The sequence below is a fragment of the Ensifer sp. R1-3 genome (assembly GCF_056739175.1).
Genome location: NZ_CP096516.1, coordinates 1593897 through 1651567, shown reverse-complemented (window position 1 = coordinate 1651567; position 57671 = coordinate 1593897). Strand labels below are relative to the sequence as shown.

Annotated in this window: 49 protein-coding genes (2 of these 49 cut by a window edge); 26 read left to right on the top strand and 23 right to left on the bottom strand. The window is 63.7% G+C overall.

What is annotated here, in order from left to right; all coding sequences use genetic code 11:
* The 3 genes from M1D43_RS24890 to M1D43_RS24880 all read right to left on the bottom strand — a co-directional run.
* A protein-coding gene (locus tag M1D43_RS24890; protein ID WP_028005428.1) for a sigma-70 family RNA polymerase sigma factor crosses the window boundary here: on the bottom strand, positions 1-487 show its 5' portion. The gene continues 371 nt to the left of window position 1, outside the view; 487 of the gene's 858 nt are visible here — the first part of the coding sequence; it begins with the start codon at positions 485-487; its stop codon lies beyond the left edge, outside the window.
* Positions 487-960: a carboxymuconolactone decarboxylase family protein gene (locus M1D43_RS24885; protein WP_010974955.1), complete on the bottom strand. Its 474-nt coding sequence runs from the start codon at positions 958-960 to the stop codon at positions 487-489. Before M1D43_RS24885 ends, M1D43_RS24890 begins: the two co-directional genes overlap by 1 nt.
* A 153-nt stretch (positions 961-1113) precedes the next feature.
* Positions 1114-1362: a type II toxin-antitoxin system Phd/YefM family antitoxin gene (locus tag M1D43_RS24880; protein ID WP_028005429.1), complete on the bottom strand. Its 249-nt coding sequence runs from the start codon at positions 1360-1362 to the stop codon at positions 1114-1116.
* 37 nt (positions 1363-1399) lie between these two features.
* Between M1D43_RS24880 and M1D43_RS24875 the strand changes: the two genes are divergently transcribed.
* Positions 1400-2536, top strand: a complete 1137-nt coding sequence (locus tag M1D43_RS24875; protein WP_017268206.1) for a C45 family peptidase — start codon at positions 1400-1402, stop codon at positions 2534-2536.
* A gap of 64 nt (positions 2537-2600) precedes the next feature.
* Here the strand turns inward: M1D43_RS24875 and M1D43_RS24870 are convergent, their stop codons facing one another.
* From M1D43_RS24870 to M1D43_RS24855, 4 genes are all read right to left on the bottom strand, one after another.
* The gene (locus tag M1D43_RS24870) at positions 2601-4106 is read right to left on the bottom strand and encodes a tripartite tricarboxylate transporter permease (protein WP_003527915.1); all 1506 of its coding nucleotides are present in this window, start codon (positions 4104-4106) and stop codon (positions 2601-2603) included.
* A gap of 12 nt (positions 4107-4118) precedes the next feature.
* On the bottom strand, positions 4119-4580 hold the full coding sequence (locus M1D43_RS24865; protein ID WP_010974953.1) for a tripartite tricarboxylate transporter TctB family protein: 462 nt from the start codon (positions 4578-4580) through the stop codon (positions 4119-4121).
* 206 nt (positions 4581-4786) lie between these two features.
* A complete protein-coding gene (locus tag M1D43_RS24860; RefSeq protein ID WP_010974952.1) occupies positions 4787-5764 on the bottom strand; it encodes a tripartite tricarboxylate transporter substrate-binding protein in 978 nt (325 codons plus the stop codon).
* Positions 5765-6013: 249 nt separating this feature from the next.
* Positions 6014-6844 carry a pseudouridine synthase gene (locus M1D43_RS24855; protein WP_164777767.1) on the bottom strand — a complete coding sequence of 277 codons (831 nt, stop codon included), beginning with the start codon at positions 6842-6844 and terminating at the stop codon, positions 6014-6016.
* Positions 6845-6992: 148 nt separating this feature from the next.
* Between M1D43_RS24855 and M1D43_RS24850 the strand changes: the two genes are divergently transcribed.
* Complete coding sequence (locus M1D43_RS24850; protein ID WP_127576793.1) at positions 6993-10610, top strand: hydantoinase B/oxoprolinase family protein; 3618 nt, start codon at positions 6993-6995, stop codon at positions 10608-10610.
* A 76-nt stretch (positions 10611-10686) separates the two neighbouring features.
* Here M1D43_RS24850 and M1D43_RS24845 read toward each other — a convergent pair whose 3' ends face one another.
* Together M1D43_RS24845 and M1D43_RS24840 are read right to left on the bottom strand one after the other, a co-directional pair.
* A complete protein-coding gene (locus M1D43_RS24845) occupies positions 10687-11253 on the bottom strand; it encodes a dienelactone hydrolase family protein (RefSeq protein ID WP_013850234.1) in 567 nt (188 codons plus the stop codon).
* Between the two features lie 647 nt (positions 11254-11900).
* On the bottom strand, positions 11901-12371 hold the full coding sequence (locus M1D43_RS24840; RefSeq protein ID WP_010974948.1) for an Lrp/AsnC family transcriptional regulator: 471 nt from the start codon (positions 12369-12371) through the stop codon (positions 11901-11903).
* A 116-nt stretch (positions 12372-12487) separates the two neighbouring features.
* Between M1D43_RS24840 and M1D43_RS24835 the strand changes: the two genes are divergently transcribed.
* From M1D43_RS24835 to M1D43_RS24795, 9 genes are all read left to right on the top strand, one after another.
* Positions 12488-14566 carry an alpha-ketoacid dehydrogenase subunit alpha/beta gene (locus M1D43_RS24835; RefSeq protein WP_014527679.1) on the top strand — a complete coding sequence of 693 codons (2079 nt, stop codon included), beginning with the start codon at positions 12488-12490 and terminating at the stop codon, positions 14564-14566.
* Positions 14567-14568: 2 nt separating this feature from the next.
* Entirely contained in the window at positions 14569-15705 is a 1137-nt protein-coding gene (locus tag M1D43_RS24830; protein ID WP_014527680.1) for a dihydrolipoamide acetyltransferase family protein, read from the top strand.
* A 91-nt stretch (positions 15706-15796) separates the two neighbouring features.
* A complete protein-coding gene (locus tag M1D43_RS24825; RefSeq protein WP_003527931.1) occupies positions 15797-16819 on the top strand; it encodes an ABC transporter substrate-binding protein in 1023 nt (340 codons plus the stop codon).
* Positions 16820-17068: 249 nt separating this feature from the next.
* On the top strand, positions 17069-18574 hold the full coding sequence (locus tag M1D43_RS24820; RefSeq protein WP_014527681.1) for a sugar ABC transporter ATP-binding protein: 1506 nt from the start codon (positions 17069-17071) through the stop codon (positions 18572-18574).
* Positions 18574-19566, top strand: a complete 993-nt coding sequence (locus tag M1D43_RS24815) for an ABC transporter permease (RefSeq protein ID WP_014527682.1) — start codon at positions 18574-18576, stop codon at positions 19564-19566. Before M1D43_RS24820 ends, M1D43_RS24815 begins: the two co-directional genes overlap by 1 nt.
* The gene (locus tag M1D43_RS24810) at positions 19563-20519 is read left to right on the top strand and encodes an ABC transporter permease (RefSeq protein ID WP_010974943.1); all 957 of its coding nucleotides are present in this window, start codon (positions 19563-19565) and stop codon (positions 20517-20519) included. The genes M1D43_RS24815 and M1D43_RS24810 overlap by 4 nt, the downstream gene beginning before the upstream one ends.
* 13 nt (positions 20520-20532) lie before the next feature.
* The gene (locus tag M1D43_RS24805) at positions 20533-21534 is read left to right on the top strand and encodes a LacI family DNA-binding transcriptional regulator (RefSeq protein ID WP_014527683.1); all 1002 of its coding nucleotides are present in this window, start codon (positions 20533-20535) and stop codon (positions 21532-21534) included.
* A 53-nt stretch (positions 21535-21587) separates the two neighbouring features.
* Positions 21588-22832 (top strand): Gfo/Idh/MocA family protein, encoded by a 1245-nt coding sequence (locus tag M1D43_RS24800; RefSeq protein WP_014527684.1) that lies wholly within the window; start codon positions 21588-21590, stop codon positions 22830-22832.
* Between the two features lie 55 nt (positions 22833-22887).
* Positions 22888-25431 (top strand): NAD-dependent epimerase/dehydratase family protein, encoded by a 2544-nt coding sequence (locus M1D43_RS24795; protein WP_014527685.1) that lies wholly within the window; start codon positions 22888-22890, stop codon positions 25429-25431.
* A gap of 31 nt (positions 25432-25462) precedes the next feature.
* Here the strand turns inward: M1D43_RS24795 and M1D43_RS24790 are convergent, their stop codons facing one another.
* Both M1D43_RS24790 and M1D43_RS24785 read right to left on the bottom strand, forming a co-directional pair.
* Positions 25463-26242 (bottom strand): ZIP family metal transporter, encoded by a 780-nt coding sequence (locus M1D43_RS24790; RefSeq protein ID WP_013850242.1) that lies wholly within the window; start codon positions 26240-26242, stop codon positions 25463-25465.
* Between the two features lie 222 nt (positions 26243-26464).
* Positions 26465-27532, bottom strand: coding sequence for an alpha/beta fold hydrolase (locus M1D43_RS24785; RefSeq protein ID WP_014527687.1), 1068 nt, complete (start codon positions 27530-27532; stop codon positions 26465-26467).
* Between the two features lie 94 nt (positions 27533-27626).
* Here M1D43_RS24785 and M1D43_RS24780 point away from each other — a divergent pair, with 94 nt between their 5' ends.
* The gene (locus M1D43_RS24780; protein WP_014527688.1) at positions 27627-28565 is read left to right on the top strand and encodes a LysR family transcriptional regulator; all 939 of its coding nucleotides are present in this window, start codon (positions 27627-27629) and stop codon (positions 28563-28565) included.
* Here M1D43_RS24780 and M1D43_RS24775 read toward each other — a convergent pair.
* The 4 genes from M1D43_RS24775 to M1D43_RS24760 form a co-directional block, all read right to left on the bottom strand.
* Positions 28544-29611, bottom strand: coding sequence for an ATP-dependent DNA ligase (locus M1D43_RS24775; protein ID WP_127603233.1), 1068 nt, complete (start codon positions 29609-29611; stop codon positions 28544-28546). The two genes, M1D43_RS24780 and M1D43_RS24775, sit on opposite strands and share 22 nt — an antisense overlap.
* Before the next feature lie 25 nt (positions 29612-29636).
* On the bottom strand, positions 29637-31754 hold the full coding sequence (gene katE, locus M1D43_RS24770; RefSeq protein ID WP_010974935.1) for a catalase: 2118 nt from the start codon (positions 31752-31754) through the stop codon (positions 29637-29639).
* Between the two features lie 114 nt (positions 31755-31868).
* Positions 31869-32822 (bottom strand): pyridoxamine 5'-phosphate oxidase family protein, encoded by a 954-nt coding sequence (locus M1D43_RS24765; protein ID WP_014527690.1) that lies wholly within the window; start codon positions 32820-32822, stop codon positions 31869-31871.
* 185 nt (positions 32823-33007) lie between these two features.
* The gene (locus M1D43_RS24760) at positions 33008-33619 is read right to left on the bottom strand and encodes a glutathione S-transferase family protein (protein WP_003527965.1); all 612 of its coding nucleotides are present in this window, start codon (positions 33617-33619) and stop codon (positions 33008-33010) included.
* A 115-nt stretch (positions 33620-33734) separates the two neighbouring features.
* Between M1D43_RS24760 and M1D43_RS24755 the strand changes: the two genes are divergently transcribed.
* A complete protein-coding gene (locus M1D43_RS24755) occupies positions 33735-34640 on the top strand; it encodes a LysR family transcriptional regulator (RefSeq protein ID WP_127603235.1) in 906 nt (301 codons plus the stop codon).
* A gap of 6 nt (positions 34641-34646) precedes the next feature.
* Here M1D43_RS24755 and M1D43_RS24750 read toward each other — a convergent pair whose 3' ends face one another.
* The 6 genes from M1D43_RS24750 to M1D43_RS24725 form a co-directional block, all read right to left on the bottom strand.
* Complete coding sequence (locus M1D43_RS24750) at positions 34647-35423, bottom strand: pyrroline-5-carboxylate reductase (RefSeq protein WP_014527692.1); 777 nt, start codon at positions 35421-35423, stop codon at positions 34647-34649.
* A 58-nt stretch (positions 35424-35481) separates the two neighbouring features.
* Positions 35482-36558 carry an ABC transporter ATP-binding protein gene (locus M1D43_RS24745; protein ID WP_010974930.1) on the bottom strand — a complete coding sequence of 359 codons (1077 nt, stop codon included), beginning with the start codon at positions 36556-36558 and terminating at the stop codon, positions 35482-35484.
* Positions 36555-38819, bottom strand: coding sequence for a glycoside hydrolase family 2 protein (locus M1D43_RS24740; protein WP_014527693.1), 2265 nt, complete (start codon positions 38817-38819; stop codon positions 36555-36557). The genes M1D43_RS24745 and M1D43_RS24740 overlap by 4 nt, the downstream gene beginning before the upstream one ends.
* A gap of 8 nt (positions 38820-38827) precedes the next feature.
* Positions 38828-39646 (bottom strand): carbohydrate ABC transporter permease, encoded by an 819-nt coding sequence (locus tag M1D43_RS24735; protein ID WP_010974928.1) that lies wholly within the window; start codon positions 39644-39646, stop codon positions 38828-38830.
* Positions 39643-40539 carry a carbohydrate ABC transporter permease gene (locus tag M1D43_RS24730; protein WP_010974927.1) on the bottom strand — a complete coding sequence of 299 codons (897 nt, stop codon included), beginning with the start codon at positions 40537-40539 and terminating at the stop codon, positions 39643-39645. Before M1D43_RS24730 ends, M1D43_RS24735 begins: the two co-directional genes overlap by 4 nt.
* A gap of 93 nt (positions 40540-40632) precedes the next feature.
* Complete coding sequence (locus M1D43_RS24725; protein ID WP_003527981.1) at positions 40633-41907, bottom strand: ABC transporter substrate-binding protein; 1275 nt, start codon at positions 41905-41907, stop codon at positions 40633-40635.
* A gap of 207 nt (positions 41908-42114) precedes the next feature.
* Between M1D43_RS24725 and M1D43_RS24720 the strand changes: the two genes are divergently transcribed.
* The gene (locus M1D43_RS24720; protein ID WP_003527982.1) at positions 42115-42363 is read left to right on the top strand and encodes a type II toxin-antitoxin system VapB family antitoxin; all 249 of its coding nucleotides are present in this window, start codon (positions 42115-42117) and stop codon (positions 42361-42363) included.
* Positions 42360-42773 carry a type II toxin-antitoxin system VapC family toxin gene (locus tag M1D43_RS24715; RefSeq protein WP_014527694.1) on the top strand — a complete coding sequence of 138 codons (414 nt, stop codon included), beginning with the start codon at positions 42360-42362 and terminating at the stop codon, positions 42771-42773. The genes M1D43_RS24720 and M1D43_RS24715 overlap by 4 nt, the downstream gene beginning before the upstream one ends.
* Here the strand turns inward: M1D43_RS24715 and M1D43_RS24710 are convergent.
* Positions 42756-43835, bottom strand: a complete 1080-nt coding sequence (locus M1D43_RS24710; protein ID WP_014527695.1) for a LacI family DNA-binding transcriptional regulator — start codon at positions 43833-43835, stop codon at positions 42756-42758. The genes M1D43_RS24715 and M1D43_RS24710 overlap by 18 nt on opposite strands.
* A 70-nt stretch (positions 43836-43905) precedes the next feature.
* Positions 43906-44847: an AraC family transcriptional regulator gene (locus tag M1D43_RS24705; RefSeq protein WP_013850254.1), complete on the bottom strand. Its 942-nt coding sequence runs from the start codon at positions 44845-44847 to the stop codon at positions 43906-43908.
* Positions 44848-45041: 194 nt separating this feature from the next.
* Here M1D43_RS24705 and M1D43_RS24700 point away from each other — a divergent pair, with 194 nt between their 5' ends.
* From M1D43_RS24700 to paaC, 11 genes are all read left to right on the top strand, one after another.
* Positions 45042-46514: an alpha-glucosidase/alpha-galactosidase gene (locus M1D43_RS24700; protein WP_003527988.1), complete on the top strand. Its 1473-nt coding sequence runs from the start codon at positions 45042-45044 to the stop codon at positions 46512-46514.
* Positions 46515-46752: 238 nt separating this feature from the next.
* Positions 46753-48834: an ABC transporter substrate-binding protein gene (locus M1D43_RS24695; protein WP_498814318.1), complete on the top strand. Its 2082-nt coding sequence runs from the start codon at positions 46753-46755 to the stop codon at positions 48832-48834.
* Positions 48835-48949: 115 nt separating this feature from the next.
* Complete coding sequence (locus tag M1D43_RS24690; protein ID WP_003527990.1) at positions 48950-49963, top strand: ABC transporter permease; 1014 nt, start codon at positions 48950-48952, stop codon at positions 49961-49963.
* Positions 49960-51087: an ABC transporter permease gene (locus M1D43_RS24685; RefSeq protein ID WP_127603239.1), complete on the top strand. Its 1128-nt coding sequence runs from the start codon at positions 49960-49962 to the stop codon at positions 51085-51087. The genes M1D43_RS24690 and M1D43_RS24685 overlap by 4 nt, the downstream gene beginning before the upstream one ends.
* An 11-nt stretch (positions 51088-51098) precedes the next feature.
* Positions 51099-52769, top strand: coding sequence for an ABC transporter ATP-binding protein (locus M1D43_RS24680; RefSeq protein ID WP_014527696.1), 1671 nt, complete (start codon positions 51099-51101; stop codon positions 52767-52769).
* A 20-nt stretch (positions 52770-52789) separates the two neighbouring features.
* On the top strand, positions 52790-54163 hold the full coding sequence (locus tag M1D43_RS24675; RefSeq protein WP_014527697.1) for an alpha-glucosidase/alpha-galactosidase: 1374 nt from the start codon (positions 52790-52792) through the stop codon (positions 54161-54163).
* A gap of 163 nt (positions 54164-54326) precedes the next feature.
* On the top strand, positions 54327-54989 hold the full coding sequence (locus M1D43_RS24670; RefSeq protein ID WP_014527698.1) for a DUF992 domain-containing protein: 663 nt from the start codon (positions 54327-54329) through the stop codon (positions 54987-54989).
* A 244-nt stretch (positions 54990-55233) separates the two neighbouring features.
* Positions 55234-56154 (top strand): phenylacetic acid degradation operon negative regulatory protein PaaX, encoded by a 921-nt coding sequence (paaX, locus tag M1D43_RS24665; protein WP_003527995.1) that lies wholly within the window; start codon positions 55234-55236, stop codon positions 56152-56154.
* 204 nt (positions 56155-56358) lie between these two features.
* Positions 56359-57357, top strand: coding sequence for a 1,2-phenylacetyl-CoA epoxidase subunit PaaA (gene paaA, locus M1D43_RS24660; RefSeq protein WP_010976335.1), 999 nt, complete (start codon positions 56359-56361; stop codon positions 57355-57357).
* A gap of 19 nt (positions 57358-57376) precedes the next feature.
* Positions 57377-57661 (top strand): 1,2-phenylacetyl-CoA epoxidase subunit PaaB, encoded by a 285-nt coding sequence (paaB, locus tag M1D43_RS24655; RefSeq protein WP_003527997.1) that lies wholly within the window; start codon positions 57377-57379, stop codon positions 57659-57661.
* Positions 57661-57671 carry the beginning of a 1,2-phenylacetyl-CoA epoxidase subunit PaaC gene (gene paaC, locus M1D43_RS24650; protein ID WP_010976334.1) on the top strand. 775 nt of this gene lie beyond the right edge of the window, so 11 of the gene's 786 nt are visible here — the first part of the coding sequence; the start codon lies at positions 57661-57663; its stop codon lies off the right edge, out of view. The genes paaB and paaC overlap by 1 nt, the downstream gene beginning before the upstream one ends.

The window sequence follows — 57671 nt, the reverse complement described above, 5'->3', positions numbered from 1 at the left end:
CGTGAAAGCGAGGCCTTGCCTCCCGGACATGCGTGCGTGCGCGGGCGGCAAGCTGCCGGCAGGCCGCGGCGTCGCGCTGGATGGTCGCTGCAACCTCCTCGAAACCGAGCCCGAACACGTCGTGCAACAGGAACGCTGCCCGCTCGAGAGGGGACAACCGCTCCAGCGCCAGCATCAGCGGCAAGGTGACGTCTTCCACTTCCTCCTCCTCCACGACGGGATCGGGAAGCCAAGGCCCCACATAGGTCTCGCGCTGGCGCCGTGCCGATTTCAGCTGATCGAGGCAGAGCCGAGTTACGGTGCGACGCAGGAAGGCCTCCGGTTCGCGCACTTCGGCGCGGTCGGCCCCCATCCAGCGGATGAAGGCCTCCTGCACCATATCCTCGGCATCGGCAACCGAGCCGAGCATTCGATAGGCGACGCGTATCAGCTTCGGACGCAGCGGGTCGAAACTCGCTGCCGCATCCGCTTGCGTAGCCTGTGTCATCAGGCGACCGCCTTCTCGGCGATTGCCTTCGCGGCCGCCGGTTCGACCCACAGGCCGAAGCCCACGGCGAGGCGGTTCCATCCGTTGATGATATTGATCATGAGCGTGAGCTTCACCTGCTCCTCCTCCGTGAACTCGGCCTTCAGCGCCTCATAGGCGGCGGCGTGAGCATGGCCCTCCGACAGCCGCGTCAGTGTTTCGGTCCAGGCGAGCGCCGCCCGCTCGCGGTCGGTATAGCACGGCGCCTCGCGCCATGCCGAGAGCAGGTAGATCCGCTGCTCGCTCTCGCCCTTTGCCCGGGCTTCCGCCGTGTGCATGTTGATGCAGTTGGCGCAACCGTTGATCTGCGAGGCCCGGATTTTCACGAGCTCGATAAGGCTCGACTCGAGGCTCGAAGCGACGGCAGTCGAGATGCTGAACCAGCTCTTCATCAGCGAAGGGGCGGCGGCAAAGGGATCAAGTCTGGCAGTCATGGTCGGTCTCCTTTTGTTGGTTCCGACACCATGACGAGACAGCGGCCGCCGGTGTGACATGGATGCGAATTTTTTGTCGACGCGTGGAGCGGAAATTCACCAGGCCGGTTGGCGAGAGCATCGATATGACGTTCGTGTCGAGGAGATAGCCACTCACAGACCGACATCCCGGGAAGGCGAGCCGTTACGTTCGAACTCGCCGCCTGGGAACTTCTGCAGATGCGAAGCGAGGCTGGGCCGGGTCCTGTTCAGGGCCTTGCGCGCGATCTCCGCTGCCGCAAGCGCAACGAGAACTGCGACAGGCTTTCCGTGGCGGGTAATCGTCACGAACTCGCCTCTGATCGCCTCGTCTACATAGGCCGACAGGCCGGCCTTTGCATCTTTAAGGCTTAGGGTCGACATAAGTCCCTCCCATGCAAGTAGTCACATGTGACTATATATGCGCCGGCGAGCCGAGAAATTCGAGGTTTCGGGTCCGACCCCGTTTCTTTGTGCGGGGCCGCTGCCGGTGGTGATCGGCCGCGCCCTGGCCGCGGTTCGTGATGGTGAAGGGACACGTGCGGGCATCACGGTTGCGTTGCCAAGCCACTCATTCGGTCCTTATACTCCTCTCGCTATGGAGAAGACCTTCGTCGCGGCGCGAGAGGAACGGCCTGGGAAAGCTTGGCTTTCGCGGTTTGCTGCCGGTCGAACCGAGGCGGAGAGCTGGTATTTCGGGCGGGCCGAACGAGCATCGGGTCCGAGCGCCAGAGAATGTCGCGAAGCCCTATGGCAGTACATGCCTGAACTCGTTCCTCACTACGAGCACGCCTGCGCTCTCGTTGGAGATGATGAGGTTGCTCATCGGATGCTCAGCCACTTTCGACCCGCGCCGGATGCCTATGGCTGCAGTCAATCTGTCTGGCTCGGGGAAGGGGGCCCGGCACTGATACGCAATTTCGACTATCCGCCGAGTATTGTCTCCGATCGTTTCGAAATGACCGAGTGGTCCGGGTTAAAGGTGATCGCGAAGGCGCAACGCCCTTGGGGAGGCTGCGTGGATGGGATGAATGAGGAAGGGCTGGCCGCAAGCATTACTCTTGGGGGCGGGCGTTCTCAGGGCAGAGGGTTCTCGATCATTCTCGTGATCCGCTATGTGCTGGAAACCTGTCACCAGGTCGAGCAGGCTGTCAAAGCCCTATGCCGAATACCTGTGGCGCTCGCGCAGAACGTCACCGTACTGGATAGTGCCGGCAATTATGCCACTCTATTCCTCGGACCGGGCCAGCGCCCGATCATTACGCGCCTGAGGGCATGCGCAAATCATCAGCGGGCGGCACGACCGTCATCATTCTCGGTGGCTCGGCAGCAATTTATTCTGCGGGCACTGGAGGATCCTTCCATGTCGCTGGAGAAGCTGACGGACGGCTTCCTTCGGCCGCCGCTTTATTCCGTGAGCGCGACCCATCCCACCCTCTACACAGCCGTCTATCGACCTGCAAAAGGCAGAGTAGATTATATCTGGCCAGGGAAACGCTGGTCTCAGCGTTTCGAGGATTTCCAGATAGGCGAATACACGCACAACTTCACCCACTGATATCCTGGTCAGTAAGCCGGCGCGTGGGGGGCCGTGCGCCCGGTGCCAACCTGGCTGATCCGGTTCAGTCCTCCTCGACGAAGACCTGCTCGCGCTTTTTCTTGACGCTCGGCAGGAAGACGACGACAAGCACGGCGAGGGCGATGAGGAGCAGGGTCGCGCTGATCGGCCGGGTGACGAAGGTCGTCGGGTCGCCGCGCGAGAGGATCATGGCGCGCCTGAGGTTTTCCTCGAGCAGGGGGCCGAGCACGAAGCCGAGGAGCAGCGGCGCCGGTTCGCAGCGCAGCTTCAGGAGCAGGTAGCCGACAAGGCCGAAGAAGGCGACGGCGTAGAGGTCGTAGACGTTGGAGTTGACGCTGTAGACCCCGATCGAGCAGAAGGCCATGATGATCGGGAATAGCACGAAGTAGGGGATCTTCAGGAGCTTCACCCAGAGGCCGATCAAAGGCAGGTTCAGGACCACCAGCATCAGGTTGCCGATCCACATCGAGGCGATGATGCCCCAGAAGAGCGCCGGCTGCTCCACCGCCACGTTCGGACCGGGCACGATGCCCTGGATGATCATCGCACCGATCATCAGCGCCATTACCGGGTTTGCCGGAATGCCGAGGGTGAGCAATGGGATGAACGAGGTTTGCGCGCCGGCATTGTTGGCACTTTCAGGTCCGGCGACACCCGCAACGGCCCCGCGGCCGAATTCCTCCGGCCGGTCGGAGAGGCGTTTCTCCACCGTGTAGGAGGCGAAGGCGGCGAGGATCGCGCCGCCGCCGGGCAGTACGCCGAGCGCCGAGCCGATGGCCGTGCCGCGCAGGACCGGCGCGACCATCTGCCTGAAGTCCTCGCGCGTCGGCATCAGATCGGTAACCTTCGCCATCAGCACTTCGCGCGTCTTCTCGCTTTCGAGATTGCGGAGGATTTCGGCGATACCGAAGACGCCGACCGCCAGCGCCACGAAATTGAGACCGTCGGAATATTCCCGGATGCCGAGGGTGAAGCGCGGCGTGCCGGTATAGATATCGGTGCCCACGAGGCCGAGAAGCAGGCCGAGCGCCACCATGGCAAGCGCCTTGATGACCGATCCGTGCGCAAGCGCGACCGAGGAGACGAGGCCGACGATCATCAGCGAGAAATATTCCGCCGCGCCGAATTCGAGCGCGATCTCCGTCAAAGGCGGCGCGAAGAGTGCGACCAGGAATGTCGAGACCGTGCCGGCGAAGAACGAGCCGAGGGCTGCGATCGCGAGCGCCGTGCCGGCGCGGCCCTTGCGCGCCATCTGATAGCCGTCGATGGCGGTCACGGCAGAAGAGGATTCGCCGGGCATATTGATCAGGATCGCGGTGGTCGATCCGCCATATTGAGCGCCGTAATAGATGCCGGCGAGCATGATCAGCGAGGAGACCGGCTCAAGCTGGAAGGTGATCGGCAGCAGCATGGCGATGGTCGCCGTGGCGCCGATGCCGGGCAGCACGCCGATCAGGGTTCCGAGGAGTACGCCGATCAGACAGAAGAGCAGGTTCGCCGGCGAGGCGGCCGTGGCGAAGCCGAGGGCAAGATTGCTGAAGAGTTCCATCGTCGCCGCCTCCTAGAACCGGGTCCACGGGCCGAACCGCTCGAATGGCAGGTTGAGACCGTAGCTGAAGACGCCGACCGAAAAGATGGTCAAGGCAAGCGAGAGGGCGATCGCCCAGAGCGGCTTCATCCGGCTGGAAGCAAAACAGGCGATCAGCGCCGTGAAGAAGAGGGAGGGGACGAAGCCGAGGCCGCGCACCGTCAGCCCGAAGAAGATCGGCGCCGGCAGGATGAAGAAGATGCCGCGGATGGCGATCGGCCCCATCGGCTCGCTGTGAACGCGCGCCGATTGAATGAGGATGATCAGGCCGAGCAGGATCAGCACGGCGGAGAGCACCAGCGGGAAATAGCCGGGGCCCATGCGGAAGGCGGTGCCGAGCTCGAGCCCGAGCGACTGCCAGGCGAAGAATAGCCCGACGGCCGTCAGAATGCCGCCGCACAGCGCATTGGTCGTGTCGAAGGAGATGGATTTCATTGTTTCCCCATTATTTCCGCGAGTGCCGATCCCTTTTCCGAGGAAACGTGCCGCGCCGGTTTTTGGCGAATATCTTCGCATGTTCTGCTGGCTGATGCATGTCGCCCGAAAGTGGGGAGCCAAGGCATCGCCTGTTGACAGCTGTCAACGCCAGTGCGGGCGCATCCTCGACACGCGCCCGCACGGATTGAATGCCTGACGCGCGATCAGTCGGCGTACTGGCCGGCCGCCTCGATCACCGGCTTCCACCGGCCGATCTCGCTTTCGAGCTTTGCCTTCAGCGCGGCCGGCGTGGCGTCGGCTTCGCTCGACGGCTCGGTGCCGAGCTCGCCGAAGCGGGCGACCACGTTCTCGTCCTTGAGTGCCTTCTGCAGCGACTTCGAGAGACGGTCGGTGACTTCGGCCGGCGTGCCTTTCGGCGCATAGATTCCGTGCCAGATGCCGACCTGAAAGCCGGAAAGGCCCGCTTCCTCGGCGGTCGGCAGATCGGGGAAGATCTTGAGGCGCTGCGGCGAGGTCACCGCATAGGCCTTGATCGTGCCGCCCTGGATCTGCTTCGTCGTGTTCGTCGTCTGGTCGCACATGATGTCGACCTGGCCGCCGAGCAGGTCGGTCATCGCCGGGCCGGTGCCTTTGTACGGCACGGTCGTCAGCGGCGTTTCGATCGCGCTCATGAACATCATGCCGCAAAGATGCGACGCCGCGCCGATGCCGGCATTGGCGACCGTCACCGTGTCCTTGTTCGCCTTGACGTGTTCGATCAGGCCCTTGAGGTCGGTCGGCTCGAAATCCTTGCGGGCAACGATGGTCATCGGAACCTCGGTGACGAGGCCGACATATTCGAAGGCATTCAGCGTGTCATAGGCGAGCTTGCGATAGAGCGTCGCGCTGGTGGCCATGCCGATGTGATGCAGAAGCAGCGTGTAGCCGTCCGGATCGGCCTGGGCGACGCGGCCGGCGCCGAGCGTCCCGCCGGCGCCGCCGACATTCTCGACGATAATCTGTTGGCCGAGATCCTTCGACATGGACTCGGCGACAAGGCGGGCCACCGTATCGGTCGGGCCGCCGGCCGAGAACGGCACCACCATGGTGATCGTGCGCTCCGGATAGGTTTGGGCGCTCGCCGAAGCGGCAAAAAGGGAAACGGCGGTGGCTGCGCCCAGAAGCGCGTTCAGAATTTTCATCTTTTCCTCCCGGATGAAGTCATCGACCAGCCGGCATGGTTCCTCCCGCCGGGTCTGGGTTCACCCATTAGCAAACGGGATTTTAGCACAGACAACCGTTGGCGGACGCCGTTTCATGCATTTACAGCGCACAGGCGCGGCAAATGGGTGGATTCGGAAACAAAAGCGCTCGTCGATGGGTGGATTTCCGGACATCGAGCAAAGAGGGGAGGCTTTTGCTGCGAGCCGTCGACGTTCGGCTGCGAATCGTCAAAGCCCTGTGCGGCGCCTGAGATAAAGGGCCTCCGCCTCCGTGAGCGGCCGGCTCGCCCCCTTCGGCAGATCGCCCAGCCTGATCTCGCCGATCGAAACGCGCAGGAGACGCAGGCACTCGAAGCCGAGCACGTCGAGCATGCGGCGGATCTGGCGGTTGCGCCCTTCGTCAAGCTCCACCTCGATCCAGCTGTTCCTGTCTCCGCTTTTCAGGCGTTCGACCCGCAGCGCGCGCAGCAGTTCGCCACCCTCCGTAACCCCTTCCACCATCCGTGCGGCCATGGCCTCGCCGAAAATGCCGCGCACCTGAACATGGTATACCTTGCCGAGATGGGTCTCCGGGTCGAGCAGACGCTGCGCCAGCACCGTGTCGTTGGTGAAGAGCAAAAGCCCCTCGCTTGCCTTGTCGAGCCTGCCGACCGGCGAGAGGGACGGAACGTCGACATTATCGAGACAGCTGAAGACCGTCGGCCGGCCCTCCGGATCGTCGCGGGTGGTCACGAGGCCGCGCGGCTTGTTCAGCATGATATAGACCCTGGCTTGGGCGGCAATGACGGTTCCGTCGACGGCGATCCTGTCCGCTTCGATATCGACCCAGTGGGAGAGATCGGTGATCTTCCGGCCGGCGACGCTGACACGCCCTTCGGCGATCAGCTTTTCGGCCTGCGTCCTCGAGCAGTAGCCGAGCTTGGAGAGCGCCCGGGCGAGCGTCACGCGCTTGCCGGGCAGTTCGCCGGCCTTCTCGTCTCCGACCCGCCTTTTCGCCGTAGGGCGGCGCTGTTTCACCGTTTCCGTCTCCGCGCTGTTGGACCGTGCTTCCTCTGACATAAATGGCGGTGCGAGGCCAGAGATCCGGCACCGGCATCGGCTTCCTTTTCGCTGGTGGCGCGCCTCTTCTTCCCTTGCCTGCCGGTCGTCTCCGGCCCATAAAAAGCGCCCATGAAAAGCGGCGGGCAGCATTGCGGAGGAGCTGGAGATGAGCGTGACGGGAGCTTGGGATTTCTGGGTGGATCGCGGCGGTACCTTCACCGACGTGGTCGGCCGCGATCCGGCGGGCGCCTTGCACGCGCTGAAGGTCCTTTCGGAAAACCCCGGCGCCTATCGCGACGCGGCTGTCCACGGCATCCGGCAGCATCTCGGCCTTGGCACCGGCGAGCCGGTTCCGGCGGGCTTGGTCGGCGAAGTCAGGATGGGCACCACGGTCGCCACCAATGCGTTGCTGGAGCGCAAGGGCGAGCGGCTGGCGCTCGTCACGACGCGCGGGTTCCGCGATGCGCTCCGGATCGGCTATCAGGAACGCAAGAAGATCTTCGCCACCGAGATCATCAAGCCCGAGGCACTCTATTCGGATATCGTCGAGCTCGACGAGCGGGTGCTCGCCGACGGCACGATCGAGCGGCCGCTCGACGAGGCGGCAGCGCGCCGGGCGCTAGAAGGGCTGAAAGCCGCTGGCTACGGGGCGGTCGCCATCGTCCTGATGCACGCTTACAAATATCCCGCCCACGAGGCGAGCGTCTCCAAGATCGCGCGCTCCATCGGGTTCGAGCAGGTATCCGTCAGCCACGAGGTCTCGCCGCTCGTCAAATATGTCGGCCGTGGCGACACGACCGTGATCGACGCCTATCTCTCGCCCGTGCTCGGCCGCTATGTGGCGCAGGTTTCGGAAGAGCTGGACGTCGCCCGATCCGGCGCCCGGCTCATGTTCATGATGTCGTCCGGCGGGCTCACGGCGGCGGAGATGTTCCAGGGCAAGGATGCGATCCTCTCCGGACCCGCGGGCGGCGTCGTCGGTCTGGCGCGGACGGGTGAGGCGGCCGGATTCGGCCGCGTCATCGGCTTCGACATGGGCGGAACCTCGACCGACGTCGCCCATTTCGACGGCGAGTACGAGCGCGCCTTCGAGACGGAGGTTGCCGGAGTGCGGGTGCGCGCGCCGATGATGCTGATCCACACGGTTGCCGCCGGCGGCGGCTCGGTCCTCCATTTCGACGGCGAGCGATTCCGTGTCGGTCCGGATTCGGCCGGCGCCAATCCCGGTCCCGCCTGTTACCGCAACGGCGGACCGCTTGCCGTCACCGATGCCAATGTCATGCTAGGCAAGCTGTTGCCGGAACATTTTCCGGCGATCTTCGGGCCGGAGCAGAACCTGCCGCTCGACGTGGAGACCGTGCGCGAGCGTTTCGTCGCGCTAGCGGGCGAGATCGGCGACGGGCGGAGCCCCGAGGACGTCGCCGACGGCTTCATCCGCATCGCGGTCGCCAACATGGTCGAGGCGATCAAGAAGATTTCCGTAAGCCGCGGCTATGACGTGACGCGCTATGCGCTCAACTGCTTCGGCGGCGCCGGCGGGCAACACGCCTGCCTGGTCGCCGACGCACTCGGCATGAAGAGTATTCTCCTGCATCCGATGTCCGGGCTGCTCTCGGCCTACGGTATGGGCCTTGCCGACATTCGCGCCACGCGGCAGAAGGCGTTCGGGGTGGGTTTCGACGATGCCGCACCCGAGGCGCTTGCCGCGCTTGGCCGGGAACTGCAATCGGAATGCCTGGCGGAACTGGAGGCGCAGGGGATCGCCCGTGAGCGGATACGCACGCATCTGCGCGCGCATATCCGCTATGCCGGAACCGACACGGTCCTGCCGGTGGAAGCGAGCTTCCCGGACGAGGACGACCAGGCGCGGCTGCGCCGCGAGTTCGAGCATCTGCACAGGCGCCGCTTCGGATTCGTCGCCGAAAACAAGGCGTTGGTGATCGATGCGGTCGAGGTCGAAACGGTCGGCGGCGGGGCTGCGGAAATGGAAGCGGAAGGCCTTGCCGTGACGGCCGGACATGTCGTTGCGAACCGGTGGACCCGCTTCTATTCGCAAGGCACGTTTCACGACGCTCCGGTGGCGCTGCGTTCCGAAATCGGGCCAGGCCAGAAGCTCACCGGTCCGGCAATCATCATCGAGGCAAACCAGACGATCGTCGTCGAGGACGGCTGGCAGGCGGAGCTGACGGCGAAAGACCATATCGTCCTGAGACGGATCAAGGCGCTGCCCGAGCGCACCGCGATCGGCACGAAGGCCGATCCGGTCATGCTGGAGATCTTCAACAATCTCTTCATGTCGATTGCCGAGCAGATGGGCGTGACGCTGCAGAACACCGCCTATTCGGTCAATATCAAGGAGCGGCTCGATTTCTCCTGCGCGGTCTTCGACAATAAGGGAAATCTGGTCGCCAATGCGCCGCACATGCCGGTGCATCTGGGCTCCATGGACGCTTCGGTCGCGACCGCGATCCGTGAGAACCCGGTCATCCATCCGGGCGATGTGTTCCTGATCAATGCGCCCTATAACGGCGGCACGCATCTGCCGGATCTGACGGTCTGCACGCCGGTCTTCGACGATGAGGGCCGCGAGATCCGCTTCTGGGTCGCAAGCCGCGGTCACCATGCGGATATCGGCGGTATCTCGCCGGGCTCGATGTCGCCGCTGGCGACCAATATCGAAGAGGAAGGCGTCTATATCGACAACTTCAAGCTCATCGACCGCGGCCGCTTCCGCGAGGAGGAACTGGAGAGGCTCTTGAACGGAGCGCGCTATCCGGTGCGCAACATCCTCCAGAACGTCAACGATCTCAAGGCACAGGTCGCGGCCAACGAGAAGGGTGTGGCGGAACTCAGGAAGATGATCGCGCAATTTGGAGAGGATGTGGTCGAGGCCTATATGGGGCACGTCCAGGACAATGCGGCCGAAAGCGTGCGCCGCGTGCTCGACCGATTGCCGGACGGCGAATTCTCCTACGAGATGGACCAGGGCTGCCGGATCGCGGTGAAGATCTCCATCGACCGCGAGAGCCGGGAAGCAACGGTCGATTTCACTGGAACGTCGCAACAGCGCCCGGATAATTTCAACGCGCCGGAGCCGGTGACGCGTGCCGCCGTGCTCTATGTCTTCCGGGTGCTGGTCGAGGCCGACATCCCGATGAATGCAGGTTGCCTGAGGCCTATCCGCATCGTCATACCCCAAGGCACCATGCTTTCGCCGCGCTACCCGGCGGCGGTCGTCGCCGGCAATGTAGAGGTGAGTCAGGCGGTCACCAACTGCCTCTTCGGAGCGGTGGAGGCGCAGGCCGCGGCGCAGGGAACGATGAACAACCTGACTTTCGGCAATGCCGACTACCAGTATTACGAGACGATTTGCTCCGGCGCGCCGGCCGGCCCCGGCTATGACGGCGCCGATGCGGTTCACACGCACATGACCAATTCGCGCCTCACCGACCCGGAAATCCTGGAGACGCGCTTCCCGGTGGTGCTCGAAGACTTCCACATCCGCAAGGGCTCGGGCGGACGCGGCAAGTGGTCGGCGGGCGACGGTACACAGAGGACCATCCGCGCGCGCGAGCGGCTGGACTTCGCGATCCTTTCCGGCCACCGCCGCGTCCGGCCGTTCGGCCTGAAGGGCGGTGGGCCGGGCGAACCCGGCCGCAACTTTGTCCGCCGCAATGACGGCCGTATCGAAGAACTGCCTGGCTCGGCCCATACCGTGCTCGAGGCGGGCGAGGCTTTCACGGTCGTGACGCCGACGGGCGGCGGTTATGGGAAAGCCTCGTAACGCCAAGGCTTCGCGGATTGCCCCTTCTCCCCCCCTGCGCGCGGCAGCGACATAAGGGCAGACATCGAGCGTCCGCTCATAGTGCCGCAAGGCAACGTTCGACGCGGCTCCAGGTGAGCCGGGCGGCTTCGGAATCGTAATCGACAAGGGTGGCGTCGGTATAAATATGCCCGGCACCGGGATAGATGAAGACTTCCAGGGCGACCGGCGTCCGTTCGGCATCAGCACGCCAGGCGGCAACTTCGTCTGCCGGTTCGAAGATATCCGGATCGGCGAGATGGACCTGCACCGGCAGCCCGCGTCGCGCATTTGCCGGAATTTCGGCGATGCTGTGCAGAAAGAGAATTCCGGCCGTCTCCGGCCGCTTCGGCCACAGGCTGGCGGCGACAGCAGCGCCCATGGAAAAACCGCCGAGAACGGCATCGGCAGGCAGATCCGCGACCGCCCGCTCGGCGCGCTCGCAAAGGGTGCTCCAGCCGATCTCTTCCTTCAGGGCAAAGCCCTCCTCGATCGAGGAAGCAACCCGGCCTTCGTAGAGGTCGGGCGTGAACACCTCGTGGCCTGCCACGGTCAGGCGCTCGGCGACGCCCCGCTCGAACGGGCGCAGGCCGTAGACGGAATGGAAGAGGATCACTGTCGTCATGCAGGGCTCCCTGGGGTGTTGGTCGCAGGATGCACTTGAGCACGCGGAGCCGTCGACGGCAACGGGTGCGTCCATGACCTGCAATCCGTTTCGAAGAACGATGGCGGCGCCCCCGAGGGAGGAGAAAGGGCGCCGCCTGTCGGTCGACTCTTCGGTGAGGGGAGGGAATGACGAGTCGACCCTCTTACGCTTCCAGTCGCTTCGGGCAAAAGCGACCGCGTCTAACGTCTCGCCCGGCGGATGGTTCCGAGAAAATCGCGATGCGTGAGGGGGACGTTCGGCGCCGTAGATGGGAGAAGAGCGGGAATGCTCAAGGCGAGGGTCGCAGAGCGATGCAGATGGGGCTGGGGCGGCGTCGCTCTGCGACCCTCGCGCGCCCGGGCGGCAGTTGGGGCTTTCCGTTATCCCGTGAACGCGCAACCACCGGCATAGGTTAAGGGAACTCGGCACGCAACGGTCCTAGGACCTATGGCCGGAAGCATCGGACTAAGGTCTTAGATCACGATGTTTTCAGGTCGGGTCGACCTAAAAACATACACGTGATCGATTCCAAGAAGTTGAGACGCCGGATGCGGGCGGAAAACCGCACACACTTTTCCTCATCCCGCTCTAGGGCAATTCCGGGAAAAGAGCGCAGCTTCAAAGGTCTAGACGGGAACGGCGGTGGAGTATTTGACGCTCTTCAAGGCGAAGTGAGACGACGAGTTCGCCACTGCCTCGTGGGTGAGGATGCCGCGCATCAGCAGGCGCTCGTAGTCGGCCACATCGGCAACGAGGACCCGTAGCAGGTAATCCCAGTCGCCCGACATGGAATAGCATTCGAGAACTTCTTCGTGGCTTTCCACGAAGCGTTCGAAATTCCGGCGCGCAACCGGATCATGGGACTTCATGCGAACCTGGCAGAAGACGTTCAATCCGCGTCCGACCAGGTCGGGATTGACGAGGCTCACGGTCTTAACCAGCACCCCCGCCGTCTCCAGTGCCTTGATGCGCCGCCAGCAGGACGCCGGCGAGGCACCGACCGCCTCCGCCAGGGCTGCATGGCTGATGTCGCCCCGGTCCTGGAGGATCCCTAGAATTTTTCGGTCGATCGCATCGAGATTGAATGAATTCATCATAAATCCCTCGAAACCGAAACAGCTTCATCAAACCCTAGCCAAAACAGGATCAGATTGAAACCGTTTTGCGCGTCTAGCGGCGTAGTCTTGATCTCGGAGAACTGGAGGAGACCCTGATGGCTCAGGCCGCACTCAAAAAGGACCGGCGCAACGCACCGGACGAGAGCATCGACTGGAAAAAGGTCGTGCAACTTCTGCTCCTGTCGCGCGCGCTCGACGAGATGGAGGAGCAGCGCCTCGTCCCTGAGAAGAAGATTCTCTACCAGTTCTCGGCACGCGGCCATGACATGGCGCAGATTCTCCTCGGGCTTCACCTCACTGGCAGGCACGACGCGGCATGCGGCTATTATCGCTCGCGCCCGCTGCTGCTGGCGCTCGGCGTCGATCCGGCGGACGCGCTCGGCTCGGCGATGGGGCGCGCGGGCGGATATTCCGACGGCCGGGACATCGGTGTCGTCTTCAACTATCCCAACCCGCACGGCGCCTCGGCTTTGCCGATGTGCGGAGGGGTCGGCACCCAGTATACCCCGACGGCCGGCTGGGCGCAGGCGATCACCTATTTCAGCGAAGTTCTCGGAAAAGAGGAATATCAAAAGGATATTGCCGTCGTGCTGGGCGGTGATGGTTCGGTCGCCTCCAACGGCTTCTGGTCCGCTCTGACGATCGCGACGACGCAGGGCCTGCCGCTGCTCTTCTATATCGAAGACAACGGCTTCGGCATCTCCGTTCCCTCGAGCTTCCAGACGCCCGAAGGCAATATTGCCGGCAACCTCGCCGGCTGGAAAAACTTGACCGTGCTCGACGGCGACGGCTCGGATCCGGAAGAGGCCGCCCGGCTGACGAAAGGCGCCGTGGAACTGGTGCGCGAAGGGCGGATGCCGGTGCTGCTCAGGCTCGAGGTGCCCCGCCTCGAAGGACACAGCTTCCAGGATACCCAGACCTACAAGAGCGAGGAGCTCGTCAGGAGCGAATGGGCACACGATCCGTTGCCGCGGCTGAGGGACTATATCGTCCCAGCCATGTTGAGCGCCGAGGAATGGAACGAAGCTGCGAGAGACGCGAAGGCGGCCGCCGAACGGGCGCGCGTCGAGGCCGAATCCCGGCCGGTCGCCGATCCCGAAACCGTCACCAGCCATGTCTTCTTCGAAGGCCGAATGCAGGTCATGGGCGGGCAGCACCCTGCCGGCTATCGTCCGCCGAAAACGACGGAGACGGCGACGGGCGACGGCCAGAGGATCAACATGGTGACGGCGATCCGCCGCACGCTCGATCACGAGATGACGGTGAACCAGCGGGTCGTCCTCTTCGGGGAAGATATCGGCCCGAAGGGCGGCGTTCATGCCGTGACCCTCGGGCTGCAGGAGAAATTCGGTACCGCCCGCGTCTTCGACACGTCGCTCTCGGAGGAGGGCATCATCGGTCGGGCGGTCGGCATGGCGCTCGCGGGCCTCGTGCCGGTGCCGGAAATCCAGTTCCGCAAATATGCCGAGCCCGCGATCGAGCAGCTCAACGATTGCGGCACGATCCGCTGGCGGACCAGCAACCGCTTCGCCGCGCCGATCGTCGTGCGGATGGCGGGGGGATTCTTCAAATGCGGCGATCCGTGGCACAGCCAGACGAACGAGGTCGCCTTCGTCCACCAGCCCGGCTGGAAGATCGCCGTTCCCTCCAATGCCGAGGACGCCGTTGGGCTCCTGCGCACCGCCTTGCGCGGCAACGATCCGGTGATCTTCTTCGAGCACCGGGCGATGCTCGACCATCCCTGGGCGCGGCGGCCCTATCCCGGCGATGCATTCGCCCTGCCCTTCGGCAACGCGAAATTCACGCGCGAAGGCCGCGACATCACCATCGTCACCTGGGGCGCCATGGTGCCGCGTTGCGAAGAGGCGGCAGAGGGGATCTCAGCCGACGTGATCGATCTGAGAACCCTGATGCCATGGGACAGGAAAGCGGTCATCGCATCCGTGCGCCGCACCCGCCGGTGCCTCATCGTCCACGAGGACCTCGCAACGGCGGGTTTCGGCGCGGAGATTGCCGCAGCCGTCGCCGACGAAGCCTTCATCGATCTCGACGCGCCGATCTCGCGCCTCACCATGCCGGATATTCCCAGCCCCCATAATCCCGCCCTGCTCGACTGGGCGGTTCCTTCGACGGAACGCATACGCCGGAAGATCATCGACCTTCTGGAGTTCTGAGGATGGGCGGCCTCATCGACATCCAGGCTCCGCTGGAGCAGGAGGGGACCAAAGCGGTCGTCCGCAATTGGCTCAGGAAGATCGGCGATCCGGTCAAATCGGGCGATCCCCTGGTCGAGCTCGAGACCGACAAGGTGACCCAGGAGGTGTCGGCGCCCGCCGACGGGGTGCTCGCGGAAATCCTGATGCGGAATGGCGACGATGCCACGCCCGGCGCCGTTCTCGGCCGGATCGGCAGCGAGGCTGCCGGGGCGGGACACGCGCCGCACTACTCGCCGGCCGTACGGCATGCCGCGGAAGAATATGGCCTCGATCCGGCCACCGTCACCGGCACCGGCCGCGGTGGCCGCGTCACGCGCGCCGACATGGACAGGGCGTTTACCGCCCGGCAGGAAGGCCCTGCTTCGGTCGCGGCCGAGGCTGGCGACAGAGGAGCCGCACCCAAGTCGCGCAGGATACCGCATAGCGGCATGCGCGCCGCGATCGCCGAACATATGCTCAACTCCGTCACGACGGCGCCGCATGTGACGGCCGTGTTCGAGGCCGATTTCTCGGCGGTGATGCGCCATCGCGACGAGCATGGGAAGAGGCTTGCGGCGGACGGCACCAAGCTCTCCTATACGGCCTATGTGGTTTCAGCCTGCGTGGCGGCGATGCGCGCGGTCCCCGAGGTCAACAGCCGCTGGCACGAGGATGCGCTCGAAACATTCGACGACATCAATATCGGCGTAGGTATTTCCCTCGGGGACAAGGGCCTGGTCGTGCCGGTGATCCATCGGGCGCAGGATTTGTCGCTTGCCGAGATTGCGGCCCGGCTGCAGGACCTGACGACGCGTGCGCGCTCGAACGCGCTCTCCCGCGCGGACGTGACGGGCGGCACCTTCACCATTTCCAATCATGGAGCCTCCGGATCGCTGCTCGCGGCGCCGATCATCATCAACCAGCCGCAATCGGCGATCCTCGGCGTTGGCAAGCTCGACAAGCGGGTGATCGTCCGCGAGGTGGACGGCGCCGACACGATCCAGATCCGTCCGATGGCCTATGTGTCGCTGACGATGGACCATCGTGCGCTGGACGGCCACCAGACGAATGCGTGGCTGACGCATTTCGTCCGCGTGATCGAGACCTGGCCGAAGTAATCCACTCCACCCCTGCGGCCATCACCGAAACGGCGATTGAAATCGATTACATTTTCTGGCTTCATGTGCCGGCAAGATTTGGGAGGATCTTATGAAGAAATTTTTCGCATTTGCGCTGGGCACGGTCGCGTCCATCGTCCTGTCGGCATCCGCTCACGCCGAGACCTTTAAAATCGGTCTCTCCAACGGTTGGGTCGGCAGCGAGTGGCGTACCCAGATGATCGACGAGGCAAAGGCCGCGGCTGCGGAATGGAAGGAAAAAGGCGTCGACGTCGAGGTCTCCGTCCAGAGCGCCAATGTCGACGTGCCGGGTCAGATCGCGCATATCCGCAACTTCATCGCGGAAGGGGTGAACGCCATCATCGTCAACCCCAACAGCCCGACCGCCTTCGATCCGATCTTCGCCCAGGCGAAGGAAGCCGGCATCCTGGTGATCGCCACCGATGCGGAAGTCTCTTCGCCGGATGCCATCTATGTCGGCATCGACCAGACCGCCTGGGGTGCCGCGGGCGCCAAATGGCTCGCCGAAACGCTCGGCGGCAAGGGCAAGGTAGTTGCGATCAACGGCGTCGCCGGCCATCCCGCGAACGAGATGCGCGTCGCCGGCTACAAGAGCGTCTTCAAGGATCATGCGGACATCCAGGTCGTCAACGAGGTCAATGCCAACTGGGACCAGGCCCAGGGCCAGCAGGCGATGCAGAACATCCTTGCCACTTATCCGGACATCAACGGCGTGCTGGTGCAGGACGGCATGGCGGCCGGCGCCTGGAAATCGATCATGGACGCCGGCAAGGCCGGCCAGATCGCGGCGACCGGCGAAATCCGCAAGGACTTCATCGACCTCTGGATCAAGGAAAAGCTGAATTCGGGCGCGACCGTAAACCCGCCCGGCGTCATGGCGAGCGCCCTCAACGTCGCCGTCCTGATGCTGCAGGGCAAGGAACTGAAGGAGCCGGCAAAGGCCGGACAATACGGCAACGCGCTCTACCTGCCGATTCCCTTCATCGACTCGAAGAACGTGGCGGAAGCCGCAAAGCAGCTCGAGGGCAAGCCCGGCTATTATTCCTATACGAGCTCGCTTTCGATCGAAGAGGCGGAAGCGCTGTTCAAGTGAGCCTTTCGGCAGAGCCCACGGTGCCGCGAGTCCTGGTGGGCGAGCGGTACCCGGCAGCGGCGTCATGGGTTTGACGCATTCATTCTTCCTCATCCCTGTGCCTGTCACAGGGATCCAGCAGCGCCGCGTCGGCGGCGCGGGAGAATCCTTTCGGCCCAAGGATCTGGGCTCACTGGATTCCTGTGACGAGCACAGGAATGAGGAACGGGAGGAGGGCCTCCCCAAACCGAAGCGAACGGACGAGTTTCCATGTCGAAGTTGAAACTGAGCGGCGTGAGCAAGGCTTACGGCGCGACCCTGGCGCTCCGCCGCGGCGACCTTGAGCTCATGGCCGGCGAAGTCCATGTCCTGATGGGTTCCAACGGCTCGGGAAAAAGCACCCTCTGCAAGATCATTGCGGGCAGCGTGCGGCCCGATGGCGGCAAGATCTTCGTCGACGACCAGCCGGTGACGATCAGTGGACCGCGCTCGGCGCGAGCCCACGGCATCGGCATCTTCTATCAGGAACTCAGCCTCGCCGCGCGCCGCTCGGTCGAGGAGAACATCTCGCTTGGCAAGCTGCCGGTCAAATCGCGGGTCTTCATCGATCGCTCGGAGCTCCGGCAGCGCGCGGCGCGCTATATCGGCCTTTTCGACGGCGTCTGCGGCGAAGGGTTTTCCGCCGACACACTCGTCGGCAACCTGCGCCCCGACCAGCGTCAGCTCGTCGAGATCATGAAGGCGCTGGCGAGCGAGGCGCCGCTCCTCATCTTCGACGAGCCGACCTCGGCGCTCGACCGAGCCCAGGTGGAGCGCTTCTTCGAAATCCTGCGCGATCTCAAACGTCGCGGACGCGGCATCATCTTCATTTCGCACCGCATGGACGAGATCAAGGCGATCGGCGACCGCGTCACCATCATTCGCGACGGCGAGACCATCACCACGCTCAGTCTGGGCGAAACCGATCCGGCGACCGTCATCCGGTTGATGGTCGGCGGTGCCGGCGACATGCCGGCATCGCAATCGTCGGTGCCGGCGGTGGTGGAGGGAGAGGGAGGCACAGCGCTGACGGTGCGCGATCTTTCCGGCCGCGGTTTCCGTAATGTGAGTTTCGAGGTTGGCCGCGGCGAGATTCTCGGCTTCGGCGGGCTGCACGGCCAGGGCCAATCGGCGGTGCTCAGAGCGATCTTCGGCGCCGGTTCGATCGCCTCGGGCGAAATCCTGATCGGCGACAGCCGCTTCGACGCTTCGAACCCGCGTGACGCGATCCGGCGCGGCTGCGCCTATGTCTCCGGCGACCGCAGCCGCGACGGCGTCATCAGCGGAAGGCCGATCATCGAGAACGTCACGCCGATCCATTATCTGCGCGACCGGCTGATGATCGCTCGGCGGGGCAAGCTGCGCGCCAAGGTAGCGCCGGCGCTCGACAGCATGCACACCAAATTCGCGAGCCTCTTCCACCCGATCGGTTCGCTTTCGGGCGGCAACCAGCAGAAGGTGATCATCGCCCGCTGGCTGATCGACCGCCCCGACGTGCTGCTGCTCGACGACCCGACCAAGGGCATCGACCTGTCGGCCAAGGCGGACCTCTTCGCGCTGATCCGGCAACTGGCCGCGGAGGGGCTCGGCATCGTCCTCTATTCGTCGGAGGATGCCGAACTGCTCGGCAACGCCAACCGCATTCTCGTCTTCAACGGCGGATCGGTCAGCCGGGAGCTCACCGGGGCGGACCGCACCCGCTATAATCTGTACCAAGCCGCTTACGAGGCCGCGTGATGGCAGAGACCGCAACCGTCCCGACATACCGGCGCGCCGGCGGCATCGGCAGGCTGCTGGAGCGCTATCCTTTCCTGCCCGCGCTCGTTATCGTCGCCGCACTCCTTCTCCTCAACGGCTTCTTTTCGCCGAACAGCTTGACATTCCGGGCTCTGACCGGGCTGCTCAGCACCTATATGGCGCTGATCCTGCTCGCGATCGCGCAGACCTACGTCGTCTATGCCGGTGACATCGACCTCTCGGCCGGCGCGATCCTCTCGCTGGTCAACGTCGCGATCGTGGTCCTGATGGAACGCTGGGGAGGGGGCGCCGGCGCGGTGCTCCTGGCACTGGCCATCGGTCTCCTCCTCGGGCTCGCCTGCGGGCTCGTGAACGGCCTCGTGGTCGCGGCTCTGCGGCTGCAGGCGATCGTCGCGACCTTCGCGACCAGCATCTTCTTCACGGGCCTTGCGCTCTACATCCTGCCGGTTGCCGGCACGCCGGCGCCGGCGCTCTTCTGGCGCACCTATGGCGGCCGGCTTTTCGGCGTTCCCTTCGTCTTCTACATCCTGGCGGCCCTCGTCATCCTCCTCGCCGTGATGAGCCGCACCAGGCTGGTCACGCAACTGCTTGCCGTCGGCGACGACCAGCAGGCGGCCTATCAGACCGGGCTGCCTGTCATAACGACCCGGATCAAGGGCTATGTGCTCTGCGGCCTCTTCTCCGCGCTCGCCGCCTTCTGCATCACCGGCGATACCGCAAGCGGCGATCCGCTGGTCGGCGGCAAGATGACGCTCTACAGCGTCGCGGCGGTCGTGCTCGGGGGCAGCGCGCTCTCCGGCGGCTGGGGCACCGTCGTCGGCTCGCTGCTCGGGGCGCTGACGATCGGGCTCATCAACTCGGTCGTCTTCTTCATGGGTACGCCGTCCGAGTGGCAGAACTTCGTGCAGGGCCTTGCGATCCTCCTCGTCCTGATGGCGGGCGTGCTTGCCGGCAGGAGGGCGCGCTCATGAGCCGGGTGGTGTCCTTCGTCCGTCAGCCGATCGTCGTCGCGCTCGTGCTCATCGTGCTTCTCCTCTATCTCGGCGAGGCGCTGTCGCCGGGCTTTGCGACCGGCGGTCAGATCCTGCGGCTCCTGATAGTCGCCTCGCTGCTCGGCATCGTCGCGGCCGGCCAGAACGTCGTCATACTCGGCGGACGCGAAGGAATCGATCTCTCGGTCGGCGGCGTCGTCTCGCTCTCGGCAATCCTCGCGGGCAACGTCATGAACGGTGCCGATGGCGGCATCCTGCCGGCCGTCGCCGCCTGTCTCGCGGCCGGCGCCTTCTTCGGCCTCTTGAACGGGCTCGGCGTCACGCTCCTCAGAATCCCGCCGCTGGTGATGACGCTCGGAATGCTGGGGGTGCTGCAGGGGCTTCTCGTCGTCATCCGGATGGGAATTCCCTCCGGCCAGGCCGCGCCCGCGCTCTCGCGCTTCGTCACGCAACCGCTCGCCTATGGCATTCCCGGCATCATCTGGCTGTGGATCGTGATCGGCATCCTCCTGGCGCTCATGCTCAACCGCACCGTCTTCGGCCACCGCATCTATGCAATCGGCTCGAACGAGCACGCGGCTTACATGGCGGGCGTGCCGGTCAAGCTGGTCCGCATCGCGCTCTTCATGATCTCCGGCATGTTCGCCGCGACCGCCGGGCTCTGCCTGCTCGGCTATTCCGGCACGTCCTTCGCCAATGTCGGCGAGCAGTACATGCTCCCCTCGATCATCGCGGTCGTCTTCGGCGGCACATCGCTTGCCGGGGGCAAGGGCGGCTACACCGGAACCATGGCGGGCGCGGTCCTGCTGGTCATCCTGCAGAGCATCCTGACGACGATCAACATCGAGGAGTCCGGACGGCAGATGGTGTTCGGCGCGACGCTGCTCCTGCTCATGATGTTCTACGGACGCGGCCGGGCGATGCGCGCATGAGGGACCGCCGAGGATGAGGGACCGGCCGAAGATCAAGGACATCGCCGAGAAGGCGGGCGTGTCGGTGGCCACCGTCTCGCGCGCCCTTGCCGCTTCGACGCTGGTGACCGCCGAGACGCGCCAGCGCGTGCTCGACCTGGCGCGCGAGCTCGATTACCGCCCGAATGTCAGCGCCCGAAATCTGCGCACCCGCAGGTCCATGACGGTGCTGATGGTCGTGCGCGATGTCGGCAATCCCTTCTACCTCGACATCCTCAAGGGCGTCGAGGCAACGGCGCGCGAAGCCGGCTATGCCGTGCTGATGGGCAATACGGAGAACGACCCGGCCCGCGAGACCGAGTATTTCAACATGCTGCGCGACGGACATGCCGACGGCATGATCCTGATGACCGGCAAGCTGCCGTCCGCCGGCGACTGGAACCATCTGCCCGTGGTGGTGGCGCTGGAAATGATCGAGGGCTCGGGCCTGCCGCATGTGCAGGTCGACAATGTCGCCGCGGCCCGCGGTGCCGTCGAGCACCTGATTTCGCTCGGCCATCGGAGGATCGCTCATATATCCGGGCCGGTTCCCGAGCCGATGAGCGTCTATCGGCGGGAGGGGTTTCGCCTGGCGATGCGCGATGCCGGGCTGACGATTCCAGCCGGCTACGAGGTGCGGGGCGACTTCCTGATCGAAAGCGGCGAGGAATGCTGCCGCTCGCTCTTCTCTCTTTCAGATCCGCCGACGGCGCTTTTCGTCGCCAATGACGAAATGGCCTATGGCGCCGTCCACGAATTGAGACGAATCGGACGCGACGTGCCGGGCGACGTGTCGGTCGTCGGCTTCGACGATCTCTATCTGAGCAAGGCCTTCTATCCGCCGCTGACGACGGTCGGCCAGCCGCGCTCCGAGATCGGCCGCACCGCCATGGCGGTGCTCCTTGGAATTCTGGCGGGCGGCTCGGAGGTGGCCGAACCGATCGTGCTGCCCACGGTTCTGAAAGTCCGAGGCAGCACGGCGCCGCCACTTATCTGAAAGCGCATGCGGGCGGCAGGAGACAGTCGCCGCTCATTATCGGGGAGGAAAGAATGACCACATTACCGAAACAGACCTTGCGCGTCGGCTTCGTCGGCACCGGCTTTATCGCGCATTTCCACCTCAAATCGCTCATCGGGGTACGCAATGTCGAGGTGACCGGCGTCTACAGCCGCAATCCCGAAAACCGCGAGCGCTTCGTGAGCGAAGTCGAGGCGCTCGATCTCGGCGAGTGCCGCGCGCATGAGAGTCTCGAATCGCTCCTGTCCGCCGGCGACGTCGATGCGGTCTGGATTCTGTCGCCGAACTACACCCGGCTCGACGTCATGCGGACGCTCCACCGGGAGATCAAGGCGGGACGCGGCAAGATCTTTGCGGTCGCCTGCGAGAAGCCGCTTGCGCGCACTGTGGCGGAGGCACGCGAGATGCTGCACCTGGCCGAGGATGCCGGTCTCAACCATGGCTATCTCGAAAACCAGGTCTTCTGCACACCGGTGCTGCGGGGCAAGGAGATCATCTGGCGGCGCGCCGCCTCGACCACCGGCCGGCCCTATCTCGCACGCGCCGCGGAAGAACATGCCGGTCCGCACGAGCCCTGGTTCTGGCAGGGCGACAAGCAGGGCGGTGGGGTGCTTTCCGATATGATGTGCCACAGCGTCGAGGTGGCGCGCCATCTGCTCACGGCGCCCGGTGCCCCCCGCAATTCGCTGAAGGTCAAGTCGGTGAACGGCACGGTGGCGAACCTCAAATGGACGCGGGCGGGCTATGCCGATGAGCTGCGCCGCCGCTTCGGTGAGGATGTCGACTACCGCCGGCGCCCATCGGAGGATTTCGCCCGCGCCACCGTGGCGCTGGAGGACGAGGAGGGCAACGAACTGATGATCGAGGCAACGACCTCCTGGGCCTATGTCGGCGCCGGCCTGCGCATCCAGCTCGAGCTTCTCGGGCCCGAATATGCGCTGGAGTACAATTCGCTCGGCACCGGCTTGAAGATATTCCTGTCGCGGGCCGTGCAGGGCACCGAGGGCGAGGACCTCGTCGAAAAACAGAATGCCGAGCAGGGCCTGATGCCGGTGCTTGAGGACGAGGCCGGCGTCTACGGCTATACGGACGAAAACCGCCACATGGTCGAATGCTTCCGCAAGGGGATAAAGCCGCTCGAAACCTTCGAGGACGGCCTGGCGGTCGTCGAAATCCTGATGGGCCTCTACCGCTCCGCCGAGATCGGCGCGACGCTGCATTTCCCCGCGCCGGAGCTGGAAGACTATGTGCCCGTCGTGGCGCGGACGGGGGCGTAGTTCTTTCGCTCAACCAGGTCGGGAACCTTCCTGCCCGAGCGCGGTTTGCTTCGGCATGCCGAAAGATGCAAATCAGCCGACCGTTCTCATTACCGGCTCGAGCGGTTTCCTGGGCCAAGCGATCGCGCATCGCCTGAGGGACCGGTATCGCGTCATCGGGCTCGACCTGTCCCCTCCGAAGGGCGAGTCCGAGACCGAAGAGACGATCAAACTCGACATCACCTCCGACGAAAGCGTGAGAGAGGCGATCGAGACGGCGGGTAAGCGTAGCGGCGGGCGCCTTGCTTCCGTCATTCATCTTGCCGCCTATTACGACACCACCGGCAAGGACAACCCCAAATACGGTGCCGTCAATGTCGAGGGCACGCGCCGGCTGCTGGAGGCGCTGCAGGGCCTTCCCACCGAACAGTTCATCTATGCAAGCACGCTGCTGGTGCAGGCACCCAGTCCGGCCAAGGGTGCGCGGATCAACGAGGATGATCCGCTGGACCCCGCCTGGGCCTACCCCAAGTCGAAGGCCGAGACCGAGGCGGTAATCGCCAAACATCGCGGCGCGATCAGGACCGCGACTCTTCGCCTCGCCGGCGTCTATGACGAGGACTGCCGAGCCGCTTTCATCGCCCAGCAGATCGCCCGCATCTTCGAGCGGCTCCCGACGGCCTATCTGTTCAGCGGCGATCTGGACGCGGGCCAGCCCTATCTGCACAAGGACGATCTGGTCGAGGCTTTCGCGCGCACCGTCGGCCACCGCAACGAATTGCCCGACGATTGCGTGTTCCTGATCGGCGAGGAGGAAACGCTCTCCTATGGCGACTTGCAGAAGCGTATCGGCCGGCTGATCCACGGCGAGGACTGGCGCACGCTCGCCCTGCCCAAGAGCCTTGCCAAGCCGGGGGCATGGATGCAGACCGAGGTGCTCGACGAGGAGTCGGAGATTAAGCCGTGGATGATCGAGAACTCGGACGATCATTACGAGATCGACATCTCCCGTGCCCGCAAAAAGCTCGGCTGGGAGCCGAGACACAGCCTAGCTGCGACGTTGCCGGAAATGATCCGGCGGCTCAAGCAAGACCCGACCACCTGGTACGCGAAGAACAAGCTGGAGCCCTCCGTGGTCGCCGCCTCGGATCCGGAAATCGAGCAGGCGGAGAAACGCCTGGCGGAGCCGCTGGAGCGCAGCGACGCTGAAGTCGAAGTTGCCGTGGAAGAACACCGGCTGCGCACGCTCTGGGCGCCGCTGGCAAATGTCGCTCTCGGCCTGTGGCTCGTCTCCTCGCCGGCGACGCTCGGCCTTTTCGACCCCGTCGGCGTGCCACTGCCGCCGGCGCTCGGCCACGAGATCGCGGAGCCCGCCATACGCAATGCCCGACTCGGGATCAGCGAGATCCTGTCCGGATTGCTCGTTGCGGCATTCGCGCTTTTCGGCATGTACCGGCGCTGGTCCCATGCGCAATGGATCACGGCAGCGCTCGGCGTCTGGATCATGCTCGCCCCGCTTGTCTTCTGGACGACGAGTGCTGCGGCCTACGCCGTCGATACGCTTGCCGGCATGCTGATCGTGGCTTTTGCGGTTATGATTCCGCCGACACCCGGCATAAGGCTGCGGGCGCTCGCGGCCGACGACGACCGGCCGCTCGGCTGGAGCTATTCGCCGTCCTCCTTCACCCAGCGCATGCCGATCGTCGCGCTCGCCTTCGTCGGCCTCTTCGTCTCGCGCTATCTCGCCGCCTATCAGATGGGCCATGTCGACGGGCTCTGGGACCCGTTCTTCGGCCCGGGCGAGGCCCCCGTCCGCAACGGCAGCGAGGCGGTCGTGACGTCCTGGGTTTCCAAGGGCTTTCCGATCGCCGATGCCGGCCTGGGCGCCTTCGCCTATGCGCTTGACATTCTGGCCGGCGCGATCGGAGACAGTCGCCGCTGGCGCACCATGCCCTGGATGGTGCTCCTCTTCGGCCTGCTGATCGTGCCCCTCGGCGCCGTCAGCGTCTCCTTCATCATCATCCAGCCGCCGCTTATCGGCGCACTCTGCACGCTCTGCATCATCCAGGCGGCCGTCACCGTCGTGCTCATCCCCTATTCGATCGACGAGGTGCTCGCGACCATCCAGTATCTCTGGCGCGTAAGAAAGGCGGGCGAGCCCTTCTGGCGGACGTTCTGGATGGGCGGCCCGGCCATTTCGGAGGACCAGACGCCGGCCCCCGACCTCAACCGGCCCGCCTCCGAGCTGCTGAAGGAATTCATCGTCGGCGGCGTCAACTTCCCCTGGACGCTGGTCGCGAGCGCTCTGCTCGGCGCGGTCCTGATGACGACGCCCATGGTTTTCGGCAGCGTCCCGCCGCTCTATCACAGCGACCACATTCTCGGCTGCGTCGTGATCCTGGTTGCCGTCACCGCCATGGCGGAGGTCGTCCGTCCGGTGCGTTTCCTGAATGTGCTGCTCGGCGCCTGGGTGGCGGCTTCGCCCTTCCTGCTTGCCGGCGGCAGCACGGTCGCCACCTTCGCCAATCTCGCGATCGGCCTGGCATTGATCGCGCTCAGCCTTCCGCGCGGCACGCGCAGCGAAGAACATTATGGGGGCTGGGACCGGGCGATCGTCTGAACGGACGGGCACTCCTCGAGACACGATTGCGTCAGCTCATCTGCGCAAGCACCATGACGAGCAGGAAGCCGGCGGCATTGGCGATCGCGGAGGATTGCTGGAACTGGTGCGACTCCGCTTCCGGCACGAGATCGGTAATCGTCAGGTAGAACATCCCGCCCGCTCCCGTCGCGAAAAGAAAACCGGTGACCGGCTGGGCCAGGCCTTTCAGGAGGAACCACCCTGCCACGGCGGAAACGAAAAGGGAGAGTCCGATGAGGGAGGTCCATCCGAGTGTCCGGCGCTTCGCGTTCTTCCGCTCCTCGTCGAGCGTCAATTCGCCGATGCTCATTCCTTCGCTGAAATTGTCGATGCAGATCGCGAGACCCACGATCAGCGCCACCTTAGGCTCGAAGGTCGCGCCGACACCGATCGTCATGCCTTCGATCAGCTCTTCCGCACTCGTGCCGCCGGCGAGCACCGCGACATTGCTCCCGCGCGGCCTGCGCCGCCGATGCAGGCGATCGACCTCGGCCTTCTGATCCGCTTCCGGTCCGGCCATTTTCCAGCGGTTGACGTAGAGGTCGAGAATATAGACGAGTCCCAGGCCGAGCAAAAACCCGGCAACGGCAAGCGGAAGACCTGCAAGTTCCATGGAGGTGGGCATCATCTCGAAAGCGAAGGTGCCCATGAGGACGCCGGCCGCGAAGCCGACGGCGATCGAGAGCACGAGGCTGGACGGCCTGAGCGAGATCGCCACCAGGCCGCCCAGGGGCGATGCGACGGCCGCCGCCGCCGCAATTCCCAGGATGATCAGGAGATCATTATTCATCGCTGCCTGGGTGGTCATCAGCGGGGGGAGGTGCGCGAGTACCCCCTTGTGATCGCATGCCGAAGGCGGCGCCGAGAACGAGGGGACACCCGCAGTCCCGAAAGGCGGATGTGGTCCGCGCATCGACCGCGCTCCTTGCCAGAGCTCCAACCTGCCCCCTGGCCAAAAGTTCCGGACGCCGTGCGCAAGTGCGTAGCTGTCTCAATCAAACAGTGAAACGCTCTATCGTGCCGCCTGTTCCAGGAACTGAGTGACCGCCGACAGGAAGGCCGAACGGCCCGCTTCGCTGCGGTCGAGATGCACGAAGTGGGTAGCGTGTGGAAGCTCGACGAGGCTTGCTTGCGGCGCCTCCCGCGCAATCGCCGCTGCATCCTCCGGACGGCTCCAGAAGTCGTGTTGTGAGCGGATGACGAGCACCGGCATCGTCAATGCCGCCGCACTCCACTGCTTGCGGCCGAACGCCAGTTCAAAACTGTCGGCCATCGCGCCGCTAGGAGAGCGGAAGCTCGGCGGCGTTCTCTCCCCGGAGGTGGGGTCGGAGGACAGCGCCATGTCGGCATAGGCGCGGGCGACAGCGGGGTCGCGCCACTCGGATTTATCGGGAACGGGGATGCTCTTGTCCCAGGCCGCAAACAGACTTTCCGCTGTGTTGAGCCGATAGGCGCCAAGCGCAGCCATGTTCAAACTGCCCGGACGATCGGGAGCCTCGAGCGGCGAGCCTCGCCCGAGCGTCGGATGCCGGTCGGAGGCACCGTAAAGGCTGTTGTAGAGGATCAGTCGTTCCACGCGAGCCGAATGGCGGGCGGCAAAGGCGGCGGCCCATTGTCCTCCCGTCGCCCAGCCGAGAATGCTGACCTTGCCGTCGCCGCTCCATTCCGCAACCGCCTCGACGGCGGCGGCGATGTCGGAGACCGCTTCATCGGTTCGCATAAGAGGCGTGCCTCCACCGGGCGGTGCATCCATTTCGTGCGGCCGGCTTGAGGCACCATAGCCGCGGAGATCGACGAGGTAGACCGAAAGGCCCTCCGCAGCCAGCTCGGCCGCGATCGAGCCGCCCGGCACCGCGAGATCGAACGAGGCGACCGATGGCACGCGCGCGCCATGGATCAGCAGAACGGCCGACGCCGCTTGCTGCCGTTCGGCAGGCCGCACTTCGCGCACGAAAAGCCTTTCGCCCCCGGCAAGCGTCACGAAGCGGTCGGTGCGCACCAGTTGATCGTCACCCGCAAAAACCGGCGCGGCGAACACAGTTGAGATGAGGGCGAGGAAAATCGCGTTGAGTCTTGTCATGTCAATACTCCCGACAATCTGAACGCCGCCAAATATTGCCCGCCTCCGCATTCAAATCGATGATGAATATGGGAAACTTTGATATCATCTGCATATGGAACTTCGTCACCTACGTCATTTCGTCGCCGTGGCCGAAACCCTGCATATGGGGCGCGCCGCGCAGCGGCTCGGCATGGCGCAGCCGCCGTTGAGCCAGTCCATCGCCCGGCTGGAAAGGGAGCTCGGCGTAAAACTTTTCGAGCGCGCACACCGCCGGCTTGCACTGACCCGGGCGGGCGCGTCGCTGCTTCCCGAGGCGCGACGGACGCTTCAAGATGCGGAGGCGGCACGGGCGGTTGCCCGCGGCGCGGGTACCGGGACCGCCGGCGACGTCCGGATCGGTTTCGTCTCCGCTGCGTTGTACGAGCTGCTGCCGTCGCTGGTTGTCTCGCTGCGGCAGGAGTTTCCGATGATCCGGCCCGTGCTCACTGAAATGGCGACGAATGAGCAGGTGGCCGCGCTTGCGGAGGGAACGATCGATTTCGGCATATGCCATCCGCCGCTCGGCAGCTCGGAACGACTGGATATCATCCCAGTCGCCGACGAGACGCTCATTGCCGCCATACCGGAGGACGGGCGTACTGGTCCGGTCACCATCGCCGAGCTTGCCCGAATGGGATTGGTGCTCTTCCCCGCCGCCCAGGGCCCTTCCTTGCACGCCTGCATTCTCAACGCCTTCGCGGAAGCCGGGCACGACGTTTCGATTCAGCAGCCGGCGACGCGTGCGCTGACCATGCTTTCTCTCGTTGCCGCAGGGGTCGGTGCCGCTCTTCTACCACGCTCTACAGAGCGCATATCGTTCAAGGGCGTTCGCTTCGCTCCCATCAAAGGTCTGCAGCTGCCCGCCTTGCCTGTTGCCGCGATAGCGCGGCGCCGCCCGCGTCCCTTGATCGTCGACACGGTGCTCGGCGTGTTCAACCACAGCTTGGAAGCAGGTACCGGCGAAGAGAACCGGATTGGCGCCAAACAAGCTCACGACGGCATGATCTGCTGATAGGTACATTGGCGCGGGTCCTTGTCCGGCCGCCAGCGCATGAGCTTCGTACCGTGGCGGAAGCGCCGGTTGCTAACATGGTCGAACCGGACTTCGACGACCAGTTCCGGGCGAACCGGCTCCCATTCGCCGCTGCGCTCGCTGCTCCAGCGGCTGGGCCCGCCCGGCGCTTTGCCGGTGAAGCCCGGCGGCTCCCGCAATGCTTCGAGCTGGTGGGTCAAGGCGGGCCGCTCCTTGTCCGAGATCGTCGCGGTAAAGCCCACATGGTTCAGCAGTCCCTCGGTGTCGTAAAGGCCGAGCAGAAGCGAGCCCACCAAAGAGCTGTCGCTCTCGTAACGGAAGCCGCCGACGACGCAATCGGCCGTCTTCAGCCGTTTGACCTTCACCATTGCCCTTTCGCCGCATTCGTATACGCCGTCGCGCCGCTTTGCGACGACCCCGTCGGTTGCACCCGCCTCCCATGAGGTGAGCCACCGCTCGGCCTCCTCGATGTCGAGCGTGAAGGGCGAAGACTCCAGCATCCCAGCAACGGCGTTCTTCTTGGCGAAGGCTTCGAGGCAGGCGCGGCGGGTCTGGAGGGGTTCACCGGTGAGGATCGTTCCGTCCGTGCCGGCCAGCATGTCGAACAGGATGAGCTTGGCCGGCGTCTCCTGCGAGAGCTTCTGCACGCGACTTGCCGCCGGATGCAGGCGCATCTGCAGGGCGTCGAAGGAGAGGCGCCCGTCGACCTCGATCACCAGTTCGCCGTCGAGGACGAACATGTCCGGCTCCAGCCGGCGCAAGAGGGCGACGATCTCCGGGAAGAAGCGCCCGAGCGGCTTGCCGGATTTCGCCCTTATATCGACTTCGTCGCCGGACTTGAACGCAAGGCAGCGAAAGCCGTCCCACTTCGGCTCATACTGCCATGCGTCGCCGCCCGGAAGCTCGGTCGCGGATCGGGCCTCCATCGGCGCCGTGCTGACGGGCAGGGGAAAGCCGCCCGCCTTCTTTGCCGCGCTTGACGGAGCGGCCTTCTTCGTCGGCTTTCCATGTGCGGACGACGCCATCGTCGACTCCGTCTAAGCCATCGGCTTATTTCAGCTTGACCGAGGGCTCTCTTCCCCAGACGCGCAGTTTACCGATCTCCGTGAGAAAGGCGGCCGCACTCGCAGCGTCGGTGAGTTCGATCGTTCCCTCATCGAGCAGTTCCGCAATGCCGGCCCTTTCGAGAAGGGGAACGGCGGCGCCGGCATAGCCGATATATTTGCAATGCGCGAAGGCGTCGGCCACGAAATCGCGCGCGGTGGCGACGTCGATCAGATCCGTGACGGCCTCTGCGGAAGGAAGCAGGACCACCGCGTCGTAAAGTACCGACGGGCCGCCGTCGAGCATCTGGTGGGCGGCGATGCGTTTTCCGTCGGAGGCGGTGAAGCCGCCGACTTTCGGCGCGATCAGCTCGAAGGCCGCCTTCTCCTTCTCGACCGCCGCTATCAAGGCGTCGAGAAGCGCGCCGTCCGCGCCGTCCGTCGCCAATATCCCGAGCTTGCGGCCCTCGAAACGCTTCGGCCCACGCTGGATGATGCTGAGGGCCGGCGACGGGTCGAGGTCCTGGCGGGTGGCAACGGCCGCATCCGCCGGTTTCGGCATCGTCTCCAGGCCGAGGGCGTGGCCGACCTTTTTCCCCAAGGTTTCATCGATGTTGAGAAGATGCGCGACCATCCGCTCACGGATGACCGGCGTCTCCACCTTGCTCAATTCGAAGGTCAGGGCGTCGGCGATGTGGCGTTGCTCGGGCGGCGTCTGGCTGATGAAGAACTGCCGGGCCTGGCTGTAATGGTCGGCAAAGCTCTCGGCGCGGATGCGCAGCTTCGGGCCCTGCTCCTCGGAAGGAAAATGGCGGAAGCCTTTCATGGGCGACTCGCGCGGGCCCTCGCCCCAGGAATTGGGCTGGTAGTTCACGCGCCCGACGGGGTTGCGCATGGCCATGTGGCCGTCCTGCTGAAAGTGCTGGAAGGGACATTTCGGCGCGTTGATCGGCAGATGGGTGAAGTTCGGGCTGCCGAGCCGCTTCAGCTGCGTGTCCAGATAGGAGAAGTTGCGCCCCTGCAGCAATGGATCGTCGCTAAAGTCGATGCCCGGCGGCACGTTCTGCGTCATGAAGGCGACCTGCTCGGTTTCGGCGAAGAAATTCTCCGGCATGCGATCGAGCACCAGCCGGCCGACAGGCTTCGTCGGCAGCACTTCCTCCGGGATGATCTTGGTCGGATCGAGGATGTCGAAATCGAACTTGTCGGCGAAGTCCTGATCGAAAAGCTGCACATGCAGGTCCCATTCCGGGAAGTTGCCGGACTGGATGGCTTGCCACATGTCGCGCCGGTGGAAGTCAGGATCGGCGCCGTTGATCTTCACGGCCTCGTTCCAAACGACCGACTGCAGCCCGAGCTTCGGCTTCCAATGGAATTTGACGAAAGTGGACTCGTCCTTGGCATTGACGAAACGAAACGTATGGACGCCGAAGCCTTCCATGAACCGGAAGGAGCGCGGGATCGCCCGGTCCGACATGACCCACATGATCATGTGCATGCTTTCCGGCGTCAGGCTGATGAAGTCCCAGAAATTGTCGTGGGCGGACTGCGCCTGGGGAAACTCCCGGTCCGGTTCGGGCTTTACCGAGTGTATGACGTCGGGAAACTTGATTGCGTCCTGGATGAAGAAGACCGGGATGTTGTTGCCGACGAGGTCCCAATTGCCCTCCTTGGTGTAGATCTTGACCGCGAAACCGCGAACGTCGCGGGCGAGGTCGAAGGAGCCCTTGCTTCCGGCGACCGTCGAGAAACGCACGAAGGCGGGGGTTCGCTCGCCCGGGCGCTGGAACAGATCCGCCCGGGTGTAGGCTGCAAGCGATTCGTAGGTCTCGAAGAAGCCATGCACCCCGTAGCCGCGGGCGTGCACGACACGCTCGGGAATGCGCTCGTGATCGAAGTGGAAGATCTTCTCGCGGAAGTGGAAATCCTCGATGAGCGTCGGGCCGCGTTCGCCGGCGCGCAGGCTGTTCTGGTCGTCGGCGACGGGGCCGCCCTGGGCGGTCGTCAGGACGGGCGTGTCGCCTTCGGCGATCTGGTGAAGTTCTCCACCGTTGCCGCGTGTCGCTTTCTGGTCATGAATGGTGGCCGGTTTCGTATTGTTCGGCGCAGAGGGTTTCTTGGCCATGGCAGCACTCCTTGGTCGAGGGCGGATGGGCACGAAACCTTGGCGAGGGAGGTTGGTTCCTTTCTACGCGAAATTTACACGGCTCAACCTGGCCGTCGAAGGGCGACCACCAGATCACGATGATTTTAGTTCGTAGCGGATTGGTAGCGCGTCGGCGCGCCAGACGATGCGGCGTGGACGGAATCGCCAGTAGCGCTCGGCGCCGTCGGGAGGCACGCCGTCCGGAGCTTCGGTCAGGAGCTCGGCCTCGCCGGTCATCTGAAGGAGGCCGCCCGTGGAGAAGTCCGGGAAAGTGAGCCCGGCGCGCGGATTGACCGCGATGTTGCCGAGCGTGTTGAAGAAGCGGTTGCCGACGAAATCCGGGATCGTCAGCCAGCCGTCTTCGCCGGCATGTACGAATCCCGCGGGACCGCCGCGATGGGAGACGTCGAGCTGCCGGCCTCCGGCGAGATCGGCATAGGTTGCGACGAAGAACGTGTCCGCCTGCGTCACCAGAGCACGCGCGGCGGCGTCGAGCCCGAAGCTCGAAACGGGCGGCACGGCAGGCGGTTCGGACGGGTCGCGCAGGAAATGGACCTGCCGGAGCTGGATGTATTTCGGACAGTTGCCGAAGCTCTGGTCGACGCCGAGATCGAAGCCGCCGGCATGCCGCTTAAGCGTGCCGTTCAGCCGGTTGCGCCGGCGAGTGCCGAGATCGATTCCGAGGAGCGCGAGGGGAGCGCCGTCCTCCATGCCCGCCTCGGCGGGGTCCGTCAGCTCCCGCGGGAGCTCGACGGTCAGTCTTTTTTCGTCCGGCGCGTGGAGGAAGCCGGGTTCGCCCGCCCTGAGCGTCGCCCAGGCGTCACCGTCGCGGTCAACCGAGCCCAGCACGACCATCGGCAGAAGCGGATAGAATTCCCGGTGCTGGTCGATCAGGTGGTCGCGCATGACGCGGCGCCCGACCTCGTCCATGCGCGTTTCCACACCCAGCTTCTTCTGCAGGGTGATTTCGCCCTCGTGCCAGGGCGAATGTGCGAGGATGGGAGCCTCCATGACGATTGTTCCCTTGGTTGCGTGAATGTCGGGCATCTGTGAGCTCGTTCGCAGACGCCCAAGCGCACGTCGGCGGTAACACCCGCCGCCTGCCCAACCTCCCTCATTCCTGTGACAAGCACAGGGACGAGGGTGGAGGGCGGTTGCAGTCCTTCGATACGCTGCAAAGCACGTGCCGTGCGAGATGGCATCCCGCAAGCGGACGGCGTCATAACGTGTCGCTAAGCCGCCAGCCCCACCGGCGTCTTTTCGAACTCGACGAATCCCGGCAATGCCTCGGTGCGGGCCAGCCAGGCGCGGATCTCCGGATAGGGCTGGAGATCGACGTCGCCTTCGGGGGCGCGCGCTACGTAGCTGTAGAGCGCGACATCGGCGATCGTCGGCCGGTCTGCGGCAATCCAGCCTCTGCCTTCCAGCTCCTGCTCGATCAGCGCCAGGATCGCATGCGAACGGGGGATCACCTCTTCCGGTCGGTAGGGCGCCTTGAACACGTTGATGAGCCGCGCCTGGGCCGGACCATGGGCGATCTGGCCGGCAGCCACCGAAAGCCAGCGCTGAACGGCAGCCGCCCCGGCGGCGTCTTCCGGCAGCCAGTCCGTGCGGCCGGTCTTCTTTGCCAGATAGACGAGAATGGCGTTGGAATCCGAGATGATCGTGCCGGCGTCGTCGAGCACCGGAACCTGACCGAAGGAATTGAGCTTCAGGAAATCCGCTTGCTTGTGCTCTCTCCTGGCGAAATCGACGACCACCAGCTCATGCTCGATACCGAGCAGCGAGAGGAACAGGCGGGCGCGGTGCGCGTGGCCGGAGAGGGGATGGTGATAGAGCTTCATGTCGGCCTCGTTGAATCGATGGAACGACCTCAAGATGATTGTTATCCGCGGAGTTGATAAGCTCTGATGAAAACACTAGACCATTTCACGTGGCGCAATAATCGAGGGGAAGTCGATGGATCGCTGGCAGGCGATGCGGATCTTCGTGCAGGTGGTCGAAAGCGGCGGGTTCGCGCCGGCCGCCAAGGTGCTGCATATGAGCCCGCCATCGGTCACCCGGGCGGTGGCGAAGCTGGAGGACCTGATCGGGACGCGGCTTCTAGTCCGCACCACGCGCTCGTTGAAACTGACTGCGGCGGGCGAAGGTTATGTGGCCGATTGCCGGCGTATCCTCGGGGAAATCGCCGAGGCGGAAGCCAATGCGGCTGGCAGTTTCACCGCTCCGGCGGGGTTGGTCACGGTAACGGCGCCCGCGCTCTTCGGGCGCATCCATGTGCTCCCCGTCATCCTCGATTTCCTCGATCACTATCCGGCTATGCAGGTCAAGACCATCTTCGTCGACCGCGTGACCAACCTGGTCGACGAAGGGCTGGATGTGGCGATCCGCATTGCCTCGCTCCCGGCCTCCGGGCTCGTTGCGCGCCGGATCGGCTCGGTCCGGCAGGTGCTTTGCGGCTCGCCGGATTATTTCGCCCGCTTCGGCGAGCCCGGCAGCCCCCAGGAGCTTGCCCGTCATCGGATCATCGGGCGCGAGGGCCTCTTCGGCCACTCGGAATGGCTCTTCGGACGCGACAACAATATCCGCGTTCCGATCAGCCCTCGTCTCATCTGCAACACCAATGACGCGGTCCTTGCCGCGGCTGTGGCGGGCTGGGGATTGTCCCGGTTTCAGTCCTACCAGGTGGCACCCGATGTGAGTGCCGGCAGGCTCAAGGTCGTTCTTGCCGACTACGAGCGCGAGCCGGTGCCGATCCACATCGTGCATGCGGAAGGCCGCATGGTCTCGGCAAGGGTGCGCGCCTTCGTGGGCTTCGCCGCCGGGCGTTTTCGGCGCCATGCGGGTCTTCGCACCGAGCTTTGAAGACCTTTACCGGTCGTCGCCGCGCACCCGCAGCAGCACGCGTTCGAGCGCATCCGTCAGCGCCCGGTGGCCGCCACCGCGGTCGAAATCCGTCAGAACCTGCTCGTTCAATCCGCCCTTGGTCGAAAATTCGCGGGCGAGTTCTTCGAGCGGCGTCCCCTCGTCCCGGACCGCCCTCTGCGCGAGGCTGGCAAAGAGCGGCGCGATATAGGCGCGTGCCTTGTCGCGGTGGAGACCCTTCTCGGCGAACCAGGCGGTCGTCCGGTCGAGAATGCCGAGATAGGTCGCCATCAGAGCGCTTCCGACGGCAAGCAGATCGTATTCCTCCCTGGTTTCGCATTCGACCGCTGTTCCGAGTGCCGCGAAGATCGCGGCAACGGCGCGGTTCGGCGGATAGATCGCCGTCACGCCCTCGCGCTCGGCGACGAAGGGCAGGGGGATTGCCTGCGTGAGCTCCACCTCCTCGCCGATCCAGCCGAGAAGCGTGGAACGATCGGTGGCGGCGATGACGCTGACGATCTTCTGGCCTTTGCGGAATTTGAGCTTGGGGATCACGTCCTCGGCGATTTGAGGACGCACGGCGAGGAACAGCACGTCGGCCGCGTCCACCGCTTGCTGATTGTCCTTGACGATCCGAACGAGCGGGAAGCGGCCGGCAAGCCGGGCAGCAATCTCCCGGTTGCGCGGGGAGACGAGAATCCCGGCGACGTCGAGCCCGGAGCCGACGATGCCCGTCACCATCGCTTCGGTGATGGCGCCGGTACCGATGAAGCCAATACGCATCGCTGTTCACTCCCTTGATTCGTGAATGGCGACATTAGATCAATTCCGGAAAACTGCGTCACGAACGCAGCCGTTTTCCCTCTCCGTCGAACACCAGAACCGAAACCGGATCGAAGCGGGCTGTCAGGCGGTCGCCGGTCTTGAGTCCGCGGCCGTTCTTCGTTTCGACGACGATCAGCTCGCCATTGCCGTGGTGGCGGGCATAGGCGAATGTCTCGCCGCCGAGATGTTCCAGCATGTCGATGGCGAGGTCCAGCGCGGCAGGACCGGCTTCATCGAAATGCTCGGGCCGGATGCCGATCGTCACCGCAGTTCCCGCCGCCGCCTGCAGGGTGACGGGGATCTTCGCGTCTCCGTAGTCCGGCAGGCGCGCATAGGCCTGGTCCTCGTCGATTTCGATCACGCCCTTCAGGAAATTCATCTTCGGCGACCCGATGAAGCCGGCGACGAAGAGGTTGGCCGGGTCGTCATAGAGGTCGAGGGGCGAGCCCACCTGTTCGACCACGCCGGCGCGCATGACGACGATCTTGTCGGCGAGCGTCATCGCCTCGACCTGATCATGCGTCACGTAGACGATGGTGGTGGCGAGCTGCTTGTGCAGCCGCGCGATCTCGATGCGCATATGCACGCGCAGCTCCGCATCGAGATTGGAAAGCGGCTCGTCGAAGAGAAAGATCTTCGGATGGCGGACGATCGCACGGCCGATCGCCACGCGCTGGCGCTGGCCGCCCGAAAGCTGCTTCGGCTTGCGGTCGAGCAGCGCCCCGAGTTCCAGGATATGGGCGGCCTCGTTCACCCGCTTCTCGATCTCGGCCCTGGGGACGCCCGCGAAACGGAGCGCGAAACCCATATTCTCGCGGACCGTCATATGCGGATAAAGCGCATAGGACTGGAACACCATGGCGATCCCGCGCTTGGACGGGTCGACATCGTTCATCCGGACGTCGTCGATCGTCAGGTCGCCGGAGGAGATCTCCTCGAGCCCGGCGATCATCCGGAGCAGCGTGGACTTGCCGCAGCCGGACGGTCCGACGAAGACGACGAACTCGCCGGACTTTATGTCGAGATCGACGCCCTTGATGACCTCGAGACCGCCATAGGATTTACGGACATCGCTGAGTTGGAGTTCGCTCATGCGCTCGCCGCTCCGTCCGCCAGGGCGACGAGGTCGAGCTTCGCCGCGCCGAGCCGCGACGACGCGACCGAGACGACGATGGCGCCGGCGGCGCCCGTGGACTCCAGCCAGAAACCGGCGGAACCGCCCTGGAGGACTATGCGGGCCGGTCCGACGAGGCGCGCCGGACCATGAATCTCGATGTCGACCGCATCGTTCAGGAAAGGCTGGACGTTGCCGGCCTGGTCGAGCGCGCGCAGGATGAGGCGAACGCTGTCGCGGCCTTCGGCACGGAGCGTCTTGCTGTCCGCCTCGACCTGAAGCGTCGTAGGTACGGGGTCGGCGGCCATGCGGAGATCGGCGACCGGCTTGCCGGCGATGAAGCCGGTAAATTCCGCGCTCTCCCACTTCATGCCCCAGACTCCGAGCTCGTCCTTGGTGAAGTGGCGGTGGTCGATGACGACCGGTGGATGCGGCAGGTGCGGGAAATTCTCGCGATCCGGGCCGACGCGCTTGGTAAGCGAGCCGTATTTCAATTCGATCTCGTCGCAATTCGTCAGCACGATCAAGGGCAGCACGCCGCCGATGTTGCGCTCACCGCGCGCCCAGAAGGTCACCGGCTTCATCACGATTTCCTCGGAGGGATCGCACTGGCTGGCATAGACATAGGCCGCGAATTTCGGCTCGCGGAACATGTCCATGACGCCGTGATAGCAGATCCGGTCGCCGGAGCCGAAATCCTTGTGGGTGTTGTAGTCGAACATGCACCAGCCGATCGCACCGGAGATGCCGGGATCGCCATAGGCCGCATTCAGCACCTCCAGATGCCGGCGAACATGCTCGGCCTGGCGCTGCTCCTGGTCATAGATCTTCGTCGGATACATGTGGCCGCCGAATTCGGTGATGAGATAGGGCACCTTGCGGGGAAGCCCGGTGCATTCCTGCTGCGGGCGAAGCGCCGTGCGCGGCCGGTTCGCGCCCGGCAGTTCCTCGTTGCCGAGGATGAAGTCGTTCATCGTGTAGACGTCTTCCAAAAATTCGCTGTCGGTGATGTAGCGCACGCCGCCCGTCTGCCGTGTCGGGTCGAGCTCGCGGGCGAGGCGATTGGTCTCGGCATAGAAGTCGTGCGAATCCTGCGACTCGTTGATGCGCACACCCCAGATGACGATCGACGGGTGGTTCCAGTCGCGCTCGATCATGCGGCGGACGTTCCGGATTGCCTCCTGTTTCCATTCCTCCCCACCGATATGCTGCCAGCCGGGGATTTCTTCGAAGACGAGGAGCCCGATGCGGTCGCAATGGTCGAGGAACCATTTCGACTGCGGGTAATGCGAGGTGCGCACGAGATTGCAGTGAAGCCTGTGCTTCATGATGTCAGCGTCGCGCTCCTGGGCGGTGCGCCCCATAGCGTAGCCGACATAGGGAAAAGACTGGTGACGGTTCAGCCCGCGGATCTTCAGCGGGCGGCCATTGAGCCGGAAGCCCTCGGTCGTGAACTCCGCCGTGCGGAAGCCGAAATGCGCGGCGAAGCAGTCGGAGCCCTGACCGGTCCTGAGCTCGACTTCGATCACGTAGAGCACCGGATCATCGATATCCCAAAGGGAAAGGCCCTTGAGGCCGTCCATTTCAAAGGCGAGGCTCTGGCCGGTCGTCTCGCCGGCGACCTCGGCCAGCACTTCGCCGGCCGCATTCTTGAGGAGCGCCGAGATCGTGCCGGAGAAGGATAGCCCTTGCGGATTGGAAAGGTCACACCGGAGGGAGACGGCCTTGGTGTCGGAGAGCACGTCGCGGGTTTCGATCTTGATATTGGCGATCGAAACCGGATCGGTGACCTTCAGCCAGACGTCGCGATAGATACCGGCATAGGTCAGATAGTCGATCCGGCCGCCGAAAGGCGGGATCTCCGGATTTTCGCTGCCGTCGATCTTCACCGTGATGAGATTGTCGCCTTCCAGGAGCCTGTCCGTCAGGCGCGCCTCGAAAGGCGTGTAGCCGTCCCTATGCGCGACGATCTCTTCGCCGTTGAGATACACGACCGCATCGGCCATTGCCGCGTCGAAGACGAGCGAGACCTCGCGCCCGGAGAAGTCCGGGCGCCAGGCAAGAACCCTCTGGTAGGTGAAGGCGCGCTGGTAGCATCTCTCGTCGAAATAGTTGAACGGCAGTTCGACGGCATTGTGCGGCAGGCTGATCGGCTGACCCGCCCGGAGCGTTCCGGCGTCGGCGGCGTCGAAGCCTTCGGAGAAGACCCATGAATCATTGAAGGAAGTAACAGAGCGCATCATCGTTCCTATTTGACTGAGCCCAGCATGCCCTGGACGAACTGGCGTTGCATGAAGAAGAAAACCGCAAGCGTCGGCAGTGTCGCGAGAATCGTCCCGACCATGACCACGCCGTAATCGGGGTAGTAGGCGGAGGCGAGCGACGAGATGACCAGCGTGATCGTCTTGGTCTCATTGGTCTGGAGCACGATCAGCGGCCAGAGATAGTTGTTCCATGCGGTCATGAAGACGATGACGAAGGCGGCCGCATAGGTCGAACGCATGACCGGCACGTAGATGAATAGGAATATCTGCCATTCCTTGAGCCCGTCGACCTTGGCCGCGTCGCGCAGCTCGGACGGGAAGGCCTTGGTGCTCTGCCGGAAATAGAAGATCACGAAGGCGGAGCCGATCGAGGGCAGGACGACGGCGAGATGCGTGTTGATGAGACCTGCCTTCCCCATCATGACGAAGAGCGGGATCATCAGCGCGGCGAAGGGGATCATCAGGGTCAGCAGCATCGCCCGGTAGACGCGCTCGCGTCTTCGCGAGCGGAACATCTCGAAACCGTAACCGGCGAGCGAGGAGACGGCGAGCGTGAGCACGGTCGCAACGATCGCGATCTTGGCCGAGTTCCAGAAGACGAGCGGCACGTTCACCAGCGTGAAGAAGTTGGCGACATTGGTTGCAAAGGCTGCGCCCGGCAGGAGCTTGCCCTTGATGATGTCGATCGACGAATTGGTTGCGCCGAGCACCATCCAGATGAACGGAAAGACGGAGAGGAAGGCCATCAGGCCGAGGAAGCCATAGGTGGCTGCCATCGCCGCGAAACGTCCAAATCCGTTCATCGGTCACGCTCCCTTGCTGCGAAGAACTGCACGAAGGCGAGGAGCGCGACGAGGACGACGATGACATAGGAGACCGTCGCCGCATAACCCAGGTTCGGCATGAAGCGGAAGGTCAGGTTGTAGATGTAGAGCGACAGGGTGAGCGTGGCATTGGACGGGCCGCCCTTGCCCTCGGTCAGGTTATAGACCTCGTCGAAAAGCTGCAGCGTGCCGATCGTCGAAATGACTGTCGTGAAGAGGATGACCGGCTTCAGCAGAGGGATGGTGAGGTGGGTGAGGCGCGCCCAGGCCGGAACGCCGTCGATGCGCGCCACCTCGTAGATCGACTTGTCGATGTTCTGAAGTGCCGCAAGATAGAAGATCATGTTGTAGCCGGTCCAGCGCCAGGTGATGGCAAGAATGACGAGAACCTTTGCCCAGAAGGGATGCGTCAGCCACGGAATGGGCGAGGCGGCGAGACCGATCGCCTGGAGCGTCGAATTGACGATCCCGTCGGTTGCGAACATGCCCTTGAAGAGCACCGAATAGGCGACCAGCGAACTGACGCAGGGCAGGAAGATCGCCGTGCGGAAAACCCCTCGGCCGACGAGCCGGGGATTGTTGAGGAGCGACGCCAGGATCAGCGCGAGCAGGATCATGATCGGCACCTGCACGACGAAATAGGTCATCGTGTTGGTGAGCGCTTTGATGAAGACCGGATCGTTCCAGAGCCGAACGATGTTTGCGAAGCCCGCGAACTTCAGCGTCATGCCGCGGCCGGACTGGAACGACATCCAGAGCGACCACGCGATGGGATAGACCATGAAAAGGGTGATCAGCCCCAGCGCCGGGGCGACGAACAGCCAGCCATTGACGTCGTAATATCGGCCGATACCGCGGCGCGCTCGAACCATGTTCCCCTCCTGGAAGGCCGGACAGCCGGAAATTGGCCGCGGCAAGAGCCGCGGCCGGAAACGGCGGGCGCATGCCCGCCGCCATCCACCGCATCACTGGATCTGTGCGCTGACCTCGGCCTCGATCGCCTGCAGCACCTCGTCGACCGGCGTTCCCTGCGTCACGGCCGGCAGTTGCGCAGTGACGGCGAGATCCGCCTCGTTGGTGAAGATGCCGTAATTGACCGAGGGGACTTTCGCCAGCCAGTCGGAGAAGTTCTGCCAGACCTTCTCGCCGCCGAAGAAGGGGTCGGCCGCCTCATAGGCTGCGCCGCCGCGGGCGGCGAGCAGCGAGCCGACTGCACCCCGGTCCTGCAGGATCTTCTGATAGAAATCGATGTCCTTGGCGTAGATCTCGTTCAGGAAGTCGATGGCTTCCGCCTTTTCTTCGGAGCTTTCGAGTACGTACCAGCTCGAGCCGCCGAGATTGGAGGCATGGGTTGCGCCTTCGATCGAGAGCGCCGGGATGGGTGCTACTCCCCAGTTGCCGGACTGGTCCGGCTGCGCCTTGACGGTGCCGGTGATCCAGACGCCCGTGACGACGGTCGCGACGTCGCCGGAGGTGAAGGTGCCCACCCAGTCGGACCAGCCGTTGGCGGGCTTGTAGATATTCGCCTGCATGATCTTGCCGATGGTTTCGAGCGCCGCCTTCAACGCCGCATTGCCGGCGATGTTCGGCTTGCCTTCCTTATCGAAATACCATTGCCCGGCCGATTGCATGATGATGCGCACGAGACCGGCGTCGTTCGGGTCGAGGCCCATCATCTTCTTGCCGGTCTTCTCTTCGACCTGCTTTCCGATCTCGATGAAGCGGTCCCAGGTGAGATCCTGCATGTCTTCCGGCTTGAAGCCGGCGGCTTCCAGATAATCCTTGCGGTAATAAAGACCCGTGACGCCGGAATCGAAAGGCATTCCGTAGACCTGCCCGTCGAGGGTCATGAGCTCGACCTTGTAGGGGGCGAAACCCGAATAATCGACGGTGCCGGACAGAGGCGCGAAGGCGCCCGGGAAGGATTGAAGATATTTCTGAGCGCCGTAATCCTCGATGAGCACGATGTCGGGGAGCGCGTCGGCGGTGCCTGACGAAAGCCCGGTCTGCAGCTTCTGCTCGACGTCGAGCTTGGCGAAATCGACGATGTTGAAGGTGACGTCCGGATGCGTTTTCGTATAGCGGGCGCCCGCCTCCTTCATGATCGCGACGTTGAAATTCGGGTCCCAGCACCAGATGGTGATTTCCTTGGCCTGCGCCGCGGTCACCCCCAGGAAGCTTGCGCCCGCGAGAGCCAGCCCGGCGATACGCGGCAGATAGGCACGCGTCTGAATGTCCATTGTTCCCTCCCGAAATCGTGTTCCCCGAGACAGTCCTCTCTGTCCCGGCGGGAGTATTTCTCAAAACTCGAGTGGACGCAATTATTTTCAGTAAATTTTTACCTCGTTTTTATGAGCGGCGACGGCGCTTTCAGCCGTCTAGCCTGCACAAGCCATCTTGCTAGCATCGCATGTGTCTCCTATATTGGGGGAAAGGAGTATTGAGGCATGGGTGCCCCACAGCTTTCGGTCCGAAGTGCAAAAGCGCGTGATCTGGCGCGCCGACTTGCACGGCGAGAGAACCGCTCCATCGCTGACATCGTCGAGCGTGCTCTTGAGTTATATGAAACCAGAGAAGCTGGCCGAGAGCCTGCGAGTGCTTTCTATGCGCGCTTGTTCGAGAGTTGCGGCACGGACATCGACCTCGAGGGTGTGATCAGAGAGAGCCGCAAGGCTCATCCGGGTCCTGACCTTTGATTTTCGTAGACACCAACGTCATTTCGGAAACGCTGCGCAAGACACCTTCCGAAGCCGTCATCGCTTGGCTCGTGCGCTATGATGCAGAGCTTGCACTCCCGACGGTTACGATCGCCGAAATCGCCTATGGCATCCAGAAAATTGTGCCGGATCAGCGCGCCGGCCGTCTGCAGCATGGCCTCGATGGTTGGCGGCAGCGCTTCGCCGACCGGATATACGGTCTGACGGAAGAAGCGGCGATGGAATACGGTGAAATCATGGGTACGGCATCGAGGCAAGGCCACGTCATGTCGGCGCCGGATGGGATGATTGCCGCTATAGCCAGAGTGAACGGCGGGCGATTGGCCACGCGCAACCTGGCGGATTTCGCCACGGCAGGGCTCGAATTGATTTCACCCTGGGACTTTTAGAACCGCGTCCGCCGATACGATATCATCTGCCTTGTTCGCGGTCTCGGCCGGTGCCGGCGTGCTGCCGCGCCAGACGATTTCCGTCCCGAAAACCACCTTCTTGGCGACCTCGCGGCCCGAAAGCCGCTCGAGCAGCAGGTCGACGGCGGTTTCGCCGATCAGTTCCGCCGGGATCTTCACCGTGGAAAGCGGCGGCCCGAGAAACTGCGCGACCGGGATGTCGTTGAAGCTGGCGACCGCGATATCTTCGGGAATCCTGAGCCCCGTCTCGTGGATGGCCCTGTAGGCGCCGAGCGCCATATTGTCGTTGCAGGTGATGAGGATCTTCGGCGGATTGGGCTTCGACAGCATCGCCTTGGCAAGCTTGTAGCCGCTGTCCGGCGTCATCGGCTCGACCATGCACAATTCCGGATCATAAAGCCCGGCCCTGGTCATCCAGTCGATATAGGTGCGGCAACGGCGCTCCGAATGGATGTTGTCGGGCCCGTAGAAAGCGTCGATCCAGCCGATGAAGCCGATGCGCCGGTAGCCCATGGCATGCACCGCCTCCAGGAGCCGGGTCATCGCCAGCGAGACGTCGCTGAGCACGGTGTCTTCCATGTCTCCGGCGGGTGCGTAATCGGCAAAGACGAGGTGGCGGCTGTGGCGGCGCAGCCATTCGAGCTCATCGCCGTAATAGTGGCCGACGGCCACCACGCCCGAGGCGCCCTCCAGGATCGTCGCTTCCGGAGGGTTGCCGGTGAGAAAGACCTTGACGACTTCGCTCTTCAGCGCCTGGCAGCGGCTCTCGATGCCAAGCCGGACGCCGACATAATAGGGATCGGCGAGTTCCTGGGCAGGATCGAGGAAGTGCACGAGCGCGATCTTCAGCCCGACGCCGACCGCTTGTGCGGCGGCACGACTGCGATTTCGTGGCGTCGCATAGTTGAGCGCTTCCGCCGTTTCGATGATCGCCTGGCGTTTCCTGGTGGAGATAGACAGTGTCGGATCGTAGTTGAGGACGCGCGAGACGGTTGCCGACGATACGCCGACGGCCGACGCGATTTCCTTGATTGTGACCATTCGGTTCCATCCGTCCTTCTGCCGTGCCGCGCTGGAGTATTCCGTTTAGTAAATTTTTATCGCGGCTTTTTCAATCACAAGCCGCAGCCAACGTGGTCACGGATTCGTTGGTCCTCGCATTGCGGCCCGTGGCAGGTACGCTCGCATACATGCCGGTGGTGCGGAACTCGGTCGGGCTCGCGCCGAAGACGCGGCGGAATACCTTGGCGAAATAGTTGGGGTCCTCGAAGCCGGACAGGATGGCGACTTCCTTGACCGGCAGATCCGCGGTCTTGGTCAGCAGCTTTACGGCCCTCTGCAGGCGCTTCTGCAGCACGAATTCCGCCGGCGGCATGCCTTCGCTGGCGGCGAAGGCCCGGGAGAAATGGGCGCGGCTCAGGCCCGAAATGCGCGCGAGCTCCTCGACCGGAAGTGGCTTGTCGAGATTGCCCAGGATGTGATCGATCACGTGCTGCATCTTCCGGTATTCTTCACTAAGGACCGGATGCGATCCGAAGACATCGTCATAGAGCGCCATCGCCGCCTCATAGGCGATCGCCGAGGCGCTGCCCGGTGTCTCGCCGCCGGCGATGAGGCGCAGGCTGCAGTCGGCAAGATGTTCCACGGTATCCGGCTGCAACCTTATGATGGGACCGGTGACGGCGAGAATGGCGCGGTGGATCCTCAGCGCTTCCTCGCCGTTCATGGAGATCCAGAAGAATTCCCAGCGCCCGCCTTCCTCCAGCCAATAGCGGTGATTGTGGGGGACGAGCAGGAGCAGCGTCTCGCCCGGACGCACGCGGTGGGTGCGGTTTTCATATCGCAGGTTGCCGGCGCCGCCGATCGTGTGCTGCAGGACGGTGAAGGGCGTCTGGCCGCGCTTGCGGCCGTCCCAATCGTAGCTTGCATCGGTCCTGATCTCGTAGCCGGTACTCGTCGGCATCGTGTGCAGGCTCTGGCGTCCCCGCGGCAGTGAGACCGTCCGCATCGCCGGTCCCCGATCGGTCAGTTGCCGCAGCACAGAATTACCCATGAAAGCACAATACCTCTCTAGTCGCGCACCCGATTATACACATAATGCCCCCAGATCGCGCAAGACGTACGGTTATCGCGGAGTTTGACGAGGGGTTGGCGAGGAGGATGCCGCATTGCCGATCCCGGTCAGCCAATGAATTGATTTTACCCTTTTAGCGCGTAGGTCGCAGTCTGAGGAGGAATAGCACGGCCATGGCCAGCTTCAAGATCGCCATCATCGGCGCCGGCAGCATCGGCTTCACCAAGAAGCTCTTCACCGACATTCTTTCCGTGCCGGAGCTCCGGGACGTCGAGTTCGCGTTGACGGATCTGAGCGAGCACAACCTCGCCATGATCAAGTCCATCCTCGACCGGATCGTCGAGGCGAACGAACTGCCCACGCGGGTGACGGCGACGACCGACCGCCGCAAGGCGCTGGAAGGCGCACGCTACATCATCAGCTGTGTGCGCGTCGGCGGCCTCGAGGCCTATGCCGACGATATTCGCATTCCATTGAAGTACGGCGTCGACCAATGCGTCGGCGACACGATCTGCGCCGGCGGGATCCTCTACGGCCAGCGAAACATTCCGGTGATCCTGGATTTTTGCAAGGACATTCGCGAGGTGGCGGAGCCCGGCGCCAAGTTCCTCAACTATGCCAACCCGATGGCGATGAACACCTGGGCGGCGATCGAATACGGCAAGGTCGACACGGTCGGTCTCTGCCACGGCGTCCAGCACGGGGCCGAGCAGATCGCCGAAATTCTCGGCGCCAGGGACGGGGAGCTCGACTACATCTGCTCCGGCATCAACCACCAGACATGGTTCGTCGATGTCCGTCTCAACGGCCGCAAGGTCGGCAAGGACGAACTCGTCGCCGCCTTCGAGGCGCATCCGGTCTTTTCCAAGCAGGAGAAGCTCCGGATCGACGTATTGAAGCGCTTCGGCGTCTATTCGACCGAAAGCAACGGACATCTGTCCGAATACCTGCCCTGGTACCGCAAGCGTCCGGACGAGATCTCCAGATGGATCGACATGTCCGACTGGATCCACGGGGAGACCGGCGGGTATCTCCGCTATTCGACCGAGACCCGCAACTGGTTCGAGACCGAATATCCGCGCTTCCTCGAAGAGGCGGGCCGGCCGCTGGAAACGATCAGGCGCTCGAACGAACATGCGAGCCGCATCCTCGAAGCGCTCGAGACGGGTCGGGTCTATCGCGGCCACTTCAACGTCAAGAACAACGGCGTGATCACCAACCTGCCGGCAGATGCGATCATCGAATCCCCCGGCTTCGTCGATCGGTTCGGCATCAACATGGTGGCAGGCATCACGTTGCCGGAGGCCTGTGCGGCCACCTGCATCTCGTCGGTCAACGTCCAGCGCATGTCCGTTCATGCGGCGATCACCGGCGACATCGATCTCCTGAAGCTCGCGGTGCTGCACGACCCGCTGGTCGGCGCCATCTGCACGCCGGAGGAAGTCTGGCAGATGGTCGACGAAATGGTGGTCGCGCAGGCCAAATGGCTGCCGCAATATGCCCATGCGATCGACGCGGCCAAGGAAAGGCTCGCCCGCGCCACGGTCGCCACCCGGGAGTGGAAGGGCGCCGCGCGTCGCGAGGTGCGCTCGATCGAGGAGATCCGAGCGGAGAAGGAAGCGGCGAAGCTGCGCGCTGCGGGGTAGAAGAGTGGCTACGTCTGCCCGGAATTGCCCCTCACCCTAACCTTCTCCCCGCTGGCGGGGAGAAGGTGGCCGGCAGGCCGGATGAGGGGCAATCCCCGGTCGGGGCGGATAGCAGGGCAAATCGCCCGCAATCGAGATGACGCGCGAGGTCACCTGCGTGAGGAGACGCGGGTGCCACGAAGGAAGAGGAGCGCCGGCCGCCCCGGCTTGGCGAAGACAGGAGGGAGAACCTGGGACAATGAAAACGCATCGACTGAATATGACCGCGAGCCTGCTGATCGGCATATCCGCCTTTGCCGTGCAGGCCTTCGCATCCGAGCCGACCGTGGTGCCCGAGCAGCCGCCCTTTCCGGCACAGGGCAAGATCACCTATGTGTCGCGCGATTCCATTCTCGAGTTCAAGGCGCTGCCCGAATACAGGGAGCCCGAATGGGTCACGGAGAAATTCGTCAAGGCCGGCAAGCTGCCGCCGGTGGCCGAGCGGCTTCCGAAGGAGCCGATGGTTTTCAAGGCCGGCAACATGCCGGACGGCATGGGCGTCTATGGCGATGTCATGCGCCACGTCATCGGTGGCCGGCCGGAAGGCTGGAACTACAGCGCCGGCCAGACTCAAGGATGGGGCGGCATCGACATCGGCATGTTCGAGTGCCTGACGCGCACCGCGCCGCTCTTCCAGGTCGAGGCCGACGATATGGAGCCGCTGCCGAATCTGGCGAAAAGCTGGGACTGGTCGGAGGACGGCCGCAAGCTGACCATGCATCTGATCGAGGGCGCGAAATGGTCGGACGGCGATCCCTTCGACGCCGATGACGTCATGTTCTACTGGGAGGACAATGTCCTCGACTCGAGCGTTTCGCCGTTGAACGGCGCGACGCCCGAAACCTTCGGCGAGGGCACGACGCTCAAGAAGATCGACCAGTATACGGTCGAATGGACCTTCAAGGAGGCCTTCCCGCGCCAGCATCTTTTCGCAATGGCCTACGGTACCTTCTGCCCCGGCCCGTCGCATATCCTCAAGACCAAGCATCCGAAATATGCCGGCACGACCTATAACGAATACAAGAACGGCTTCCCCGCCGAATATATGAACCTTCCGGTGATGGGTGCATGGGTGCCGGTCGCCTATCGTCCTGACGACATCATCGTGCTGCGCCGCAATCCTTATTACTGGAAGGTCGACGAGGCCGGCAATCAGTTGCCCTACCTCAACGAGCTCCACTACAAGCTCTCGACCTGGGCCGACCGCGACGTGCAGGCGATCGCGGGTTCGGGCGATATCTCGAACCTCGAACAGCCGGAAAACTTCGTGGAGTCGCTGAAGCGCGCCGCCAATGAGAGCGCCCCGGCGCGGCTCGCCTTCGGCCCGCGCGTCATCGGCTACAACATGCACATGAACTTCTCCGGCAATGGCTGGGGAGACCCGGACGAACGCGCGAAGGCGGTGCGGGAGCTCAACCGCAATCTGGACTTCCGCAAGGCCGTCACCATGGCGGTCGACCGCAAGAAGCTTGGCGAAGCCCTGGTGAAGGGTCCCTTCACGGCGATCTATCCGGGCGGGCTTTCTTCCGGCACGAGCTTCTACGACCGGAACTCCACCATCTACTACCCCCACGATCTCGAAGGCGCCAAGGTGCTTCTCGAAAAGGTGGGGCTCAAGGACACGGACGGCAACGGCTTCGTCAATTTCCCGGCCGGCAAGCTTGGCGGCCGCGACGTCGAAATCGTGCTGCTCGTCAATTCCGACTACAGCACCGACCGCAATCTTGCCGAAGGCATGGTCGGGCAGATGGAGAAGCTCGGGCTCCGGGTCGTCCTCAATGCGCTCGACGGCAAGCAGCGGGACGCCGCCAATTATGCCGGCCGCTTCGACTGGATGATTCATCGCAACACGGCGGAATTTGCATCCGTGGTGCAGAACACGCCTCAGCTCGCCCCGACCGGCCCCCGCACCAGCTGGCATCACCGCGCTCCGGAAGGCGGCGAAGTCGATGTCATGCCCCACGAACAGGAGCTCGTCGACATCGTCAACAAGTTTATCGCCAGCAACGACAATGACGAGCGAACGGAGCTGATGAAGCAGTACCAGAAGGTGGCCACCACCAATGTCGATACCGTCGGCCTGACGGTGTATCCGGGCGCGCTGATCATCAACAAGCGCTTCTCGAACATTCCTCCGGGCGCGCCGATCTTCATGTTCAACTGGGCGGAAGACACGATCATCCGCGAACGGGTCTTCGTTGCCGCCGACAAGCAGGGCGACTACGAACTCTATCCCGAGCAGCTTCCCGGCAAGCCCGGTGAAAGCGGCCCGATCAACTGAAGCTGAACCGCCTCCGCCGGCTCCGGAAAGGAGCCGGCGAGGGTGCAAGCCCTTCACGCCGCCGCGAGCCGATGCAGGCATGGCTCTCGCGGAACTCGAGATAGAAGGAAACGGCATGTTCAGATTTCTGCTTGTCCGAATAGCCTCTGCCATTCCGGTGCTGCTCGTCCTGAGCGTGGTGACCTTCGGCATCATCCAGGCACCGCCGGGAGATTACAGCGACTACATCCGCTCGCAGCTCATCAATCAGGGCGGCGCCTCTTTCGAGGAGGCGGATGCCCAGGCGCAGGCCTATCGCAAGGAGCATGGCCTCGATAAGCCGCTGCCGATCCAGTACGTCAACTGGATAACGGGCATCGTGACGCGCGGCGATTTCGGCCACAGCCTCTACTACAACAAGCCGGTAGCCGACGTGGTCGGCGAGCGCCTGCCGCGAACGCTGGCGTTGGCGCTCGTATGCCACATTCTGGCGTCGGTGATCGGCATCGCTTTCGGGATCATCGCGGCGACGCGGCAATATTCCTGGATCGACAGCCTGCTTTCGACGGTATCCTTTCTCGGTATGACGGTGCCGCGCTTCCTCATGGCGCTGATCATCGTCTATATACTCGTCTTCCATTTCAATGTGAGCGAGATCAACAGCTTCCATTCCGCCCGCTACGGCGGGGCGCCCTGGTCCTGGGACAAGTTCGTCGACCTCATCAAGCATGTCTGGCCGGTCGTGGCGATCGCCACCTTCGGCGGGCTCGCCTACAATATGCGGGTGATGCGCGGCAACCTCCTCGATACGCTGAACGCGCAATATGTCGAAACGGCACGCGCCAAGGGCCTGAGCGAGGGCGCGGTCGTCATGCGCCATGCGGTGCCGAACGCTTTGCACCCGCTGATCATGTATCAGGGCGTCGTGCTTCCCTACATGCTGACCGGCGAGATCGAGACGGCGATCATCTTCGCGCTGCCGACCGTCGGGCCGGCGATCGTCGGCTCCATGTGGGTGGGCGACGTCTATGTGACGGCGACCTTCATGCTGGTCCTCTCCGCAACGCTGATCGTCGGCAACATCATCGCCGACATGATGCTCGCCGCGCTCGATCCGCGCGTGCGCATGGGAGGGGGGGTATACGCATGACCATCGAAGCCGAAAGCACTCTTCCGGTGGCGATCGAGCCCGAGGAAAAGCACCACCACGAGAGCTACTCCGCTCTCGTCTGGCGCCGGTTGAAGCGTTCCTGGACCGGCCTGCTCGGCCTTGTCCTCGTCTGCCTCCTGATCCTGATGGCGGTCTTCGCCGAGTTCCTGTCGCCCGTCGATCCGAAGGCGACGGACGTAGCCTTCGCTCAGCCGCAGACGATCAGCTTCCGGGACAAGGAGGGTAATTTCGTCTTTCCGCCGAGGAGCTTTCCGGTGCGGGAGACGGAGGAGCTCGATCCCGTTACCTTCCAGCCGATCATCGGACCGGATTACGACAACCCGCAGGTCCTCGGCTTCTTCGTCAAGGGCGCACCCTACAGGCTCTTCGGGCTGATCCCGGCCGAGCGGCATCTGTTCGGTGCCGTCGACGGTACGCCGGTGCATCTGCTCGGCACCGACAAGTTCGGCCGCGACGTGCTGTCCCGCATCCTCTACGGCTCGCGCATCTCGCTGATGATCGCGCTCACCGTCGTCTTCATCGTCACCGTGGTCGGGACCACCGTCGGCATGGTGTCCGGCTATTTCGGCGGGCGCTTCGATGCCTGGGTGCAGCGTTTCGTCGAACTTGTGCTCGCCTTCCCGCAATTGCCGCTCTATCTGGCGCTCGCCTCGCTGATCCCGGTCACCGCGCCGACCAATGTCTTCCTCGCCTTCGTCATCATCGTGATGTCGGCGCTCGGCTGGGCGCAGATGTCGCGCGAGGTGCGCGGCAAGACCCTGGCGCTTGCGCGGATCGAATATGTGCGGGCGGCGATCGCCATCGGCGCGACGGACCGGCGCATCATATTCCAGCACATCTTCCCGAATGTGATGAGCCACGTCATCGTCGCGGTGACGCTCGCCATCCCGCATGTGGTGCTGCTGGAGTCTTTCCTCGGTTTCCTCGGCTTTGCGGTCAAGCCGCCGCTGATCTCCTGGGGGCTGATGCTGCAGGACACGGCGAATTATTCCGCGATTGGTTCCTATCCCTGGATTCTCTCGCCCGTCGCCTTCGTGCTCGTCACCGTTTTCGCCTTCAATGCGCTGGGCGACGGCCTGCGCGACGCAATCGACCCCTATTGAGGAGCATGCCGATGGTAACGATCGAAAGCATTGTCCCGGCACCCGAGGAACGGCGCGACCGCGATATGAAGGATGCGAGGCCGGTGATCGATGCCCGAAAGGTGGCGGTATCCTTCAAGGTCGAGAACGGCACGGTCCAGGCGGTGAAGGATGTTTCCTTCCAGCTTTACCGCGGCGAGACGGTGGCGATCGTTGGCGAATCCGGCTCCGGCAAGTCGGTGACCGCGCGCACCGTCATGGGGCTTCTGTCGAAGCGCGCTACGATCGCGCCGCAGGCGCGCATCGAATATGACGGCAGGGACGTGTTGAAATTCTCGAAGAGAGAGCGCCGGGCGCTGCGCGGCGATCGCATCTCGATGATCTTCCAGGAGCCGATGAGCTCGCTGAACCCGGTCTACACGATCGGCAGCCAGATCATCGAGGCGATCCGGGCGCATCGCCGCGTCAGCCGGCGCGCCGCCGCCGAGCGGGCGCTGGAGCTCTTGCGTCATGTCCAGATCCCCGACCCGGAAGCACGCCTTAACCAGTATCCGCATCAGCTTTCCGGCGGCCAGCGCCAGCGCGTGATGATCGCAATGGCGCTTGCCAACGATCCGGACGTGCTGATTGCCGACGAGCCGACGACGGCGCTCGACGTAACGGTGCAGGCGCAGATACTCAACCTCATCCGCAAGCTGCAGCAGGAGCTCGGCATGGCGGTGATCCTGATCACGCATGACCTGACGGTGGTCCGCCAATTCTCCGATTACGTCTATGTCATGCAGCTCGGCGAAGTGAAGGAACACAACACGACCGAGGCGCTCTTTGCCGATCCGCAGCACGTCTATACGCGGCGGCTGCTTTCCTCCGAACCCTCCGGTTCGGCCAATCCGCTGCCGGACGACGCGCCGATCCTGCTCGACGGCCGCAATGTCCGCGTCTCCTTCACCTTGAAGAAGGGCGGGTTCTTCAGGCCGGAATTCAAGGAACTCGTCGCGGTCGACGGGCTCAGCCTCAATCTTCGCCGGCACGAGACGCTCGGCCTCGTCGGCGAGTCCGGTTCCGGCAAGACCACTTTCGGCCAGGCGCTGATCCGGCTTCTCAACACCGATGGCGGCGAGATCTATTTCGAAGGCGAGCCGATCCATGACAAGGACCGCAAGGGCATGCGGCCGCTTCGTTCGAAGATCCAGATCGTCTTTCAGGATCCCTTCTCCTCGCTCAACCCGCGAATGTCGGTCGGCCAGATCATAGAGGAGGGTCTGATCGTCAACGGCATCGGCGAAAACCGAAAGGACAGGCTGAAGCGGGTGGAGGACGCGCTTGTCAGCGCCGGCATGCCGTCGAACATCCTTTCGCGCTTCCCGCACGAATTTTCCGGTGGCCAGCGCCAGCGCATCGCGATCGCCCGCGCCGTCGCGCTGGAACCGGAATTCATCCTGCTCGACGAGCCGACCTCGGCGCTCGACCTCTCGGTGCAGGCGCAGATCATCGAACTCCTGCGCCGGCTGCAGGACGAGCGCGGCCTGAGCTATCTCTTCATCTCCCACGACCTGAAAGTCGTGCGCGCGCTCTGCCACCGCGTGGTCGTCATGCAGGACGGCAAGATCGTCGAAGAGGGGCCGGTGAGCGAAATCCTCAACAATCCCAAGACTGCCTACACGGAGCGGCTGGTAAAGGCCGCCTTCGAAGTGGCCGCGTGAGTTCAAACAGAGGCTATCCCATGACGAGACAACCCAGGATTACTTTCATCGGTGCCGGTTCCACCGTTTTCATGAAAAACATCATCGGCGACATATTGCAGCGCCCGGCGCTTTCGGCCGCGACCATCGCCCTGATGGACGTCAACCCCGAGCGGCTCGCCGAAAGCGAGATCGTCGCCGGCAAACTGGCGCGCACACTTGGCGCCGATGCCAGGATCGAAACCCATTCGAACCAGCGCAAGGCTCTGGAAGGAGCGGACTTCGTCGTCGTCGCCTTCCAGATCGGCGGTTACGAGCCCTGCACGGTCACCGACTTCGAAGTGCCTAAGAAATACGGGCTGCGTCAGACGATCGCCGACACGCTGGGCGTCGGCGGCATCATGCGCGGGCTCCGCACCGTGCCGCATCTCTGGAAAATCTGCGGGGACATGCTCGAGGTCTGCCCCGAGGCGATCCTTCTGCAATATGTGAATCCCATGGCGATAAACACCTGGGCGATCGCCGAGAAATATCCGGCGATCAAGCAGGTGGGCCTCTGCCATTCGGTGCAGGGCACGGCCTTCGAGCTTGCCCGGGACCTCGACATTCCACTCGACGAAATCCGCTACCGCGCCGCCGGCATCAACCACATGGCGTTTTATCTCAAGTTCGAGCACCGCCAGAAGGACGGCAGCTATCGCGATCTCTATCCGGACCTGATCCGCGGCTACCGCGAGGGCCGCTTCCCCAAGCCCAGCCACTGGAACCCGCGCTGCCCCAACAAGGTGCGCTACGAGATGCTGACGCGGCTCGGTTATTTCGTCACCGAGAGCTCGGAGCATTTCGCCGAGTACACGCCCTACTTCATCAAGGACGGGCGCCCCGATCTGATCGAGAAATTCGGCATTCCGCTCGATGAATATCCGAAGCGCTGCGTCGAGCAGATCGAGCGCTGGAAGGGGCAGGCGGCCGCCTTCAAGGAGGCGAAGACGATCGAAGTCGCGGAGAGCCGCGAATATGCCTCCTCGATCATGAATTCGGTCTGGACCGGCGAACCTTCGGTCATCTACGGCAACCTCAGGAACAATGGCTGCATCACCTCGCTGCCGGAAAACTGTGCGGCGGAAGTGCCCTGCCTCGTCGATTCATCCGGTATCCAACCGACCTATATCGGCGCCTTGCCGCCGCAGCTCACGGCCCTGATCCGCACCAACATCAACGTCCAGGAATTGACTGTCCAGGCGCTCGTCACCGAGAACCGCGAGCATCTCTATCACGCGGCGATGATGGATCCGCATACCGCCGCCGAGCTCGATCTCGACCAGATCTGGTCGCTCGTGGACGATCTGCTCGCGGCGCACTGCGATTGGATCCCGGAATGGGCCCGTGTGACGAAGAAGGTAGCGGCCGCCTGATTTCTTCTCCCGGTCAGGCGACCAAAACGGCCCCGGAACCGCTCGGTTCCGGGGCCGTTTTGTTATGCGGACTGGCGCAACCGCCGCACTCGAGATGCTGGGTTTCAGGGTGAAGACCTAAGACCGGGCGCAAGCCTGTAGTCCAATAGACGTGGTCTGGGAGATGTGGGACAGCGGCTATACGGAGCGCACGCACGCAACAGTCATGTTTTGCGACAGGCAGCGCTTTCCGGAACTGGTCTTAGCGGCTTCAAGCCTGCTTTCGACAATGCCTGACTCAAAGGCCGTAACCCACAGTAAGGAAGCTTTAATGATTGAACGATTCCGTAACGTCCTGATCCGCGCGACAGTTGGCGGCCTCGCTTTCAGCGCTATCGCAGTGTCCGGCGCGATGGCCGAGGAGACCAAGGAGCAGGCTCAGGCCGAGTTCGTGAAGCGTGGAACGCTCTCGTGCGACGTCGCAGCAGGCATCGGCCTGGTGCTGGGTTCGTCGAAGGCGCTGGAGTGCGTTTTCGAAGCGGACGGTTTGAAGGCACCACAAAAATATACGGGTACGATCGACAAGCTGGGCCTTGATATCGGCATAACGGCGGAAAGCCAGCTGGTTTGGGCAGTTTACGCGAAGCCGAAAACCAAGCTCAAGGGTGCTTTTGCCGGCAACTATTCCGGCCTTTCCGCCGAATTCGCAGCAGGATTGGGCCTGGGGGCGAAATCCCTGGTCGGCGCGAAAAAGGAGATCGCGCTGCAGCCGCTGAAGATCGAGGGTCAGACCGGACTGAACGTCGCTGTTGGAATTGCCAGTGTTAAGTTGACGCCGGCGAAATAGACGGCACGAGCGGCTTCGCCGCATTCGTCACAGCGCCGCGCGTCTCATCGGACGCGCGGCGCTGTCGCGCTTTTATCTGCTGCCCGTTTCCTTTAGAGCGTTTCAGTGTTTCAAAGAGACACTGAAACGCTCTAAGTCTTTGAAGTTAAGCACTTCACGACGGAAAACCCCTGCACAGTTTTCCTGGAGGTGCTCTAATCGGAGACGATGAGGAACCGTGCGACAGATCTCCAAAGGTGGTCGGATGCAGGCGAATGGCGAAAATTCGGCAGAGCAGGGCTCGAGGATCATCCGGCCAATTTTGGATGAAACGCCGCTCAGGGCCGCAAGCTTTATCGTCACCATCTACGGCGACGTGGTGGAGCCGCGCGGCGGCGCGATCTGGATCGGCAACCTGATCGAGATCTGCGCGGGCGTCGGTATCAGCGAGACGCTTGTGAGAACCGCCGTGTCCCGTCTCGTCGCCGCCGGCCAGCTCGCCGGAGAGCGGGAGGGACGGCGCAGCTTCTATCGGCTGACGGATGCCGCACGCGCGGAATTCGCCGCGGCGGCGCGGGTGATCTTCGGACCGCCGGAGGAAGCGAGCTGGCACTTCGTGCAGCTGATGGGTTCGTCGGCCGAGGAGCGGATGCAGATGCTCGAGCGCTCCGGCCATGCGCGGCTGGGCCCCCGGCTCGCGGTCGGCGTGCGGCCGTTCCCGAGCGCGATCATGCCCGCCGTGGTCTTCCGCGCGGAGCCTGCCCAGGGTGCGAGCGAGTTGAAGGCCTTTGCCTCGGGCTGTTGGGACCTCGGACCTCACGCGCAGGCATACCGGCGGTTTCTCGCCTGCTTCGGCAAGCTCGCCGTTCTTCCGGATACCGCTAGGGCGATTGCTCCCGCCGAGTGCCTTTCTGCACGCCTCCTCATGGTACACCAGTTCCGCTTCGTTACGCTCCGCGAGCCGCGCCTGCCGGCCGAGATTCTGCCCGCTGATTGGCCAGGCGACGAAGCCCGCCGCCTGTTTGCCCGGCTGTACCGCAGCCTGTCTCCCCAGGCGGACCTGCATGTCGCGCGGAACTGCGTCACGCTTACGGGTCCGCTGCCGAAGGCGACCGGGGCGACGGAGCATCGGCTTCGAATGCTGTGCGGTGAAGCTGCGCCTGGGAAATCCGGCAACCCCGTTTAACGTGCCGCGCTCCTTCGTTCCTCATTCCTGTCACGAGTACGAAGATGGACGAAAATACCCGCCCGATCTCACTCGCTAAATGTCACAGAAAAATGTGTAAATGACGTTGAAGTGTGACATGTCCTGCGCTAAATTCTAACGGATCGGTCAAAAGGAACTGCATCGACATCACTCCCGAACGCCTCCGGCGGAGGAGAGAGCAGCATGTATGCTCAAATGGTGAAGACGGATGCCCCTCGGGTCAAAAGCCCCGACGATATGGACCCGCAAGAGCGCGCTTTCCAGGAGCGGATCGACGCGGGTCAGAAGATCGAGCCGAAGGAATGGATGCCCGAAGGCTACCGCAAGACGCTCATCCGCCAGATCAGCCAGCACGCCCATTCCGAGATCGTCGGCCAGCTTCCCGAAGGCAACTGGATCACCCGCGCCCCGACGCTGGAGCGCAAGGCGATCCTGCTCGCCAAGGTTCAGGACGAGGCGGGGCATGGTCTCTATCTCTACTGCGCCGCCGAGACACTGGGGGTGAGCCGCGACGCGCTTTACGAGCAGCTCCATACCGGCAAGGCCAAGTATTCGTCGATCTTCAATTATCCGACGCTCAGCTGGGCGGATATCGGCGCCATCGGCTGGCTGGTCGACGGCGCGGCGATCATGAACCAGGTGCCGCTGCAGCGCTGCTCCTACGGCCCCTATTCGCGCGCGATGATCCGCATCTGCAAGGAGGAGAGCTTCCATCAGCGGCAGGGCTACGACATCCTGATCAAGATGATGAAGGGCACGCCTGACCAGAGGGCCATGGTGCAGGACGCACTGAACCGCTGGTGGTGGCCGTCGCTGATGATGTTCGGCCCGTCGGACGACGCCTCGGTCCACTCGGCCCAGTCGATGGCGTGGAAGATCAAGCAGAACTCCAACGACGAACTCAGACAGAAATTCGTCAACCAGACGGTTCCACAGGCCGAATATCTCGGGCTGACCGTCCCCGATCCGGATCTGAAGTGGAACGAGGAAAAAGGTGGCTACGATTTCGGCGAGCCGGACTGGAACGAATTTTTCGAGGTGATCGCCGGCAATGGCCCTTGTAATGCCGAGCGTCTCGGCGCGCGCAGGAAGGCCTGGGAGGACGGCGCCTGGTTCCGGGACGGCCTGACGGCGCATGCCGAAAAGGCCGCACTTCGCGCGCAGCCGGTCGCCGCCGAATGAACATCGGGAGCGAGACGTTATGTCCAGCGAATGGCCCCTCTGGGAAGTCTTCATCCGCGGCCAGCACGGCCTGAACCATCGCCATGTCGGCAGCCTGCACGCACCGGATGCCGAAATGGCGATCAATAACGCCCGCGACGTCTATACCCGCCGCAACGAGGGCGTCAGCATCTGGGTGGTGCGTTCGAGCGACATAGCGGCAAGCGCGCCCTCGGAAAAAGGCCCGTTGTTCGAGCCTGCGAATGCGAAGGTCTACCGGCACCCCACTTTCTTCGACATTCCGGATGAGGCGGGGCACATGTGATGGTTCAGGC

Excerpts from the sequence above, each read along its gene's own strand:
- M1D43_RS24735 (WP_010974928.1), bottom strand. The coding sequence starts at position 39,646 with ATGAACGGATTTGGACGTTTCGCGGCGATGGCAGCCACCTATGGCTTC.
- M1D43_RS24790 (WP_013850242.1), bottom strand. The coding sequence starts at position 26,242 with ATGAATAATGATCTCCTGATCATCCTGGGAATTGCGGCGGCGGCGGCC.
- M1D43_RS24755 (WP_127603235.1), top strand. The coding sequence starts at position 33,735 with ATGGATCGCTGGCAGGCGATGCGGATCTTCGTGCAGGTGGTCGAAAGC.
- M1D43_RS24745 (WP_010974930.1), bottom strand. The coding sequence starts at position 36,558 with ATGAGCGAACTCCAACTCAGCGATGTCCGTAAATCCTATGGCGGTCTC.
- M1D43_RS24850 (WP_127576793.1), top strand. The coding sequence starts at position 6,993 with ATGAGCGTGACGGGAGCTTGGGATTTCTGGGTGGATCGCGGCGGTACC.
- M1D43_RS24675 (WP_014527697.1), top strand. The coding sequence starts at position 52,790 with ATGACGAGACAACCCAGGATTACTTTCATCGGTGCCGGTTCCACCGTT.
- M1D43_RS24680 (WP_014527696.1), top strand. The coding sequence starts at position 51,099 with ATGGTAACGATCGAAAGCATTGTCCCGGCACCCGAGGAACGGCGCGAC.
- katE (WP_010974935.1), bottom strand. The coding sequence starts at position 31,754 with ATGGCCAAGAAACCCTCTGCGCCGAACAATACGAAACCGGCCACCATT.
- M1D43_RS24775 (WP_127603233.1), bottom strand. The coding sequence starts at position 29,611 with ATGGCGTCGTCCGCACATGGAAAGCCGACGAAGAAGGCCGCTCCGTCA.
- M1D43_RS24830 (WP_014527680.1), top strand. The coding sequence starts at position 14,569 with ATGGGCGGCCTCATCGACATCCAGGCTCCGCTGGAGCAGGAGGGGACC.
- M1D43_RS24740 (WP_014527693.1), bottom strand. The coding sequence starts at position 38,819 with ATGCGCTCTGTTACTTCCTTCAATGATTCATGGGTCTTCTCCGAAGGC.
- M1D43_RS24690 (WP_003527990.1), top strand. The coding sequence starts at position 48,950 with ATGTTCAGATTTCTGCTTGTCCGAATAGCCTCTGCCATTCCGGTGCTG.
- M1D43_RS24765 (WP_014527690.1), bottom strand. The coding sequence starts at position 32,822 with ATGCCCGACATTCACGCAACCAAGGGAACAATCGTCATGGAGGCTCCC.
- M1D43_RS24880 (WP_028005429.1), bottom strand. The coding sequence starts at position 1,362 with ATGTCGACCCTAAGCCTTAAAGATGCAAAGGCCGGCCTGTCGGCCTAT.
- M1D43_RS24875 (WP_017268206.1), top strand. The coding sequence starts at position 1,400 with ATGCGCCGGCGAGCCGAGAAATTCGAGGTTTCGGGTCCGACCCCGTTT.
- M1D43_RS24800 (WP_014527684.1), top strand. The coding sequence starts at position 21,588 with ATGACCACATTACCGAAACAGACCTTGCGCGTCGGCTTCGTCGGCACC.
- M1D43_RS24780 (WP_014527688.1), top strand. The coding sequence starts at position 27,627 with ATGGAACTTCGTCACCTACGTCATTTCGTCGCCGTGGCCGAAACCCTG.
- M1D43_RS24720 (WP_003527982.1), top strand. The coding sequence starts at position 42,115 with ATGGGTGCCCCACAGCTTTCGGTCCGAAGTGCAAAAGCGCGTGATCTG.
- M1D43_RS24700 (WP_003527988.1), top strand. The coding sequence starts at position 45,042 with ATGGCCAGCTTCAAGATCGCCATCATCGGCGCCGGCAGCATCGGCTTC.
- M1D43_RS24810 (WP_010974943.1), top strand. The coding sequence starts at position 19,563 with ATGAGCCGGGTGGTGTCCTTCGTCCGTCAGCCGATCGTCGTCGCGCTC.
- M1D43_RS24705 (WP_013850254.1), bottom strand. The coding sequence starts at position 44,847 with ATGGGTAATTCTGTGCTGCGGCAACTGACCGATCGGGGACCGGCGATG.
- M1D43_RS24670 (WP_014527698.1), top strand. The coding sequence starts at position 54,327 with ATGTGGGACAGCGGCTATACGGAGCGCACGCACGCAACAGTCATGTTT.
- paaA (WP_010976335.1), top strand. The coding sequence starts at position 56,359 with ATGTATGCTCAAATGGTGAAGACGGATGCCCCTCGGGTCAAAAGCCCC.
- M1D43_RS24685 (WP_127603239.1), top strand. The coding sequence starts at position 49,960 with ATGACCATCGAAGCCGAAAGCACTCTTCCGGTGGCGATCGAGCCCGAG.
- M1D43_RS24785 (WP_014527687.1), bottom strand. The coding sequence starts at position 27,532 with ATGACAAGACTCAACGCGATTTTCCTCGCCCTCATCTCAACTGTGTTC.
- M1D43_RS24840 (WP_010974948.1), bottom strand. The coding sequence starts at position 12,371 with ATGATGAATTCATTCAATCTCGATGCGATCGACCGAAAAATTCTAGGG.
- M1D43_RS24865 (WP_010974953.1), bottom strand. The coding sequence starts at position 4,580 with ATGAAATCCATCTCCTTCGACACGACCAATGCGCTGTGCGGCGGCATT.
- M1D43_RS24725 (WP_003527981.1), bottom strand. The coding sequence starts at position 41,907 with ATGGACATTCAGACGCGTGCCTATCTGCCGCGTATCGCCGGGCTGGCT.
- M1D43_RS24825 (WP_003527931.1), top strand. The coding sequence starts at position 15,797 with ATGAAGAAATTTTTCGCATTTGCGCTGGGCACGGTCGCGTCCATCGTC.
- M1D43_RS24870 (WP_003527915.1), bottom strand. The coding sequence starts at position 4,106 with ATGGAACTCTTCAGCAATCTTGCCCTCGGCTTCGCCACGGCCGCCTCG.
- M1D43_RS24835 (WP_014527679.1), top strand. The coding sequence starts at position 12,488 with ATGGCTCAGGCCGCACTCAAAAAGGACCGGCGCAACGCACCGGACGAG.
- M1D43_RS24885 (WP_010974955.1), bottom strand. The coding sequence starts at position 960 with ATGACTGCCAGACTTGATCCCTTTGCCGCCGCCCCTTCGCTGATGAAG.
- M1D43_RS24795 (WP_014527685.1), top strand. The coding sequence starts at position 22,888 with ATGCCGAAAGATGCAAATCAGCCGACCGTTCTCATTACCGGCTCGAGC.
- M1D43_RS24815 (WP_014527682.1), top strand. The coding sequence starts at position 18,574 with ATGGCAGAGACCGCAACCGTCCCGACATACCGGCGCGCCGGCGGCATC.
- M1D43_RS24750 (WP_014527692.1), bottom strand. The coding sequence starts at position 35,423 with ATGCGTATTGGCTTCATCGGTACCGGCGCCATCACCGAAGCGATGGTG.
- paaB (WP_003527997.1), top strand. The coding sequence starts at position 57,377 with ATGTCCAGCGAATGGCCCCTCTGGGAAGTCTTCATCCGCGGCCAGCAC.
- M1D43_RS24760 (WP_003527965.1), bottom strand. The coding sequence starts at position 33,619 with ATGAAGCTCTATCACCATCCCCTCTCCGGCCACGCGCACCGCGCCCGC.
- M1D43_RS24730 (WP_010974927.1), bottom strand. The coding sequence starts at position 40,539 with ATGGTTCGAGCGCGCCGCGGTATCGGCCGATATTACGACGTCAATGGC.
- M1D43_RS24805 (WP_014527683.1), top strand. The coding sequence starts at position 20,533 with ATGAGGGACCGGCCGAAGATCAAGGACATCGCCGAGAAGGCGGGCGTG.
- M1D43_RS24845 (WP_013850234.1), bottom strand. The coding sequence starts at position 11,253 with ATGACGACAGTGATCCTCTTCCATTCCGTCTACGGCCTGCGCCCGTTC.
- M1D43_RS24820 (WP_014527681.1), top strand. The coding sequence starts at position 17,069 with ATGTCGAAGTTGAAACTGAGCGGCGTGAGCAAGGCTTACGGCGCGACC.
- M1D43_RS24860 (WP_010974952.1), bottom strand. The coding sequence starts at position 5,764 with ATGAAAATTCTGAACGCGCTTCTGGGCGCAGCCACCGCCGTTTCCCTT.
- M1D43_RS24695 (WP_498814318.1), top strand. The coding sequence starts at position 46,753 with ATGAAAACGCATCGACTGAATATGACCGCGAGCCTGCTGATCGGCATA.
- M1D43_RS24855 (WP_164777767.1), bottom strand. The coding sequence starts at position 6,844 with ATGTCAGAGGAAGCACGGTCCAACAGCGCGGAGACGGAAACGGTGAAA.
- paaX (WP_003527995.1), top strand. The coding sequence starts at position 55,234 with ATGCAGGCGAATGGCGAAAATTCGGCAGAGCAGGGCTCGAGGATCATC.
- M1D43_RS24710 (WP_014527695.1), bottom strand. The coding sequence starts at position 43,835 with ATGGTCACAATCAAGGAAATCGCGTCGGCCGTCGGCGTATCGTCGGCA.